The sequence below is a fragment of the Streptomyces sp. NPDC104831 genome, from assembly GCF_055583025.1.
Genome location: NZ_JBVJOT010000060.1, coordinates 1 through 44,882, shown reverse-complemented (window position 1 = coordinate 44,882; position 44,882 = coordinate 1). Strand labels below are relative to the sequence as shown.

The window sequence follows — 44,882 nt, the reverse complement described above, 5'->3', positions numbered from 1 at the left end:
GATCTTTTCTCGATCCGATTTCCTCGGTGCTTTCCAGGTTCCCGCTCTCGCGTTTCCCTTTCCGGCGGTTCCGACTCTATCAGATCCTTTCGGCGTCTGACCCCCAGTCAGCGGGGTTTGCCTTCCCGGCCGTTGGGCCGTTCCGACGTCTCAAACCTTAGCGGATCCGCCCGGCGATTCCCAATCGGGCCGCCGAGTCCGTATTCGAATTGAATTCGGGCGCGCCGAAATCAACCCGTACGGGAGATCGTGCTGATGGTGTGAGGGGTGCCGCTCGGGGCGGCGGAGTGCTGCCGAGGAACCGTTACGGCTCCGTGGCAACCCGAAGAACCTTACGGATCGACAGGAGGCGTGTCAACACCCCCCTGTCAACATCTTTTGCGCGGCCCGGGGAGGCGGTCTCAGTCCAGGTCGGTGAGCCGGCCGCCGGCGTCCGGCTGCGCGTGCTCCACCCGGCGCAGGAGCCGGGTCAGCACCTCGCCGAGCACCGCGCGCTCGGTGGGGGTGAGGTCCTGGAGCAGGTCCTCCTCGAAGACCGTCGCCAGGCGCATGGCCTCCAGCCACTTCTCGCGGCCCTCGGGGGTCAGCTCCACGATGACGCGGACACGGTTGGACTCGTCCCGCTCCCGGGTGACCAGGCCCTCGGTCACCATGCGGTCGATGCGGTGCGTCATCGCGGCCGGGGTGAGGCCGAGCCGCTTGGCCAGGTCGCTCGGGCCCATGCGGTAGGGCGCCCCGGAGAGGACCAGGGCCTTGAGGACCTCCCACTCGGCGTTGCTGATGCCGAGGTCGGCGGTCTGGCGGCCGTACGCGACGTTCATCCGGCGGTTCAGCCGGGACAGCGCCGACACGATCTTCTCGACCTGGGGGTCCAGGTCCTGGAACTCGCGTTGGTAGGCGGCGATCTGTTCTTCGAGTGTCGGCTCCGTGACGCCGGGGGTGTCGGCCATGGGCGCAGTATCGCACGCGGTCCCTTTGCCTTGAAGTCCTTCACTGTGTAATCTTTAGGTTCGAACTTTAGCTTTGAAGTCTTCAGGTCTAACTAGTGAGAGAGGTGAACGTGACCAGGGCGATGGGCGCGGCGATGCGCCGGATCCACGTGGGCAACGCGCTCAGCGCGTTCGGGCTCGGCTTCACCGTCCCCTACCTGTACGTCTACGTGGCGCAGGTGCGGGGACTGGGAGCCATGACGGCGGGACTCGTGCTCGCCGTCTTCGCCGTGGCCGCGCTGATCGTGCTGCCGTTCGCCGGCCGGGCGATCGTGCGGCGCGGGCCCCTGCCGGTCCTGCTCGCCGCCCTGGTCCTCGCCGCCCTGGGCGCGCTGAGCCTCGGTCTGGCGGGCGGCGCCGCGAGCGTGCTGCTGTCCGCCGCCGCGCTCGGCGCCGGGCAGGCCGTGATGCAGCCGGCGCTGGCGACGATGATCGTGGACTGCTCCACGGCGGACACGCGCTCGCGCGCGTTCGCGATGCAGTTCTTCCTGCAGAACCTGGGGCTCGGCGTGGGCGGCCTCATCGGCGGTCACCTCGTCGACACCACGCGCGTGTCCTCGTTCACGCTGCTGTTCGCGATCGAGGCGCTGATGTTCCTGGTGCTGGTCGTGGTGATGGCGACCGTGCGCATGCCGCGCTCCCCCCGGATGGAGGACGCCCCCGCGCGCTCGGCCCGCGGCGGCTGGAAGCAGCTGCTCGGGAACCGGGCGATGGTGCAGCTGTGCGTGCTGGGCTTCGTGCTGTTCTTCGCCTGCTACGGCCAGTTCGAGTCGGGGCTGAGCGCCTACGGCGTGGAGGCGGCCGGGATATCCACGTCCGCGCTGGGGACGGCGCTGGCCGCGAACACGCTGATGATCGTGATCGCGCAGTTCGCCGTGCTGAGGCTCGTGGAGCGGCGCCGGCGGTCCCGGGTCGTCGCCGCGGTCGGCCTGATCTGGGCCGTCGCATGGCTGGCCGCCGGGTACGCGGGGCTGGGGCACGGCAGCCAGGAGATGGCCACGGCCGCCTTCGTGTCGACGTACGCGCTGTTCGGACTGGGTGAGGCGATGCTGTCGCCGACGGTCGCGCCGCTGGTCGCCGATCTGGCACCGGAGGGGCTGGCCGGTCAGTACAACTCGGCGTTCGCGCTGGTCAAGCAGCTGGCGCTGGCGGTCGGTCCGGCGGTGGGCGGCCCCCTGGGCGCCTCGCTGCACGCGCCGTACATCGTGACCTTCCTGCTGTTCTCGCTGTCGGTCACCGTGCTGGCCCTGCGGCTGGGGCGGCACCTCACCGCCGTACAGGACCGGCCGTGGACGGCGCGGGAGAGCCGGGTGGTCACCCGGGGCCAGGTGCCCGCGGAACCGGTCACCGCGGAGGCGTAGGACCGCGCCCCGGGGGGAGCGCCCCGCGGGCGGGCGGGGAGGTGCGCGACCGGCCACGGACCCGCCGCGCCCGCGCGCCGGCCGGCACCGCTGCGGGGCTCACCCCTTCGGCAGGACGAACTCGCACCAGACCGCCTTGCCGCCGCCCGGGGTGCGGCGGCAGCCCCAGCTGGTGGCGATCGTCGCCACGATGGCGATGCCCCGGCCGGACTCGTCGCCCGGTTCCGCGCGGCGGCGCCTGGGCAGGTGGTCGTCGCCGTCCGTGACTTCGATGATCAGGCGGCGGTCGGTGCGGCGCAGGCGCAGCCGCATGGGCGGGATGCCGTGCTGGAGGGAGTTGGCGACCAGCTCGCTGGTGGCGAGGACGCCGAGGTCGTGCAGGTCGGCGGGGAAGCGCCAGCTGGTCAGCACGCCGGAGGCGAACGCCCGGGCGCGGGGTGCCGCCTCCACGCCGCCGAGGAGTTCCAGGGCCGCGTTGCGGAAGAGGTCGCCGTCGGGGCCCGTGCGCGCCGGGTGCTGGAGGACGAGGACGGCCACGTCGTCGTCGTGGTCGGCGGTGACGCCGGCCGAGCGGACCAGGCGGTCGCAGACGACCTGCGGGCTCCCGGTGGCACCGGCGAGGGCTCCGGCGAGCGCGGCGATGCCCTCGTCCAGGTCGGCGTCCCGGCGCTCCACCAGCCCGTCGGTGTAGAGGACGGCCGTGGCGCCGGGGCCGAGGGCGACGCAGCCGGAGGAGTGGATCCAGCCGCCGGTGCCGAGCGGCGGGCCGGTGGGTTCGTCGGCGCGGGAGACCACGCCGTTCTCGTCCCGGACCAGGATCGGCAGGTGGCCGGCGGACGCGTAGACCAGGCGTCCCTCGTTCGGGTCGTGGATGGCGTAGACGCAGGTGGCGATCTGGTTGGCGTCGATCTCGGCGGCGAGGCCGTCGAGCAGTTGGAGCACCTCGTGCGGGGGCAGGTCGAGGCGGGCGTAGGCCCGGACGGCCGTGCGGAGCTGGCCCATGACGGCCGCCGCCCGCACCCCCCGGCCCATGACGTCGCCGATGACCAGGGCGGTCCGGCCGCCGCCGAGGGTGATCACGTCGTACCAGTCGCCGCCGACCGCGGCCTCGGTGCCGCCGGGCTGGTAGGTGGCGGCGATGCGCAGGTCGTCGGGCTGCTCCAGTTCCTGCGGGAGCAGGGAGCGCTGGAGGGTGACGGCCGTCTCGCGCTGGCGGCGCTCGCTGGCGCGCAGGCGTTCGGCGGCCTCGGCGTGGTCGGTGACGTCGGTGGCGAAGACCAGCACGCCCGCGTCGCGGTCGCCGTCCTCGGTGACGGGCGTGCAGGTGAAGGTGTACGAGCGGCCGTCGACGGCCTTGCGGGACTTCAGGGTGCGGGGTCTGCCGCTGCGCAGCACCTGGTCGAGCAGGGGGAGCAGGCCCAGTTCGGCGAGTTCGGGCAGGGCGTCGCGGGCGGGGGCGCCGGTGGGGCGGACGCCGAAGGCCGTGGTGTAGGCGCCGTTGACGTAGCCGATGCGGTGGTCGGGGCCGTGGACGAGGGCGACGAGGGCCGGGACGCGGTCCAGGACGTCACGCGTGGGCAGTTCGTCGACGGCGGGCACCGGGGGTCCGCCGTCGGCGGAACGTTCGGCGCGGGCCGCGGGCACGGAGCCGTCCCCCCGCCGGTCCGGGGTGACCGCCGACTCGGTCCGCGCGGCGGCGCGGCGCTGCGTTCCGGGGAGCCGGGCGCTCCAGCGCGTGAAGTTCACTGTGGGGAAACCCTCGTGGGTGCTGTGGGCGGGCGGGGGTGGCCAGTCCGGGGGCGGGGGCGGTCCGGCGGGGGGCGGACCGCGGCACATCCGTCAGACGCCTCGGCGGTCCGCGGAGTTCCCGGGTCCGTGCGGGACTACCCCTTCGGGTCGTCGGAGGGGCTGTGGGGGGGCCTTCCACCGGCCGCCAGTTCGAACTCCGCACGGGGATGTTCGAGCGAGCCGAGGGAGACGATCTCCCGTTTGAACAGCCCGGCGAGGGTCCATTCGGCGAGCACCCGGGCCTTGCGGTTGACGGTGGGCACGCGGCTGAGGTGGTAGAGGCGGTGCATGAACCAGGCCGGGTAGCCCTTCAGCCTGCGGCCGTACACCTGGGCGACGCCCTTGTGCAGGCCGAGGGAGGCGACGGAGCCGACGTGGCGGTGGGCGTACGTCTCCAGGGGCTCGCCGCGCAGCGCGTGCGCGATGTTGTCGCCGAGGACCCGGGCCTGGCGGACCGCGTGCTGGGCGTTGGGCGCGGTGTCGGTGCCGGGTTCGGCGGCGGTGACGTCGGGGACGGCGGCGGCGTCGCCCGCGGCCCAGGCGTGCTCGGTGCCCTCGACGGTGAGCTGGGCGGTGCAGCGCAGCCGGCCGCGGTCGGTGCGCGGCAGGTCGGTCGCGGCGATCAGCGGGTGCGGTTTGACGCCGGCCGTCCACACGAGCGTACGGGTGGGGAAGCGCTGGCCGTCGCTGAGGACGGCGACCCGGTCGGCGCAGGACTCCAGGCGGGTGTCCAGCAGCACCTGGATGTTGCGGCGGCGCAACTGGGTGACGGTGTAGCGGCCCATCTCCGGGCCGACCTCCGGCAGGATCCGGTCGGTGGCCTCGACGAGGATCCACTTCATGTCCTCGGGGCGGAGGTTGTGGTAGTAGCGCGCGGTGTAGCGGGCCATGTCCTCCAGCTCGCCGAGGGCCTCGACGCCCGCGTAGCCGCCGCCGACGAAGACGAAGGTGAGGGCGGCGTCGCGGATCGCGGGGTCGCGGGTCGAGGAGGCGATGTCCATCTGTTCGATGACGTGGTTGCGCAGGCCGATGGCCTCCTCGACGGTCTTGAAGCCGATGCCGTACTCGGCGAGGCCCGGTACGGGCAGGGCGCGGGAGACCGAGCCGGGGGCGAGCACCAGTTCGTCGTAGCCGATCAGCTCGGCGGAGGCGCCGTGGTCGGCGGTGGCGAGGGTGCTGACGGCGGCCGTGCGCACCGCGTGGTCGACGGAGGTCACCTCGCCGATGACGACGTGGCAGTGGTGGAGGACCCGGCGCAGCGGTACGACGACGTGGCGCGGGGAGATCGAGCCCGCGGCGGCCTCGGGAAGGAACGGCTGGTACGTCATATAAGGGTCGGGAGTGACGACGGTGATGTCGACCTCGCCTCTCCTCAGCTCCGCCTTCAGCCTCCGCTGGAGACGCAGGGCCGTGTACATCCCGACGTAGCCACCGCCGACAACCAGAATGCGCGCACGTTCCTTCACCATCCCATGACGCACCCGGCGCGGGAGTTTGTCCACAGGCCCGGCAATTTGTGTGACCGGCGGCCGGGTGTACGCGGGGCCGGCCGCGGTGTCCGTGCGGGAGAGAAGCGGGCAGGTCAGCGGGGGCGGGCCCGGGGGCGGAAGGGGACGGAATCGGGACGTACACGCCCCGTACTCCGATCGGGGGGCGCACTGTACGGAACCTGCCCCTTCTGAATTGACTGCCTCTCAACTATGTTCGTGTGTCGACGGAGTGTAGGGAATGTGGTCGAACGGGTCCGCGACGGGCGGATCCGGTCGGGACCGATGCCAGATCCGCGCGCTTCGCATCCAGTGGCGGGGAGAGTCTCCGGGGGGAGACGTCATTACCGGGGGAAGACATGCATGTTCAGGACACGCATTGGGCATCGGCCGCCGCCATCGCGCCCGGTGGCAGGACGATGAGCACCGCGGCGGGCACCGCGCGCGCCGACGGGGCGCGCACGACCCCGCTGCGGGTGGACGCGCAGCGCAACCTGGAGCACGTGCTGCGTGCGGCGCGTGAGGTGTTCGGCGAGCTGGGGTACGGCGCGCCGATGGAGGACGTGGCGCGGCGCGCCCGGGTCGGCGTCGGCACGGTGTACCGGCGCTTTCCCAGCAAGGACGTGCTGGTGCGGCGGATCGCCGAGGAGGAGACGGCGCGGCTGACCGAGCAGGCGCGGACGGCGCTCGGGCAGGAGGACGAGCCGTGGTCGGCGCTGTCGCGGTTCCTGCGGACGTCGGTGGCGTCGGGCGCGGGGCGGTTGCTGCCGCCGCAGGTGCTGCGGGTCGGCTCCGCCGGCGCGGACGGTTCGGGCGAGGCGGCCCGGGTGCCCCAGCAGCGGGTGCAGCCGGGGGGCGGTGAGCTGCGGCTGGTGCCGGACGAGCCCTCGGTGGGGGCCGACGACGCCGGGGCCGGGGCGTTGCTCGAAGTGGTCGGGCAGCTGGTGGAGCGGGCTCGGGCGGCGGGTGAGCTGCGGGCGGACGTGTCGGTGGGGGACGTGCTGCTGGTGATCGCCACGGCGGCGCCGTCCCTGCCGGACGCCGCGCAGCAGGCGGCGGCTTCGGCCCGGTTGCTGGACATCCTGCTGGAGGGGCTCCGGTCCCGGCCCACGCCGGCTTCGGCGTAGGCCCGGCTGGGCCCGGCTCCACTCGGCTTCGGCTCCGGCTGATTCGTGTGTCCACCCGCAACCGACCGTGCGGCCCGCACGGTCGGTTGCGGGTGGCCCCCGCGGCCCGCCGGGCGGCCGTACGGCGGTGGCCCGGTGAGAGGGGTGCCGGCCGGGGAAGGCCGTGGTGTTCGAAGGGGGTTCGACGGCTCGGGGGGAAGTGCGCACGGATGAGTGGATGGGGTGTGCGGGGGCGCTCGGGGGAAAAGGGCTGTGGCACGCTGAGCCGGTGACGGGTTGGGCTGGGCCGGTGCCGGGGGCTGACCGCGATGAGCGCTGACGGGTGGGACGAGTCACACGTGGACGACGGGGGCGCGCGGGCGCGCGGGCCGTACGCACCCGGCCCGGGCGCACGCCCCCCGCTCCGCGAAGGCCCCGGGGACGGGAGCGTGCCCGCGCAGCGCGACGGGAGTGTGCTGCCGCCGCCCCGGGAGACGCCCGCCGCCGACGGTGAGCTGATCGGGCGGATGCGGGCCGGCGACGACTCGGGCTACGCGGAGCTGTACCGGCGGCACGCCGACGCGGTGCGCCGCTACGCGCGGACCTGCTGCCGGGACGTCCACACCGCCGACGACCTCACCGCCGAGGTGTTCGCCCGCATGCTCCAGGCGGTGCGCGGCGGCTCGGGCCCCGAGCACGCCGTACGGGCCTATCTGCTGACCTCCGTACGACGCGTCGCCGCGCGCTGGGCCCAGTCGGCCCGGCGCGAGCAGCTCGTCGACGACTTCGCCCTCTTCGCCCAGCAGGCGGCACGGGCCGCGGAGGCGTCCGACGCGGACGAGCTCGATCAGGGCGCGGACGTACGCGCCCTGCACGAGGCCGAGCAGTCCCTGGCCATGCGGGCGTTCCGCTCGCTGCCCGAACGCTGGCAGGCCGTGCTGTGGCACACCGAGGTGGAGGACGAGTCCCCGAGCGAGGTGGCCGTCCTGTTCGGGCTGGACGCCAACGGCACCCGGGTGCTCGCCAGCCGCGCCCGGGAGGGGCTGAAGCAGGCCTATCTCCAGGCCCACGTCAGCACCGCGCTCGCCGCCGACGAGGAGTGCGCCCGCTACGCCGACCAGCTCGGCGGCTACGCCCGCCGCAAACTGCGCGTCCGGGCCGAGCGGGGCCTGCGCCGGCACCTCGCGGAGTGCGCCCGGTGCCGGCTGGCCGCGGCGCAGATCGAGGAGGTCGCGAGCGGGATCCCCGCGGTCGTCCCGGTCGCGGTCATCGGCTGGTTCGGGGCCGCCGGATATGCCAAGGCGCTCGGCATCGTGGCCGGCGGCGCCGGGGCGGGTGCCGCCGGGGCCGCCGCCGCGGCCACCGGCTCGTCCGGCGGCGCGGGCGGCACGGGCGGGGCCGCGGCCTCCGAGGGGCTCGGGGCGCCGGTGAAGGCCGGCATCGCGGCGGGGGTGGTCGCGGTGGCCGCCGCCGCGGTCGCGCTGGCCCTGGTGAACGACGGCCACCCGGTGCGGGAGGCGGCCGCCGGGCCGTCCCCGTCCGCTCCGGTCGTACGCTCCGAGGCGCCGACGCCGACGCCGACGCCCACTCCCCCGCCGGAGCCGAAGCCCCGGACCGAGCCCCCGCCGAAGCCGGCGGCCGTCGCCCCCGAACCGGCCCCGGCCACCCCCACGCCCACCCCCACTCCGAAGCCCACCCCGACGCCGGCCCCCACTCCCCCGCCGAAGCCGAAGCAGCCGGGACCCACACCCACACCGACTCCGCCCCCCACGACGGCTCCGCCGCCCGCGCCCGCCGTCTACGAGCTGAGCGCCCTGCGCTTCGACGCCACCGGTGACGGCACCGAGCCCGAGATCAGGTTGGGCGAGAGCGGCTGGGTGTGGCAGCGGTACGGCCTGTCGATCGGCGGCAGGACGTACGCGCGCGGGGTCACCGTGCACGGCGAGTCCTCCGTCACCATCGACCTCAACCGGCCGTGCACCGCCTACGACGCGCGGGCCGGCGTGGACGACATGGCCCTCGGGCTCGGCAGGGTCTTCTTCTCCGTCTACGCCGACGGGGTCCCGCTGTGGCGGTCCGGCAGGGTCGAGGGCGGTGACCCGGCCGTCCCCGTCCACGTGGACCTGACCGGGCGCAGGACCGTACGGCTGGTGGTGGAGCCGCACGGCCACGGCGTCGGCCGGGTGGCGCCGGCGGACTGGGCGGAGTCCCGGTTCACCTGCCGGTAGGCCCGTTCACCCGCCGGTCGTACGGCTCGCCGCCGGCACCGCGCCCAGGTCGCGCAGGACGTCCGCGACGCCCATGGCGGCGCCCCGGGCGCACTCGGCGGCGTAGCGGGCGGGCGGGAGGGCCGCGCGGGCGTCGGCGTGCGCCCGGGCGGCCTCGCCGCGTTCCGGCTCCGGCCGGGGGACGCCCTCGCGCCAGCCGTCCGCGGCGCTGAACAGCCGGACGGCGGCGGGCAGATCGCCGTTCCGGGCCAGCAGGCAGGCCGCCGCGTCCACCAGGCCGGCCGTGACCGCCTCGGCGCAGCGGTCGTCCACGGCCTCGCGCAGGGCGGTCGCCAGGAGGCGCAGCCCCTCGGCCGTGCCCGACTCCTCGGCGACGAGGTACGCCTCCACCATGCGCAGGGCCGCCACGAACTGCGGGGGCGCGGTGCCGCCGTCCCCGACCAGCGCGCGGGAGGCCGCGTGCAGCGCGCGGGCGCGGCCGGTGTCCCCGTCGGTCAGGGCGAGGTGGGCGCGCAGCAGCAGCACGAAGGCCCGGGACTCCGGCACCGCGTACCGGTCGGCGGCCGACTCCGCCTCGTCCAGGGCGGCCAGCGCGCCCTCCCGGTCGCCGCAGCGGTAGGAGATCTCGGCGAGCCGGGCGATCAGGAACGGCGCCTCGGCGTCCGCGCCGACCTCGCGGGCGAGGCGCAGCGCCTCCTGGTACTCGGCGCGTGCCTCGTCGAACCGGCCGCGCGCCATGGCCGCCTCACCGGCCGCGCTGCACACCTGGGCCCCCACCCAGCGGTCGCCGACGCGCCGGCCGAGGCGGCGCAGCTCGGCCAGGTCCTCGTCCACGCCGCGGAGGTTGCCCGAGGAGTCGACGGCCACGTGGGCGCGGTACATCAGGGCGACCGCGACCTCCCAGTCACCGCCGTACCGGCGGGCGTTGGCGACGGCCTCCGACAGGTTCGGGCGGACGTCGGCGGGGCTGCCCAGGTAGTAGGTGGTCAGCGGCCAGAGGATGCCCGGGAAGCGGGCGGCCCGGGGGCCGCCGCGCTCGTAGGCGGCCCGCACGCGCGCCACGTACTCCGGGGCCCGTTCGTCGCCCGCGAGGTGGTCGGCGCCCGACTCGGAGGTCAGGAACAGGTCGAGCATCCGCAGGTCCGTCCGCAGCTCGGCCAGCGGGTGCCCGGCCCCGCCGTCGGGGCCGGTGAGGAAGGCGCCCACCGGGTCGGCGGCCTCCACCCGGGCCATCAGCTCCTCGGGCGGCGCGTCCCCGGGCAGGGCGTCCAGGGCGACGCCCAGGCGGAGCACGAGGCGCACCCAGGCCACCGCCTCCTGGCGGTGGCTGCGCAGCCACCAGAACCAGCCGATGGCCAGCACCAGGGCGCCGGCCCCGGCCTCGTCGCCCGCGCGGACCGCGCGGTCCAGGGCCGCGCGGATGTTGTCCAGCTCGGTCTCCAGGCGGGAGAACCAGGGCAGCTGGGCCGCCGACCGCAGCTGCGGCCCGGCCTCCTCCACCAGCGAGCGCGCCCAGGCGCAGTGGCGGCTCTCGGCCGCCGCGCGCAGCCCGGGGACCTCGGCGGCCCGCTCGGTGGCGTACTCGTGGATGGTCTCTAGCATGCGGTAGCGCATGCCGGTCCCGGTGCCGGTGCCGTCCGGGTCGTACGGGGCGGCGACCACGAGGGACTTGTCGACCAGCGCGCCGAGCAGGTCCGCCGCGGGGCCGGTGCACACGGCCTCGGCCGCCGCCAGGTCCCAGCCGCCGGCGAACACCGACACCTCGCGCAGCACCGTCCGCTCGGCCTCGTCCAGCAGGTCCCAGGACCAGTCGACGACCGCGCGCAGGGTCTGCTGGCGGGGCAGGACCGTGCGGCTGCCGGAGGTGAGCAGGCGGAAGCGGTCGTCCAGGCGGTCGGCGATCTGCCGCGGGGTCAGCAGCCGGAGCCGGGCGGCGGCCAGTTCGATGGCGAGCGGCAGCCCGTCCAGGCGGCGGCAGATCTCCGCGACGGCCCCGGTGTCGGTGAGCACCGCGTCGGCGTCGGGGCGCACGGCCCGCGCGCGCTCGGCGAAGAGGCGGTGCGCCTGCTCGGGGATGAGGGGCTCGACCGGGCGCACCGACTCGCCGGGCACGCCCAGGGGTTCCCGGCTGGTGGCGAGGACCGTGAGCCCCGGGCAGCGGGTGAGGAGGGTCTCGGCGAGGGCGGCGGCGGCGCCGACGACGTGTTCGCAGTTGTCGAGGACCAGGAGGAGGCCGCGCGGGGCGCAGTACTCGATCAGCAGGGCCGTGGGGTCGGTCTGCGGGGTGCCCAGCTCGGTGGTCAGCAGCACGGTCTCGCGCAGGCCGAGCGCGCTGACCACGGCGGCGGGGACCGCCTCCGGGCGGTCGAGCGGGGCCAGTTCCACCAGCCAGGCCGAGGGGTGGGCGGCGGCGGCCTCCTCGGCGAGGCGGGTCTTCCCGGAGCCGCCGGGTCCGGTGAGCGTCACCAGGCGGGCCGCGCGCAGGTCGCGGCGGATGGCCGCCAGCTCCGGTTCCCGCCCGACGAAGGAGGTCAGCCGGGGGCGGAGGTTCCCGGTGCGCCGGGGCGGGCGCGGGGGCGCCTGGGCGGCGGGGGCCTCCTCGCTCAGCAGCGCCGCGTGCAGGTCCCGCAGTTCCCGGCCCGGGTCGGCGCCGAGGGTGTCGGCGAGGGTGCGGCGGGCGGACTCGTAGGCGGCGAGGGCGTCGGCCGTGCGGCCGGTGTCGCGCAGGGCGCGGATGAGCAGGACGCGCAGCGGCTCGTCGTAGGGGTGGGCGGCGGTCAGTTCCCGCAGCTCCGGGACGGCCTCCTGGGCGCGGCCGAGGTCGAGGGCGGCGGCGGCGCGGGCGCGGGCCGCCTCCAGGCGCAGGGCCTCGGGGCGGGCGGCGGCGGCCCGGTCGGGGAGGTCGGCGAGGGCGGGGCCGTACCAGAGGGACAGCGCCTCGGTGAGGACGCGGTGGGCGGTGGCCGCCTCACCGGCGGCGAGGGCCGCGGTGCCGGTGCGGGTGAGCCGCTCGAAGACGTGGAGGTCCACGTCGTCCCGGGCGGCTTCGAGGCGGTAACCGCCGGGGGCGGAGGTGACGGTGTCCCTGCCGAGGGTGCGGCGCAGCCGCCCGACGAGGGCCTGGAGGGCGGCGGGGGCGTCCTGGGGCGGGTCGTCCGCCCAGATCTCGTCGATGAGGGTGGCGGGGTCGACGGTTCGGCCGGCCCGCAGGGCCAGGGCGGCGACCAGCGTGCGCAGCCGGCGCCCGCCGATGGGTACGGGAGCCCCCCGGTCGTCCGCTGCTTGGGTCACGCCCAGGATTCCGTACCGCACCCGGTCATTGTCGCGGGGGGCGGGGCACGGGGGCACGGGGGCTCGGGACCGGTGCGGCGGCCGGTGTTGCGCGGGGGGCGCGGAGGCGGGACGCGGGGACCTGGGACCGGGTGCGCCGGACAGCGTGCCGAAGGGGCGCGGGCTTGGCCCCGGTGCGCCCGACAACGTGCCGAAGGGACGCGGGCTTGGACCCCGTGCGCCCCACTACGTGTCGAAGGAAGGCGGGAGACTGCGCGCGCCCACCGGGCTCGCGGCCGGACGCCGGTCCGGGCCGCCCACCCGTACCGCCGCCCTCCCCCACGTCGGCTCACGCTCCCGGCGTCAGCGCGCTGCGCCTCGGCTGGATCCCCGAGGGGACCGCGCGGGAGCGGGACGGGGTGCCCGTCCAGCACGTGCCGCGGCGGGCCAGGAGGCGCCGCAGCCACAGTTCGAGGGAGACCAGGTCGGCGAGGCCGTCCAGGGGAAGGGGTTCGCCCGCCGCCCCGCCCCGCAGGGCCGCGCGGACGACGCGGGCCTCCACCAGGCCGGCGTCGGCCAGCAGGGGGGTGGCGAAGAGGTCCAGGAGGGGGTCGGCCGCCGCCCGCAGTCCCGCGCGCGCGGCCGCCGCCGTGGAGGCGTGGGAGGGGGCGCCCCAGCCGGGCGGCAGGTCGGTGACACCGGCGCCCTCCAGGACCGTGCGCAGGACGGCCGCGCGAGCGCCGGGCCGGACCCGCAGCGCCTCGGGGAGGTCGCGGCAGGCCCGGACGACCTGGTTGTCGAGGAAGGGCGCGTGCAGCCGCTGGGAGCGGACCTCGGCGGCCTGCTCCAGAACGCGGAGGTCGGCGGCGTGCCGGGCGAGCGCCGCCCGCGCGCGGTAGTCGCCGGGCCGCAGGGCGCCGCTTCCGGAGCGGTCCGCCTCCGCCTGGAGCAGAACCGATACTTCGGCCAGTGCCTCCCCGGTCAGCCACCGCGCGGCGGGACCGGGCCCGGCCCAGGCCAGCGCGGCGAGGGACGCGTCGGCCGCGCCCCGGGGCTCGTCGAAGCGGCGCCGCATCAGCCGCTCGGCCAGTGCCTCCAGGCCCGCCCGGTAGGGGGTGCGGGCGAGCTTCCGGGCCGCGCCGTACACGCGCGCGGGGACGAACACCGAGCCGTCGGCGCGGGCGAGCGCGGCGACCGGCCGGACCAGGTGGCGCCGGCGGCGGTCCACCAGGAGGTCGGCGAGCCGGGCGGGGTGGGCGTCCAGCACCTGGCGGGCGCCGTGGCCGGTGAAGTGGTCCGCGCTGCCGGCGGCGAGCCGCGCCCGGTGCCGGGCCGCCTGGACCAGGCAGGGGCCGGGTTCGTCGGTGAGGGGGCCCTCCAGGTCGGCGTACGGCAGGGTCTCCTCGCCGCCGGTGACCACGACGTGGTGCAGCCGGGGGCCCGCGGCCAGTGCGCCGGCGCGCTCGAGTTCGGCCTCGCGGCCGGGCACGGCCAGGTCGTTGAAGGTGACGGCGAGGAGGCGCTCGCCCGCGCCGGTGCGGTGGCCGAGGAGGGTGCCGGGCCGGCCGGGCAGCCCGGCGGCCAGCAGCGCGAGGGTGCCGGAGGCGGGCCCGCCGGACAGGTCGGCGCCGACGCCGGGCACCGGCATCCCGCGGGCGGCGCGCCGCTCGGCCGGGCCCATGCCGGGCACCGGTCCGGGATCCAGGTCGGGTACGTGCCGGGGGGCCGCCAGCCGGGTGCGCACCGCCTCCACCAGGGCGTCCCGTACGGCGTCCACGGCGTGGCCGGGGTCGGCGGGGGGCGCGGACACGGCGAGGGAGGCGACCGGTTCGTACCCGGCGATCTCGCGCGCCCCGGCGCGCAGCACCAGGGCGTGCCCCGGCGGAACACGGCGTACGCCGTCGTAGGGGGTGGTGTCGCGCAGCGCGGCCGGTACGTCCGGGGCGGCGAGCAGGGCCGCGAGGTGGGTGAAGTCGAGGTTGGCCTCGACGAGGTCGGCGAGCGGCAGCGCGGCGGTGGCGTAGGCGGTGCCGCCGGCCCAGGGGGTGTAGAAGACCGGCCGGGCGCCCGCGAGGTCGCCGCAGACGGTGACGCGGCGGCCGGCCCGGACCACGGCCGTGTAGCTGCCGGACCAGGTGGTCAGGTGGCGCACCGCGCCCCCGCGCGCGGTGAACAGGCCGCGCCGCAGTTCCTCGTCGGTGGCGCCGCAGATGCCGAGGACGGCGATCCGGTGCTCCGGGTCGGCGTGCACCACGCGGATCTCGTCCGGGCGCCAGTCGCCGACCGCCCACAGCGGGTCCGGGTCGCCCCACAGGAGCTGGGAGCCGACCGGTTGCAGGGTTTCGCCGTCGTACCCGACGGCTCCGGCCGAGCCGGTCCCGGCGGCGCCCGCGGCGGTGCTGCTCCACCCCACCAACCACCGCATCGACGCCTCCACAGGCTGTGGACCACCAGTGCACCGCACGAACGGCCCCATGCTGCCATGAAGAACACGTCCCGGAGGTGCGGCGTGGCCGCCTTCGCGCGAGCGGTGCCCGCGGCGCGGGGAAGGGGGAGCCGACGGGCGGCGGGCCCGCGCGGCGGCGACCGCGTCCCGCGGGGACGAAGCGAACGCGCCCCTAATGCGCTCCCCCAAAACCCGTTTCGCGCCCCCAAGTTGCATGGTCGCGAGGGAATTTCACCACTCGATCGGGGGATGTTTTTCAGCCAATTCCGTGACAGGGCGCCGAAATTGAGCACGCTCCGTACAGGCCTGCGGAGCGCCTGGGGGCTTACACACACGCACGGTCCGGGAGGCGGATGACGCCTCCCGGACCGGTCCGCCACCCGCGGGGATGAAGGCGGCGGTGTCCCCCAGCCCGCTGGATCCAGTACAGCGGGCCGACCCACGCACGGCCCATGCAACCGCTCTCCGGTTGGCCGGAGAAGAGCGCACGGGCGGGCGCACGGCCACACGTGCGGGGGCACGTGGCGACAGCCCGCGCACGCTGCGTGAACGGCCGCTCGGCCGCACTGACCACATCCCGCCATCCGGAACATTGCCCCTTAACGCTTGGGATGCGGCGAACTACGCTGGGTTTACGAATGCCGCGTGGTTATGCCAGCGCGGCAGCCGTCTGTGTCGAGGGGTGGCGCATGTCCAGGGAGCAACGCGGGCCGAACGAAAAGCTCGGCGCCGTTCTCGCCCTCGCGGGAATCAGCAACGCCGGACTCGCCCGGCGCGTCAACGACCTTGGCGCCCAGCGCGGGTTGACACTTCGCTACGACAAGACGTCGGTGGCGCGCTGGGTGTCGAAGGGCATGGTGCCCCAGGGTGCCGCGCCGCACCTGATCGCCGCCGCCATCGGGCAGAAGCTCGGCCGTCCCGTGCCGCTGCACGAGATCGGCCTGGCGGACGCCGATCCCGCGCCCGAGGTGGGCCTCGCCTTCCCCCGGGACGTGGCCCAGGCGGTGAAGTCGGCGACCGAGCTGTACCGCCTCGACCTGGCCGGCCGCCGGGCCGGCTCCGGCGGCATCTGGCAGTCCCTCGCCGGATCGTTCGCGGTGAGCGCGTACGCGACGCCCGCCTCGCGCTGGCTGATAACCCCCGCCGACAGCTCGGTCGCGCGGGAGGCGGGCGCCGCCGAGGGCTCCGGCGCCCCGCTCAAAGTCGGCCACAGCGACGTGCAGAAGCTGCGGGAGGCCGCCGAGGACGCCCGGCGCTGGGACTCCAAGTACGGCGGCGGGGACTGGCGTTCGTCGATGGTGCCGGAGTGCCTGCGGGTGGAGGCGGCCCCGCTGCTGCTCGGCTCCTACTCCGACGAGGTGGGCCGCGCCCTGTTCGGCGCCTCGGCCGAACTCACCCGGCTCGCGGGCTGGATGGCCTTCGACACCGGGCAGCAGGAGGCCGCGCAGCGGTACTACATCCAGGCGCTGCGCCTCGCGCGCGCGGCGGCGGACGTCCCCCTCGGGGGCTACGTCCTCGCCTCCATGTCGTTGCAGGCCACCTACCGGGGCTTCGGCGACGAGGGCGTGGACCTCGCGCAGGCCGCGCTGGAGCGCAACCGGGGCCTGGCCACCGCCCGCACCATGAGCTTCTTCCGGTTGGTCGAGGCGCGGGCACACGCGCGCGCGGGCGACGCGCAGGCGGCCGGCGCGGCGCTGAAGGCGGCGGAGGGCTGGCTGGAACGGTCCCGGCCCGGCGACAACGACCCCTCCTGGCTCGGTTTCTACGGATACGACCGGTTCGCCGCGGACGCCGCGGAGTGCTACCGGGACCTGAAGGCGCCCCGGCAGGTGCGCAGGTTCACCGAGCAGGCCCTGTCCAAGCCGACGGAGGAGTTCGTGCGGTCGCACGGGCTGCGGCTGGTGGTGTCGGCCGTCGCCGAGCTGGAGTCCGGGAACCTCGACGCGGCGTGCGAGCAGGGGGTGCGGGCCGTGGAGGTGGCGGGGCGGATCTCGTCCGCCCGCACCACCGAGTACGTGAAGGACCTCCTGCACCGGCTGGAGCCGTACGGGGACGAGCCGCGGGTGGTGGAGCTGCGGGAGCGGGCCCGGCCCCTCCTGATGACCCCGGCGTAGGAGCCGCGCCCGCGCGGCCCGGCCGCACGGCGGGCCGGTCCCGCGTTTGAGAGTGCTGTCAGTGGCGCAGTGCACTATCGGGAGTGGAGGTGGTGCTCGGTGCTGGGCGGGGCGTACGACTGTGATGTGCTCGTGGTCGGCGGGGGGATCGTCGGGCTGTCGACGGCGTACGCGATCACGCGGACGGCGCCGGGCACGCGCGTGACCGTGCTGGAGAAGGAGGCCGGCCCGGCCCGGCACCAGACGGGACGCAACAGCGGGGTCATCCACAGCGGGATCTACTACCGCCCGGGCTCCCTCAAGGCGCGCTACGCGGTGCGGGGCGCCGCCGAGATGGTGAAGTTCTGCGCCGAGTACGGCATCGCCCACGCCGTCACCGGCAAGCTGATCGTCGCCACCGAGCGGGCGGAGCTGCCGCGGTTGCACGCGCTCGTGCAGCGGGGCCGGGAGAACGGCATCCCGGTGCGGGAGCTGGGACCCGCGCAGATCGCCGAGTACGAACCGGAGGTGCGCGGCCTGGCCGCGATACACGTCGGCACGACCGGCGTGTGCGACTACGCGGCCGTGGCCCGGGAGCTGGCCCGCGCCTCCGGGGCGGAGATCCGGTACGGCGCCCGGGTCGTCCGGGTGGACCGGCGGCCGGAGCGGGGCGTGGCCGTGCGGACCTCCGCCGGGGACGTCGTCCGCGGGCGCGTGCTGGTGAACTGCGCCGGGCTGCACTGCGACGAGGTGGCCCGGCTCACCGGGGACGAGCCCGGGATGCGGATCGTGCCGTTCCGCGGGGAGTACTACGAACTGGCCCGGCCCGAGCTGGTGCGGGGCCTGGTGTACCCGGTGCCGGACCCGGCGTTCCCGTTCCTCGGGGTACATCTGACCCGCGGGATCGACGGGGGCGTGCACCTCGGGCCCAACGCGGTGCCGGCGCTGGCCCGCGAGGGGTACGGCTGGACGGTCCTGCGGCCCCGGGAGCTGGCCGGCACCCTGGCGTGGCCGGGCGCGTGGGCGATCGCCCGGCGGCACTGGCGGTACGGGGCGGGCGAGCTGCGCCGCTCGGTGTCCAAGGGGGCGTTCCTGGAGGCGGTGCGAAGACTGCTGCCCGGCGTGACCGCCGGGGACCTGGTGCCGGCCCCGGCCGGGGTGCGGGCGCAGGCGGTGCTGCGGGACGGGACGCTGGTGGACGACTTCCTGATCCGGGAGGGCGCGCGGGCGGTCCACGTGCTGAACGCGCCCTCGCCCGCGGCCACCGCCTCGCTGCCGATCGGACGCGAGATCGGGCGCCGGGCGCTGGCCATGCTCGGGGCGCCGGGGTGAGCTGCCCGGACCCGTAAAATCGGCCTTACTGTGTCTGACTCCCTGAACACCCCCGCCGCCCCGCCCGCCCCCGGTGACCCCGTCCGGCCCGCCCGGGCCAAGGGCGAACCGCGCTTCCCGGACGGGCCCAAGGCGGACCCCGCGGGTTCGCACTTCGAGCGGCGGATCCGCAGCTTCCAGCCGCGGCGCAGCCGGGTGACGGCCGGGCAGGCCGAGGCGTTGCAGCGGCTGTGGCCCCAGTGGGGGCTGGACATCGACGGGCAGCGGGTGATCGACCTCGCCGAGCTGTTCGGCAACGACCGTCCCGTGGTCCTGGAGATCGGCTTCGGGATGGGCGAGGCCACCGCGCGGATGGCCGCGGGCGACCCCGGCACCAACATCCTCGCCGTCGACGTGCACACCCCCGGCCAGGGCAACCTGCTGGGCCTCGCCGACCGGGGCGGCCTCACCAACGTCCGGGTGGGCAACGGCGACGCGATCATCCTGCTCCGCGAGATGCTCCGCCCGGACGCGCTGGACGGGCTGCGCGTCTACTTCCCCGATCCCTGGCCCAAGAAGCGGCACCACAAGCGGCGGCTCATCCAGCCGGAGTTCCTGACGCTCGCCGCGACCCGGCTGAAGCCCGGCGCGCTGCTGCACTGCGCGACGGACTGGGAGCCGTACGCCGAGCAGATGCTGGAGGTGCTCACCGCGCACCCGGACTTCGAGAACACCCGGCCGGACGGCGGTTTCGCGCCGCGTCCGGAGTTCCGGCCGCTGACCCGTTTCGAGGGACAGGGACTGGACAAGGGACACGTCGTGAACGATCTGCTGTTCCGGCGTGTACCGCACCGCCGGGACGGTTAGCCGACCGGCGGGCCGGTCATCCGACCGGCCCCTCGTCCCGCCACCGTTAGGGTCGATGCCGTGGCCACCAGTCCTGCGTCCGCGACCTGTCCCCCGAGCCCCGGCGACGGTGTGCTCCGCCACCCGCACTGGTGGCAGCGCAGGTGGGTGCGGTACGGGGCACCGAGCACGCTGCTGGCGCTGTCCGGGCTGGTCATCCTGGCGCTCGTGCGGCGGCAGACCGGCACGGACGGGTTCCTCGTCGGGCTCGGGCTGGCCGTGCTGCCGGTGCCGTGGCTGCTGGCCGCCTTCCGGTGGCTGGACCGGGTGGCGCCGGGCCCCTGGCGGAACCTGGTGTTCTCCTTCGCCTGGGGTGCCTGCGCGGCGGCACTGATCGCCATCGTGGCCAACAGCTTCGCGACGGAGTGGATCGCCACCTCCACCGCCGACCCGGCGAGCGCCGACACCCTCGGCGCCACGGTGATAGCGCCGATCGTGGAGGAGTCCGCGAAGGCCGCCGCCGTCCTGCTGGTCTTCCTGTTCCGCAGACGCGACTTCACCGGGATCGTGGACGGCGTGGTGATAGCGGGGATCACGGCCACAGGGTTCGCCTTCACCGAGAACATCCTCTACCTCGGCACGGCCTTCGGGACCGACCAGCTCACCGGCGACCGGGGCATCTCCTCCGTCACCGCCGCCACCTTCTTCGTGCGCATCGTGATGTCGCCGTTCGCGCACCCCCTGTTCACCGTCCTGACCGGCATCGGCTTCGGCATCGCCGCGCTGTCCGCCGGGCGCCGGTCCGCCCGGCGGATCCTGCTGCCGGTGTGCGGACTGCTGCTCGCGATGGGCATGCACGCCCTCTGGAACGGCTCGGCCACCTTCGGGCAGTACGGGTTCTTCGCCGTCTACGGCGGCTTCATGGTGCCCGTGTTCGGGCTGGTGACCTGGCTCGCGGTGTGGACCCGGCAGCGGGAGCTGCGCCTGGTGCGGGCGGAGCTGCCGGCGTACGTGCTGGCCGGGTGGCTGGGCCCGGCCGAGCCCTTCGCGCTCGGATCGATGCGGGCGCGCCGGATGGCCCGGGACTACGCCCGGCACCACCACGGCCGCCCGGCGGCGCGCGAGGTGGCCCGCTACGAGGGGTACGCCACCTCGCTCGCGTTCCTGCGGCAGCGCGGGCGCGCGGGCAGGGCCGGGGCGGACTTCGTCCCCCGGGAGCGGGAGCTGCTGGAGGAGCTGTGGAAGCGGCGGCACCTGGCCCGGCCGGCACTGGAGTACGCGGGCCGGGCCGCCGCCCCGGTCCCGGTGTACCGGGCGGCGGCGCCGTACGGACACCCGGCGGTGCCCTACCCCCTGTACAACCCGTACCGGACCTGACCGGGGCCCGTACGGCGGGCCGGCACCGCCGGGGAGCGGCTAGGCCGAGGCCTCCGTCAGCTTCGCCACCTCCGCGTCCGTGAGCTCCAGGTCCGCCACGCCGAGCAGCGCCGGCAGCTGCTCCACCGTGCGGGCCGAGGCGATCGGGGCGGTGACCGTCGGCTGGGCGGCCAGCCAGGCCAGGGCGACCGTGGCCACGGGGGCCCCGTGGGCGGCGGCGACCTCGTCCAGGGCCGTCAGGACCTTCTGGCCGCGCTCGGACGCCAGGTAGTCCTGGACCCGGTCGGCGCGGGCGCTGTCGACGCTCTCGCCGGGCCGGTACTTGCCGGTCAGGAATCCCGAGGCGAGCGCGAAGTACGGGACGACGGACAGGCCCTCACGGGCGACGAGCTCCTGGAGCGGACCCTCGTAGGTGTCGCGGGAGACCAGGTTGTAGTGCGGCTGGAGGGCGACGTAGCGGGCGAGGCCCTCGCGGTCGGAGAACTCCAGGGACTCGCGCAGGCGCTCGGCGGTGATGTTGGAGGCGGCGATGTGCCGGACCTTGCCGGCCTTCACCAGCTCGTCCAGCGCGCCGATGATCTCCTCGACCGGCACCTCGGGCTGGTCGAAGTGGGTGTAGTAGAGGTCGATGTGGTCGGTGCCCAGGCGGCGCAGCGAGGCGTCGGCGGCGGCCTTGATGTTGGCGGCCGACAGGCCCTGGTACTCCGGGTGCTGGCTGACCTTGGTCGCGATGACCACGTCGGAGCGGTTGCCGCGGGCCTTCAGCCACGCGCCGAGGATCGTCTCCGACTCGCCGCCCTTGTTGCCCTCGGCCCAGGCCGAGTAGACGTCGGCGGTGTCGATGAAGTTGCCGCCGGCCGCGGTGTAGGCGTCGAGGACGGCGAAGGAGGTCTGCTCGTCGGCGGTCCAGCCGAAGACGTTGCCGCCCAGGCACAGCGGGAAGACCTCGAGGTCGGAGGAGCCGAGTGTACGAAGTGACGTCATACGTCATGCCAACGCCGGCGGGGGCTGATCGCATCCCGCCGCCGGCGCCGGATTCCCGGTTCTTCCGGGAGATCCGTCAGGGGGTGAGGCCCTTGTCGCGCAACCAGGCCATCGGGTCGATGCCGGTGGGCGAGCCGGCGGGGTGGACCTCCAGGTGCAGGTGCGGGCCGGTGACGTTGCCGGTGGCGCCGACGCGGCCGATGACCTCGCCGGTGCTGACCTTCTGGCCGACCGTGACGTTGATCGAGGACTGGTGGCAGAACCACAGCTCGGTGCCGTCGTCCAGGGTCAGGATGGTGCGGTAGCCATAGGCGCCGGCCAGGGCCGCCTCGGTGATCGTGCCGCTGTGCACGGCCTTGATCAGGGTGCCGGTGGGGGCGGCGAAGTCGAGCCCGGTGTGGTGGCCGGAGGACCACATCGAGCCGGCCTGCCCGAACGTCGAGGTGAGCGTGTAGGAGGAGGTCGGGAGCGCGTACTGCCTGGCCAGCTCGGCCAGCCGCTTCTCCTCCGCCGCCTTCTTCGCCTCGGCCTCGGCCTTCGCCGCGTCGGCCTCCGCCTTCTCCTTGGCCGCGGCGGCCTTGGCGGCGGCCTCCCGCTCGGCCTCGGCGGCGGCCCGCGCGGTCTGCTTCTCGGCGGCGGCGAGCGCGGCGGCGGCCGCCCTGCTGTCGGCCTGGCCCTGCTGCTGCTCGGCCTGCGCCATGATCCGGTTGCGCAGCACCTCGCCCGCGTCGGCGCTGTCCTGGCCCGTGCCGGAGGCCACGGCGACGGTGCTCAGCGCGGTGGCCTCGGCGGCGGGCCCGGCGGCGTCGGAGTCGTCGTCGTGGAAGAGGGAGCCGACCGAGGGCAGGTCCGGCAGGGAGATGGACACCGGCGGCTTGCCGGTGTTGGCGCTGGCCATGCCGCCCGCGCCGACGGCGGCCATGACGCCGACGCCGAGGACGGTGGAGCTGCGCGCGAAGCCGCCGCGCTGCTTGGCGACCCGGTGCCGGCCGCGGACCGGGGCGACGGAGTCCTCGGTGGGGTTCCATTCCTCCCACGGGCCCTCGTCGGCGCGGTAGGCGCCGTAGCCGAAGGTCTCGGGCCCGGGCCCGGTCTCGCGCTGTGCCGGTATGGACGGGGCTTCGGGGACAGGCCGGTTGGACGCCACGCGGGCGCGCTCCTTTCCTTCCTCCGCCTACCGGGTTAGCTGACGGGTTCGGAGCAGGAAGGTCTCCTACGCGCGTATATCCGGTCGTGGACTCGCGTGAGTGCACGACGGTATCCGCGTGATTCACCCCAAATGGTGGTTCCCCGGTTCCCTCGCGGGATTCGGCGCGTGCGCACGGAGCCGCCTCTTGTGACGGCTGGGACGACCGCGCTGCGTTATCGAACGTTAATAGACCTGCCAGTCACTTTCCAAGCCGTCCCCCTTGATCAACACGCTTTTTACTGGTGAGGTTATCGGCAACTATCCCGTCAAAGCGGGCGAGTTGCCTGCCCTCCGAGGGCGTTCAGCAGTCACTCGCGGTTTTGATGGTGACTCAGATGTTATGCGCACGGCGCTCGCCCGGTCACCTTGCGTGACCTGCGGGGCCCGCCCGACCCGGGGCCCGCGGAAACCGATGTGCGAACCATCCCGCGCATGGCGTACAGTGGAGCCACAACGACGCGGGGTGGAGCAGCTCGGTAGCTCGCTGGGCTCATAACCCAGAGGTCGCAGGTTCAAATCCTGTCCCCGCTACTGAAGGCCCAGGGCCCGGAATCCCAAGGATTCCGGGCCCTGGGTGTATGTGCGCCCGGGTGCGCCCGGGCGCACGCTCAGCCCGGCAGAAGATGGGCGTTCGGCGCCTTGGCCGGCTCCTCCAGCTCCGGCAGGACGACGACCCGCACGCCCGCCGCGCTCAGCACGCCCGCCCCGTCGGCCGCCGTGACGAAGGTGTCGGGCTCCCGCCAGGCGGTGACCACCCGCCGCACCCCCGCCCGCAGGATCAGTTCGGCACAGGGCGCCGGCCGGGAGGCCCGGCGGGTGCACGGCTCCAGGCTGGAGTACACCGTGGCGCCCGCGAGGCGCGGCTCGGCCGGGTCGATCTTCGCGAGCGCCGCCTCCTCCGCGTGCACCACCGCGTCGCCGCCCTCGCGGGAGTGCCCCCGGGCCAGTTCGGTGCCGTCGGCGGCGACCACGACCGCGCCGACGCTGAACGCCGTCCGTGACGGCGGGCACAGGGCCGCCAGCTCGCAGGCGGTGCGCAGCCAGTGGCGGTCGGCGGCGGTGGCGGTCGTACCGGTGCCGGGGGCCGTGGGGGCGTAGCGCATGAGGACGACGTCCTCGATCCGGCGGGTGTCCAGCAGGCGCAGGCGTCCGTCCTGGTAGGCGCCGGGGCCGAACAGCCGGGGGGCCGCCGGGTCGCCGACGAGCAGCGGGGCGAGGACCAGCTGGAGTTCGTCGGCGAGGCCCTCGCGCAGGAGCTGGGTGTGGACCGTACCGCCGCCCTCGACCATCAGCCGACCGACCCCGCGCACGTCGTGCAGGTGCTCCAGCAGGGACCGCCAGTCCAGGGCGGGGCCGAGCGGGACGACGTCGGCGGTGTTCCCGAGGAGGCGCGAGGCCCGTACGGCGCCGGTGTCGGTGGTGCAGACGAGCTTGTCGCCGCCGGTGTGCCAGAAGCGCGCCGCCGGGTCGAGGTCGCCGGAGCCGGTGACGGCGACCTTCAGCGGATGCTCCGGGCGGCCCGCCGCGCGCCGCGCCGCGCGCCGCTCGGCGGAGTGGACCAGCAGGCGGGGGTTGTCGGCGCGGATCGTGCCGGCGCCGACGAGGAGGGCGTCGGCCGAGGCCCGCACCTCGTCGACCCGGTCGAAGTCGGCCGGGCTGGACAGCAGGAGCCGTTCGGGGCCCGTGTCGTCCAGGTAGCCGTCGAGGGAGACGGCGGCGGACAGCAGCACGTACGGCAGGGGCATCGGCGCTCTCTCTTCCGGAGGCGGGCGGCGAGGCGGGCCCGCGGCGGCTTGGTTCAATTTTTGAACAAACCTACACTGGCGGCATGACGATCCGCTGGCTCACTCCCGAGGAGCAGCGCGCCTGGCGCGCCTACATCGCCGCCTCCCGCCTCCTGGAGGACGCGATCGACCGGCAGCTCCAGCAGGACGGCGGCATGCCGCACCTGTTCTACTCGGTGCTGGCCAACCTCTCCGACGCCCCCGGCCTGCGGCTGCGCATGACCGACCTCGCCGAGACGCTGAAGATCACCCGCAGCCGGCTGACGTACGTCGTGAACCGGCTGGAGCGGGACGGCCTGGTGCGCCGGGAGAACTGCGCCGAGGACAAGCGCGCCTCGCTCGCGGTGCTGACGCAGGAGGGGACGGCCGTACTGGAGCGGACGGCGCCCGGGCACGTCGAGACGGTCCGCGCGCTGCTGTTCGACCGGCTCACCGCGGACCAGGTGGGGCAGCTGGAGGCGATCTGCGCGGAGATCGCGCGCGGGCTGCAGGGTGAGGGCACCGCGGCCGGGGCGGACGACGTTCCCTGGCGCCGCCGCTCGTCCTGCTCCTGATTGCTTTAACTTTTAAGCACGGGATAGGGTTCCCGGACCACTGCTTCAAAACTGAAACACCCGTTCCGGAGGGATCCGCATGCCCGACCTGCCCGCCGCCACCCCGCGCGCCCGCGTCCGGGTACCGCTGCGCTTCGCCGACGGCTACGGCGCCGACGCGGAACTCGTCACCTTCCACGGCCTCACCGACGGCCGGGAGCACCTCGCCCTCGTCCTGGGCGAGCCCGGCCCGGTCCCGCTGGTGCGGCTGCACTCCGAGTGCCTGACCGGTGACGTCTTCGGCTCGGCCCGCTGCGACTGCGGCCCGCAGCTGCGCGAGGCGGTGGAGCTGATCGCCGGTCGCGGCGGGATCCTGCTCTACCTCCGCCAGGAGGGCCGGGGCATCGGCCTCTACAACAAGCTCGACGCGTACGCCCTCCAGGACGGCGGGCTCGACACCTACGAGGCCAATGCCGCCCTCGGCCTCCCGGAGGACGCCCGCGACTACACTGCCGCCGCCCAGATGCTCACCGCCCTCGGCGTCACCGAGCTGGACCTGCTGTCCAACAACCCCGACAAGGCCGGCCAGTTGCGCACGCTGGGGCTCACCGTCCGGGACCGCGTGCCCACCGGCGTCTTCACCACCGCCCACAACATCCGCTACCTGCGCGCCAAGGCCCTCCAGACCCGGCACACCCTGCCCCTGCCCGAACCGACGGAGGCGACGGCGGGCTGAGGGGGCGAGGGGGGCGGTTGCTGAGCCGACGGGGCGCCGCGCGCATACGGGGGGACGTACGGGGGCGCGGTAGGTCGCCGAACCGGCCGGATGATGCGGCAGAACGGGATGGAGCCGCCGGCCCCGCCGCGACGCCGCGGGCGGGATGGGGCGTTTCGTCGTGCCCAGTACCCTGCCCGCATGATTCGCGCTGTGATCTTCGACGTCGGCGAGACCCTCGTCCGTGACGATCGCTACTGGGCCTCGTGGGCCGACTGGCTGGACGTCCCCCGGCACACGCTGTCCGCGCTCGTCGGGGCCGTCGTCGCGCAGGGCCGTGACAACGCCGACGCCCTCCGCCTCGTCCGACCCGGCATCGACGTCGCAGCCGAGTACCGGGCACGGGAAGCCGCCGGCCGCGGCGAGCACTTGGACGACAGCGACCTGTACGACGACGTCCGTCCCGCCCTGGCCGAGCTGCGCCGGCTCGGCGTCCGGGTCGTCATCGCCGGGAACCAAACCGCTCGCGCGGGTGAATTGCTGCGCGCCCTCGACCTGCCGGCCGATGTGGTCGCGACGTCCGGAGAGTGGGGGGTGGCCAAGCCACAGCCCGAGTTCTTCCAGCGGGCCGTCGAGTGCGGGCAGGCACCACCCGGTGAAACGCTGTACGTCGGCGACCACCCGGCCAACGACACTGTGCCCGCAGCGGCGGCCGGCCTGCGCACCGCTCACCTGCGCCGCGGTCCATGGGGTCACCTCTGGGCCGCGGACCCGGACGTCGCGGCGGCCGCGGACTGGCGAATCGACCACCTCACCGAACTCCCGGCGCTCATTACCCAGTAGACACCGAGCATTCTGTCGCGGCGCCGTTACTGTCCGAGGTGGACGTGACGAGGAGACCGAGACATCCGAGCCTCACGACGAACTCCGTGCCCGGCAGCGCCACCGACCGCGCCGGGCACGGGCTGACCTGGCGGCGGAAAGGCTGCCCCTCGCCCCTCGGGCCAGCTACGGGCCAGCACGCGGTCGTGAACGCTGGGCGAAACGGACAGGACCCCAGCTCGCTTCCGCACTGAGCTGGGGTCCCGCGTGTAGGCCCTGTGGGACTCGAACCCACAACCAATGGATTAAAAGTCCACTGCTCTGCCAATTGAGCTAAGGGCCCGGGCGATGTTGCTTGTCCGAGCATAGCCGGACGGGGCCGTGTCGCCGATCGGGTATCGGGGACACGGCCGCGTCGCGGGGCGCGGGACGGGTGCGATGGTCACTTTTCGGCCGGTGTGGGGGCCGGGCCGCCGGACAGGAACCAGTGGCGCGCCGAGGCCAGCCACCAGACCGCCGCGAAGCCGAGGACGGCCAGCACGGCCACCGGCGCGTAGTTGAAGGTCCGCCAGGTGACCGGGGAGACCTGCGGCAGCATGAACAGGACCGTGATCACCAGCACCCACGTCACCGCCACCACCCCGATCACCCCGGACCAGCGGCCCAGGTGCCAGGGGCCGCGGTCGAAGGCGGCCCCCTTGCGGACCCGCAGGAAGGTCGGGATGACGTAGGCGATGTACAGGCCGATCACCGCGATCGAGGTCACCGCCGCGTAGGCCGTCGTGTTGATCAGGTAGGGCAGGCCGAGGGCCAGCGCGCCGAGGGCGGCCAGCCAGACCGCCGCGACGGGGGTGCGGGTACGCGGGCCGACCGTGTGCCACACGCGGGAGAAGGGCAGCGCGCCGTCCCGGGAAAAGGCGTAGATCATGCGGCTGTTGGCGGTGACGGAGGCCATCCCGCAGAAGAGCTGGGCGCCGATCACCACCAGCAGGAGCAGCTTGCCGGCCGTGGCGCCGAGGGCGTCCAGGAGGATCTGGGCGGGCGGGGCGCCGGTGGGGGAGGCGAGTTCCGCGTCGTAGGACTGGATGGCGAAGGTGAAGCCCAGCAGGAGCACGAAGCCGGCGATCCAGGACGTCCAGATCGAGCGGACGATGCCCTTCGGGCCCGCGGTGGCCGCGTTCCGGGTCTCCTCGGTCATATGGGCGGAGGCGTCGTAGCCGGTGAAGGTGTACTGGGCCATCAGCAGCCCCAGCAGGACCACGTACGGGCCGCTGCCCCAGCCCGTCTCGTTGACGAAGTGCGTGAAGACGAAGGACGCCGGCTGGTGGCGGTCGGGGACCAGCGCCAGCGCGCCGGTGATCACCGCGACCCCGAGGACGTGCCACCACACGCTCACGCCGTTCAGGAACGCCACGATCCGCACGCCGAAGGTGTTGAGCAGGCCGTGCAGGACGAGGATCGCCGCGAACAGCGCCACCGTACGGCCCGGGGTCACCTCGAAGCCGGTCTGGAGGTTCAGATAGGCGCCCAGGAAGGAGGCCGCGCCGAAGTCGACGCCCGCGGTCACCGCCACCTGGCCCAGCACGTTGAACCAGCCCGTGAACCACGCCCAGGCCGCCGCCGAGCGCGCGGGCGCCAGCCGGTGGGCCCAGAAGTACAGGCCCGCCGAGGTCGGGTACGCCGAGCAGATCTCGGCCATGGACAGGCCCACGAACAGCGTCATCAGGCCGACCGCGACCCAGCCCCAGGTGATCACGGCGGGGCCGCCCGTGGTCATGCCGAAGAGGTAGAGGGTCAGACAGCCGGAGAGGACCGAGATGATCGTGAAGGAGACGGCGTAGTTCGAGAACGCCGACATCCGGCGCGCGAGGACCTGGGTGTAGCCGAGCTGCGCCAGCCGTTCCTCGTCCGACGGAGCGGGCGCCGCCCGCGGTCCGGTCACCCGCGCGTCATCTGTCATGCCTCCAGCAATTCCCTGCCCCGCGATGTGATATGCGCCACTGGGCGGGAACACGGAAGGGCCCGTACGACCGGTGTCGTACGGGCCCTTCCCTCACTTCACGGGGTGTCAGCCGTTGCGCTTCCAGCGCGGCTTGTCCTCGCGGCGGCCGAAGGAGCCGCCGGTGCCGCGGTGGTCGTCACGACGGCCGTAGGGGCGGTCGTGGCCACCGGAGCGGAAGCCCGGGCGGTCGTCGCGGCGGTCGCGGTTGAACGGGCGGTCGCTGCCCCGGTGGCCGCTCCGCTCGTCACGGCGGAAGCCACCGCGCTCCTCGCGGCGGAAGCCGCCCCGGTCGTCACGGCGGTCGTCGCGACGCTCGAAGCCACGGCCGCCACGGTCGTCACGGCGCTCGAACGGACGGCGCTCGCCCCGGTCGTCCCGGCGGTCGTCACGGCGCTCGAAGCCACGGCCACCGCGGTCGTCACGGCGGTCGTCGCGACGCTCGAAACCACGGCCACCGCGGTCGTCACGGCGCTCGAAACCACGGTCGCGGTCACGGTCCCGGTCGAACGGACGGCGCTCGCCCCGGTCGCCCCGGTCGTCACGACGCTCGAAACCACGGCCACCGCGGTCGTCACGGCGCTCGAAGCCACGGTCACGGTCGCGGTCGAACGGACGGCGCTCGCCCCGGTCGCCCCGGTCGTCACGACGCTCGAAGCCACGCCGCTCCCGGCGCTCGTACGGCGCCGCCGCCGGGCGCTCCTCGCGCTCGGCCTCGCGCTCGGCCGGCTCCTCGGCCACGGCGAGCTGTTCCGCCGCCGTCGCCTGGGCCTCGGCCACCGCCGTCTCCGGGTCCTCGCCGCGCTCGCGGGCGACCCGGGCGACCAGCCGGTCGGCCTCCTCGCGCAGCTCGGCCGCGCGGCGCTGGGCGCGCTCCAGCTGCTTGGTGAGCTGGGCGACCTCGCGCTCGGCCTGCTGGGCGGCGTTGCCGGCCGACTCGGCCTGCACCTCGGTCATGGACCGGGCGCCGGTGATCTCGGCGACCTCCGGGTCGAAGGCGGCGCCGCCCTGGATGATGTGGCGGGCCGCGTCGACGCCGGCGTCCTCCATCAGGCGGAAGATCTGGCGCCGCTGGTGCGGCAGGGAGAGCGAGACGACCGTGCCGGTACGGCCCGCACGGGCGGTACGGCCGGCCCGGTGCAGGTAGTCCTTGTGGTCGCCGGCCGGGTCCACGTTCAGGACCAGGTCGATGCCGTCGACGTGGATGCCGCGGGCGGCGACGTCGGTGGCGACGAGCACGTTCACGTACCCGTCCTTGAAGTCCGCGAGGGTCCGGGTGCGGGCGCCCTGGGTCATGCCGCCGTGCAGCGCGTCGGCCTTCACCCCGGCGTCGCGCAGCTGCTCGGCGACGCGGTCGGCGCCCAGCTGGGTGCGGACGAAGATGATCGTGCGGCCCTTGCGGGAGGCGATCGCGGCGGTGACCGGCGCCTTGTCCTTGGGCTTCACGATGAGGATGTGGTGCGACATGGTCGTCACCGCGCCCTGGGCCGCGTCCACCTCGTGCAGGACGGGCTCGTTCAGGTAGCGGTCGACCAGGGTCTTGATCTCGTTCTCCATCGTGGCGGAGAAGAGCATGCGCTGGCCGCCGGCCGGCACCTGGTCGAGCAGCTCGGTGACCTCGGGCAGGAAGCCCAGGTCGGACATCTGGTCGGCCTCGTCGAGGACGGCGATCCGCACGTCCTCCAGGGAGCAGGCGCCGCGGTTGATGATGTCGCGCAGCCGGCCGGGGGTGGCGACGAGGACGTCGACACCGCGCTCCAGGGCGTAGATCTGGTTGCCCATGGAGGTGCCGCCGCAGACGACCTTCATCTTCAGGCCGAGGACGTCGCCGTAGGGCTGGAGGGCGTCGGCGACCTGCATGGCCAGCTCGCGGGTCGGGGTGAGGATGACCGCGCGGGGCCGCTTCTTCTCGGTGCGGCCCTCGGCCAGCAGGGCCAGGGTCGGCAGACCGAAGGAGAGGGTCTTGCCGGAGCCGGTGCGGCCACGGCCGAGGATGTCCTTGCCGGCCAGGGCGTCCGGGATGGTCGCGGCCTGGATCGGGAAGGGGGTCGTCACGCCGTTCTGCGCGAGCTTGCGCACGATGCCCTCGGGGAGGCCGAGGTCGGCGAAGGTGGTCTGGGGGGTGGTGTCAGCGGCCTCGGGGGCCTCGGTGACCTCGTTCGTCACGTCGAGTTCGTTCTCGTTCTCGGACATGACGATCTGGTCGGTACTGGACACGGACATGCGAATGCGAAACCTTCCGGAGTCTCGTCGGCACGCGCCCGTCAACTCCGTGATTCGCTCACGACCGCCTCGATGCGGTCCGCCACGGCAAAGGAGAGTACGCGCCACACGGCGCGCTCTGTGGTGGCGCCGGGCAAATGGGATCAAACGATCTACCACCATACGCACCTACCACCCCTGAAGGCAAACCGAGCGACATTGACCCACGTCACAGTGGTCCGGCCGGCACCGGTGCAGGGGGAGGCGTCACACGGCCGCGCCCGCCGCGGGCGCCGGTTCGCGCTGGACGAGCTGGGGCCCGGGCTCCTCGTGCGCCGAGGAGGACGGCTCGGCCGACGGCGGCTCGGTGACGGGCGGCGGCTCCGTGGTGGCCGGCGGCGCGGGCGGGGCGGAGCTGGCCGGGGGCGTGGGCGGGGCCTTGGTCGGCGCCGGGGCGCCGGGCGCCTCGGTCCGACCGGGCTCCGCCGGCTCGCCCCGCTTCCCCGGCTTCTCCGGTGCGCCCGAGGGGCTGTGCCCGCCCGACGGGGCGGGCGGCGCCGAGCCGGGCTCCCCCCGCTTCGCCTCGCCGCCATGGCCGTGGGCGCCGTCGGCCGCCCCGCCCGCCCCGACGGGTCCGTCCACGCCCGGGGCCGGGCCGCCGTCGGGTGCCTCGCCGCCGGGCCGTCCCGCCGAGTGGGAGGGGCGGGCCCGGTCCGCGCCGTGGCCCACGTTCACACAGCCGGCGGCGGCGGTGACGGCCAGTACGGTGGCGGCCAGACGGACGGGTACGTACAAGGGGCGCACGGCGGCCACCTCCGGGGCGGGGGACGGAGTCAACCTCCCCAACTCCCGCCGCCCGCAAGAGGACACGCGCACGCCCCGGGCGCACGGCGGCACCCGCCGCCCCCCGTTCACCCGTGCCGGGCGCCCCGTTCGGCCGCACCCGCCCGGCCACCGGCACCGGGCGCCCCGCTCGCCCGGCCGGCCGCCCCGCTCACCCGTACCCGAGGGCGTGCAGCCGGTCGTCGTCGATGCCGAAGTGGTGGGCGATCTCGTGCACCACCGTCACCTCGGTCTCCGCGATCACGTCCTCCCGGCTGGCGCACATCCTGAGCGTCGGCCCCCGGTAGACGGTGATCCGGTCCGGCAGGACCCCCGCGTACCACTCGCCCCGCTCGGTCAGCGGTGTCCCCTCGTAGAGCCCGAGCAGCTCGGGATCGTCGGCGGGCGGTTCGTCCTCGACGAACACCGCGACGTTGTCCATCAGCCGCGTCAGCTCCGGCGGGATCCGGTCCAGCGCCTCGGCGACCAGTTCCTCGAACTCCTCGCGCGTCATCTCCAGCACACGGCCATTGTCCGCGAACGGCGTCGCATATCCACCCCTTGACGTGGGCATACGGCACCAATGGCCCGCGTCCCCCTCGCAGCCCTGAGCACCATGCGCCACCGGATGCCGCACCGCGCACGACCCCGCCCGCTCCCCGCGCCCGAACTCGCCGCCCGTCCCCGCCCCTGGGCACGCGCCCTCGGCCTGACCGCCGTGGTGCTCGCCGGCGCCTGGCTGGGCCTGCTGGTCGCCGGCACGGTCCGGGTCCCGGTCGGCCCGATGGACACGACGATGGCGCTGCGGCCCTCCCTCACCGGCGGCACCAGGATCGACGTGTCCCCGCTGGGCTCGCTCTCGCTGGACAGCCACGCGGCCCCGGTCCGCCTGGACGTGAACGTCGAGCGGCTGGACCCGCCGCGCTCCCAGGCGCTGGTCGACCATCCGGAGCGGATCTCCGGGCTCCAGGACGAGGTCGTCCGGGACGTCGGGCACGGCACGCGGGACCTGGCCGTGCGCTCCTGCGTCGCCGTGGTCTGCGGGGCCACCGCCCTCGGTCTCGCCGTCTACCGCCGCCCGCGCCGGGCCCTGGCCGCCGGCGGGCTGGCCCTGGTGCTGCTGGCCGCCTCGGGCGCGTCGGCGTACGCCACGTGGAACCCGAAGTCGGTCCTGGAGCCGAGGTTCTCCGGGCTGCTCGCCTCGGCGCCGTCCGTGGTCGGCAACGCCCGCAGCATCGTCACGGAGTTCGACGTCTACCAGAAGGAGCTGGCGCGCCTGGTGACGAACGTGACGAAGCTGTACGACGCCACGTCCACCCTTCCGGCCTACCGCCCCGACCCGTCCACCATCCGGGTCCTGCACGTGTCGGACATCCACCTCAACCCGGCGAGCTGGAAGATCATCGGCTCGCTGGTGAGGCAGTACCAGGTGAACGTGATCGTCGACTCCGGGGACACGATGGACCACGGCACGGCGGCGGAGAACGGCTTCCTGGACCCGATCGGGGACCTGGGCGTGCCCTACGTCTGGGTGCGCGGCAACCACGACTCCCGGACCACCCAGCGCTATCTGGAGCGCGTGCGGAACGTGCGCGTGCTGGACGAGGGCCGGGCCGTGACGGTGGCGGGCCTGCGGTTCGCGGGCACCGGCGATCCGCAGTTCACCCCCGACCGCTCGGCGGTGCCCGGCGGCGAGGCGGCCGAACGGCTGGCGGGCGCCCGGCTGGCCAGCGCCCTGCGCGACCAGCGGGCGGCCGGCACCCCCGTGGACGTGGCGGTGGCGCACGAGCCGACGGCCGCCGAGGAGACGGACGGCCTGGTCCCCCTGGTGCTCTGCGGGCATCTGCACCACGAGGGCACGCGGGTGCTGCCGTACGGCACCCGGCTGCGCAGGGAGGGCTCGAGCGGCGGCGGCGGGCTGCGGGCCGTGGAGCACGAGCGCCCCGCCCCGATCGAGGCCTCGGTCCTCTACTTCGACCGGGACAGCCGCCGGCTCCAGGCCTGGGACGCCATCGAACTGGGCGGGCTGGGCCTGACGACCGCCGAGGTCAGCCGCCACCTGGTGGACGAGAACCAGCCCGGCGCCACCGGTGCCTCGCGGTCCCCTTCGCCCACCCCTCCCGGCGCCCTTCCGTAAACCGTTTTGGCGATACCCCTCGCCATCCCATATGCTTCTCACGTCCCCGACGCGCTGAGAAGCGCCCAGGCGGGCCGATAGCCCTCATCGTCTAGCGGCCTAGGACGCCGCCCTTTCAAGGCGGTAGCACGGGTTCGAATCCCGTTGGGGGCACGCAATACCGTGTGCGACACTGTTGCACACACGCTTGGTCCTGTGGAGCAGTTTGGAGTGCTCGCCACCCTGTCAAGGTGGAGGCCGCGGGTTCAAATCCCGTCAGGACCGCTGGTGTTTCACGTGAAACACCGTGGCTGGGTAGCTCAGTTGGTACGAGCGTCCGCCTGAAAAGCGGAAGGTCGCCGGTTCGACCCCGGCCCCAGCCACCGCCGCCCTGACCAGGGCAGAGCCCCTCTTCGTTCACGGAGAGGGGCTCTTTCGTACCCGTCCTGCCCACCGGTACGCCCACGGAGCCCGCCACGGTGAAGGCCTTACCCAGCATCGATCCGACGCCGCCGCCCGACCGGTATCCCGAGCGGGTCTGGTACACCTCCTACGGCTCCAACACCCACCTGGACCGTCTCGCCGCCTACATCAAGGGCGGCAGGCCGCCCGGCGCGGGCCGCGAGTACCCCGGATGCCGCGACCCCGCCATGCCGGTCCGGTCGATTCCCCTGGAACTGACCGGCGCGATGTACTTCGCCACCGAGTCCGCCGTCTGGGGCGGCGGGCGCGCCTTCTACGACCCGGAGGCGAACGGGCGGGTGCTGGCCCGGGCGCACCTGGTCACCAGCGGGCAGTTCGCCGACATCGCGGCGCAGGAGATGTACCGGGGGCCCGACGGGGACCTGGACCTGGTGGAGGTGCTCACCCGAGGGCGTGCCCTCCTCGGCGAGGGGCGCTACGAAACGCTGGTGTGCGCCGGACAGGTGGACGGCCTGCCGGTGCTGACCTTCACCGCGCCGTGGGGCATGAACGACGTGCCGTGGGTCGCCCCGTCCGCCGCCTACGTCCGCTTCCTGGCCGCGGGCCTGCTCTCCGCCGGGGCCTGGGACACCGACGCGGTCGCCTCCTACGTCGCCTCCTGCCCCGGTGCCCGCGGCCACTGGTCGCCCGGGGCCGTCGCCGCCCTCCTCGCCGGCGGCCCGGAAGGGTCCCCGCCGCCCGGGGGCCGCTGACCCCGGCGGCCCCGGCCGGACGCGCGGTGGCCGCCTTGGCACCGCGCCCGGTCGGCGCTACGTTCGGCCTCACCGCGCGAGGTGCGCGGGGACGGGGGGAGCGCATGAGCCGGAACGAGGGCAGAGCCGGGCGGGACACCGACCTGGAGAAGGTCCGGGCGCGGTACGGACTGTTCGCGGTCGTCGTCAGCAATCTCGTGATCGCCACGGTCGCGGTCGTCGGCGTCTGGCGGCTCGACGGGGACAAGGCGGTGATCGTCGGCGTCCTCACCGCCGCGTTCACCGCCGTCAGCGGCATGACCACGGCCTACCTGGGCATCAAGGCCGTCTCCAACACCGCCAGGTCGATCGCGCTCGGCGAGGGCACGGCCCGCAGGCACGCCGAGCCCGCCCCCACCACCCCGGCCGCCCCGCCCGCCCAGGGCGTCTCCTAGGCCCTCTCCAGGCCCTCCCCGCCCTCCAGGCCCCCCTCGCCGGCCGGCCGGAGCGGGCGCCCGCCCGGGTGGCGGTGGCGCCAGATCAGGAACACCGCGCAGGAGACGACCGCCCAGGCCGCCAGCACCAGGAACGGCACGGCGTGCTGGTGGCCCCGGAAGTACACCGCGGTGTGCTGGGCGTTCACCGAGGCGCCGGGCGGCAGCCAGCGGCCGATCGTGCCGAGCAGGGACGGCAGCAGCGGCCAGGAGACGGCGCCACCGGACGACGGGTTGCCCAGCAGCACCATCAGGCCCCAGGTCGGCAGCATGGCCCACCGGCCGAACAGGGTGTTGAACATCGTGAACACCATGCCGGACGTGAACATCGTGAAGGCGAGGATGGCCCACGACTCGACGAACGGCAGCCGGACCGCGCCCAGCCACCAGTCGACCACCGCGGCGATCGTGAACCCGCCGAGCACGGAGTAGGCGACGGTGTAAGCGATCCGTTCCGCCGGGTTCAGCTCCCGCGCGTGCACGCTGAGCTGGATGGCGCCGACGAAGCCGATGATCACGGCGGCCAGGGTGATGTAGAAGATGGCCAGGCCCCGGGGGTCGCCCGGCTGCAGCGGCTTGAGGTCGCGGACCACCACGGTGGTGCCGGTGGCCTTGCCGACCTGCTGCGCCGCCTGCCCGAGCACCTGGGCGACCGTCGCCCCGGACGCCCCGGACACGTCCAGCGAGACCGTCCGGCCGCCGGCGGGCACGTCCAGCACCGCGAACACCTTCTGCTCGTCCACGGCCCGTACCGCCTCCCGCCGGCTGCCGTACGGGTGCAGCCGCATCGAGGCGTCCAGCGCCTTCTCCATGCCGTCGATGAAGCGCCGGGCGGCCGGCTCGCCGTAGCGGCCGGTGACCGCCGTCGGGATGCCGTGCGGGGTCGGGTTGGCCATGGCGTACGTGTACGAGCCGGCGAAGAGGCCGGCCGCGGCGGCGAGGATGAGGACGAGGACCGTGGCGGGCAGGAAGGGGGATGCCTTGAACGCCGCCCACCGTCGCTTATCGGGCATAACGGTTACTTTGGCAGCTTGTCGTGCGGGGTGCCTGTCGGTGGCCGGGGGCACCGGGCCGCCCCCGGTCAAATCGTTCGCGTGTTTTTCGTCCTGGGTGAGATCCTGGATCGCGTATGTCTACGCATCCCGCCCCCGCCCTCGGCACCCTCGCCCCCCGCCTGACCGAGCTGTCGCTGCGCGACGCGCACCGGATCGGGCGGCGGCTGGAGGGCGCGCGCAAGATCCGCAAGCCGGAGGCACTCGCCGCCGTGCTCGCCGAGATCGAGACCGAGATCGACCGCGCCGCCGACCGGATGGCCGAGCGCCGCTCCCGCGTGCCGGCCGTCACCTACCCCGAGCAGCTGCCGGTCAGCCAGAAGAAGGACGCGATCGCGGACGCCATCCGCGACCACCAGGTCGTCATCGTGGCCGGTGAGACCGGCTCCGGCAAGACCACGCAGATCCCCAAGATCTGCGTGGAGCTGGGCCGGGGCGTGCGCGGCATGATCGGGCACACCCAGCCGCGCCGGATCGCCGCCCGGACGGTCGCGGAACGGGTCGCGGAGGAGCTGAGGACCCCGCTCGGCGAGGCCGTCGGCTGGAAGGTCCGCTTCACCGACCAGGTCAACCCGGACGCCACCTTCGTCAAGCTGATGACGGACGGCATCCTGCTCGCCGAGATCCAGACCGACCGCGAGCTGCGCGCGTACGACACGATCATCATCGACGAGGCCCACGAGCGGTCCCTCAACATCGACTTCCTGCTGGGCTACCTGGCCCAGCTGCTGCCCAAGCGCCCGGACCTGAAGGTCGTCATCACCTCGGCGACCATCGACCCCGAGCGCTTCTCCCGGCACTTCGGCGACGCCCCGATCATCGAGGTGAGCGGGCGGACCTATCCCGTGGAGGTGCGCTACCGGCCCCTCCTGGAGGAGGAGTCCGAGGACGCCGACCGGGACCAGATCACCGCCATCACCGACGCCGTCGAGGAGCTGATGGCCGAGGGCCCGGGGGACATCCTCGTCTTCCTCTCCGGCGAGCGGGAGATCCGGGACACCGCGGACGCGCTGGAGAAGAAGAAGTACAGGTTCACGGAGGTCCTCCCCCTCTACGCCCGGCTCTCGCACGCCGAGCAGCACCGCGTCTTCCAGCAGCACACCGGGCGCAGGATCGTTCTGGCCACCAACGTCGCCGAGACCTCCCTGACCGTCCCGGGCATCAAGTACGTCATCGACCCCGGCTTCGCCCGGATCAGCCGCTACAGCCACCGCACCAAGGTCCAGCGGCTGCCCATCGAGCCGGTCTCCCAGGCCAGCGCCAACCAGCGCAAGGGCCGCTGCGGCCGTACGTCCGACGGCATCTGCATCCGCCTGTACTCCGAGGAGGACTTCCTCGCCCGCCCGGAGTTCACGGACCCGGAGATCCTGCGGACGAACCTCGCCTCCGTCATCCTCCAGATGACCGCGGCCGGCCTCGGCGACATCGAGAAGTTCCCCTTCATCGACCCGCCGGACCACCGCAACATCCGCGACGGCGTGCAACTGCTCCAGGAGCTGGGCGCCCTGGACCCGGCCGAGAAGGACCCCCGCAAGCGGCTCACGGACACCGGCCGCAAGCTGGCGCAGCTGCCGGTCGACCCGAGGCTGGCCCGGATGGTCCTGGAGGCCGCCAAGAACGGCTGTGTCCGCGAGGTCATGGTGATCGCCGCCGCGCTGTCCATCCAGGACCCGCGCGAGCGCCCGGCCGACAAGCAGACCCAGGCCGACCAGCAGCACGCCCGCTTCAAGGACGAGACCAGCGACTTCCTCGCCTATCTGAACCTGTGGCGTTACGTCCGCGAACAGCAGCGCGAGCGCGGCTCCAGCTCCTTCCGCCGGATGTGCAAGCAGGAGTACCTGAACTTCCTGCGCATCCGCGAATGGCAGGACATCTACACCCAGCTGCGCACGGTCGCCAAGCAGATGGGCATCCACCCCGAGGAGCCCCCGGCGGGTACCGACGCCCCGGCCGACCGCGTCCACGTCTCCCTCCTCGCCGGCCTGCTCTCCCACATCGGGATGAAGGACGTCAAGGAAGGCAACAAGAACGAGTACCTGGGCGCCCGCAACGCCAAGTTCGCGATCTTCCCGGGCTCGGCGCTGTTCAAGAAGCAGCCGAAGTTCCTGATGTCGGCCGAACTGGTGGAGACGTCCAGGCTCTGGGCCCGGGTCAACGCCCGGATCGAGCCCGAGTGGGTCGAACCGCTGGCGGAACACCTGCTGAAGCGCACGTACAGCGAACCGCACTGGGAGAAGGACCAGGCGGCCGTGATGGCGTACGAGAAGGTCACGCTGTACGGCGTCCCGATCGTCGCCCAGCGCAAGGTGAACTACGGCCGGATCGACCCCGGGGTCTCCCGCGAGCTGTTCATCCGCAACGCGCTGGTGGAGGGCGACTGGCGCACGCACCACAAGTTCTTCGCCGACAACCGCAGGCTGCTCAGCGAGGTCGAGGAGCTGGAGCACCGCGCCCGGCGCCGGGACATCGTCGTGGACGACGAGACCCTGTTCGACTTCTACGACCAGCGGGTGCCCGAACACGTCGTCTCCGGCGCGCACTTCGACTCCTGGTGGAAGCACAAGCGGCACGAGCAGCCCGACTTCCTGGACTTCGAGCGGGAGATGCTCATCCGGGAGTCCGCGGAGGCGGTCACCAAGGCCGACTACCCGGACACCTGGCGCCAGGGCAACCTGAAGTTCAGGGTCACCTACCAGTTCGAGCCGGGCGCGGACGCCGACGGCGTGACGGTGCACATCCCGCTCCAGGTGCTCAACCAGGTCACGGACGAGGGCTTCGACTGGCAGATCCCGGGCCTGCGCGAGGAGGTGGTGACCGAGCTGATCCGCTCGCTGCCCAAGCCGATCCGCCGCCACTACGTCCCGGCGCCGAACTACGCCAAGGCGTTCCTGGAGCGGGCGGTGCCCCTCCAGGAGCCGCTGACCGTCACCATGGCCCGCGAGCTGAAGCGGATGGTCGGCGTGCCCTTCGAGGCGGACGACTTCGACTGGGCGAAGGTCCCCGACCACCTGAAGATCACCTTCCGGATCGTCGACGAGCGGCGCCGCAAGCTCGCCGAGGACAAGGACCTGGAGGCGCTGAAGCTCAGGCTCAAGCCGAAGGCGCGCAAGGCCCTGTCCCAGGCCGCGGCGGCGACCGCGTCCCGCGAGGGCGGCGAGTCCCTGGAGCGCGCGGGCCTGACCGACTGGACGATCGGCGCCCTGACCCGGGTCTTCGAGACGCGCCGGGCCGGGCAGCCGGTGCGGGCGTACCCGGCGCTGGTGGACGACGGCGACACGGTCTCGGTCCGGCTCTTCGACACCGAGGCGGAGCAGACGGAGGCCATGTGGAAGGGCACCCGCCGGCTGATCCTGCGCAACATCCCGGTGAACCCGGCGAAGTTCGCGTCCGAGAAGCTGACGAACCAGCAGAAGCTGGCCCTGTCCGCGAATCCGCACGGCTCCATCCAGGCCCTGTTCGACGACTGCGCGATGGCGGCGGCGGACAAGCTCATCGCGGACTTCGGCGGTCCGGTGTGGGACGAGGAGTCGTACCGGAAGCTGTACGACAAGGTGCGCGCGGAGATCGTGGACACCACGGTCCGCACGGTCGCCCAGGTGCAGCAGGTGCTGGCCGCCTGGCAGGCCGGTGAGCGGCGCCTGAAGGCCGTACGCAGCCCCGCCCTGCTCGCCAACCTGACGGACGTCCGCAAGCAGCTGGACGCCCTCGTGAAGCCCGGCTTCGTCACCTGGGCGGGGATACGCCGCCTGCCCGACCTGATGCGCTACCTGGTGGCCGCCGACCGGCGCCTGCAGCAGATGCCGGCCAACGTGCAGCGGGACACCACGCGCATGGAGAAGGTGCACGAGATGCAGGACGAGTACGCCTGGCTGCTGGAGCAGTTGCCCCGGGGCCGGCCGGTGCCGCAGCAGGTGCTGGACATCCGCTGGATGATCGAGGAGCTGCGGGTCAGCTACTTCGCCCACGCGCTGGGCACGGCGTACCCGGTGTCGGACAAGCGGATCGTGAAGGCGATCGACGCGGCGGCGCCGTAGCCGACCCGGTACGGAGGGTGAGTTCGACCAGCACCCTCACCCTCCTGTACAGTCCTTCTCGCAGCGCAACGCACGAACAAGCGCCGCGAGCAAGGTCCTGTGGAGCAGTTTGGAGTGCTCGCCACCCTGTCAAGGTGGAGGCCGCGGGTTCAAATCCCGTCAGGACCGCATCGAGCCGAGGCCCGCATCCCGCAAGGGACGCGGGCCTCGTCCTTTCCCGCCCGGCCAGGCAACGGGCCGCGCCCGCGGCGCAGCCGCGATCGGACACGGCACATCCCGTCAGGACCGCATCGAACCCAGGCCGTCGCGAAGTGGCCCCCGCCGCGCGGCTGTTCGGCCTTCCGGTGGCGGCGCGCGGCCTTGACGGCGCCCCTTTCCACCGGTACCCAGGGAGCAGGGCCCGTTCCTCCTGTGCGGCCCCTGGAGGTGGCGTATGACGGCGTCGGTCAGGCACGAGACGCGGGCGCTTCTGAGGGCCCATCTGGCGGCCGCCACGTCCTACCGGCACCTCACCCGTCACTGTCCCGTCTGCCACCACCTGCTGCGGCTGGCGATGGCCTCCGGCCCGCGGGGCCAGGAGGGCGAGCGGGAGGCCGCCGAGGGCGAGGGCCGCCGGCGCGCGTGACCCCGCCGGGCCCAACACCCGTACGCGCGTGGGCCCCTGAGAGGGCCGCGGCTCTTTAACCCATGCGTGCCGGGAGCGGCAAGCGCCCTGTCGTGTGACGGGAGTCACCGCACGAGTTTGGGAAACGGGGGAACTTACCCCCCTCCTACAATGGGTCAATTTAATATGTGCAATTGCACTGTGACCCGGGGTCGCGCCCAGCCGTTCCGACAGGCCTCCCCAGACTCCGACAAGGACGCTCACAGGCCCCGCCCCCGCCCGCACCCCGCGCACAAAAAAGATCGCGCCGGACCCGGCGGGGTCCAGCGCGATCGACGACGCACCCTGTGCTGTGTGCCTACGACGTTCTCTTCGGCTTGGGCGTGGGGCCTGTTGGGGCAGGTCCCGCGTCGTGTGGAGCCAAGGTTTCGGGCGCCCCGGACGGTTGGGGGACCGTCCGTCTTGCCCGGTTACGCGGTTGTTCAGGCCTCGCTGCGCTGCTGGGGGATGCCCGCCAGCAGCGCCCGGACCTCCGCCTCGCGGTAGCGGCGGTGCCCACCGAGCGTGCGGATGGACGTGAGCTTGCCGGCCTTCGCCCACCGCGTGACCGTCTTGGGGTCGACGCGGAACATGGTGGCGACCTCAGCGGGGGTCAGCAGCGGCTCGGCATCAGGGGTGCGAGCGGTCATGAGCGGCCTCCTCGGGAGAACCGAACCTTCTCGGTTCTTTCCTCTAAATTCTGCACCTTGACCCGCGTTGCCCGAAATGGCGGACGCGAGTCGAGTCGGTTATAGGACGAACGGCTTGTCCTCGGCACTACAACTACACCATCTGTCCAGCCGCGTCGGCCAAACCGATGGAATTGCCCTCCCAGGTGTTCATCAGCGACGGATGCCGATGGACCATGCCATAGCGGACAGTCACCCCACTGTGACGATCAGTCACAGTGGGGTTCAGGAGTCACCGGACCCCCCAAAGCGTGCAATGCTGAGATTCCGGCCACAGTGGAGCATAGTGGGACGGACGGAGCCCTCCCCGGACTCCTTGTCCTATTTTGGCACGAGGGGTGGCTTCCTGGGCAAGGGCCTTGTAAGTGCTGTCCATCACCCTTGGGACAAAAGTCCAGATCGAGTCCAACGTCCCGTCAGATGGTCAAGCGAGGTAGAACGTACGTCCTCCGGGGCCGGTTTGACCGTGACGCACGTCACTCAGTTCGCGGAGCGCCGGTCCCGGACCGTCCGCCAGCGCTCCACCAGCCGCCCGTACGCCTCCCCGGCGGCCGTGCCGTCGCCCCGGCGCAGCGCCTCGATCCCGGCCGCCACGTCCGCCGCCGAGTGGTCGCCCTCCAGCTCGCCCGCCGGCAGCACGTGCACCAGCCCGCCGTAGTCCAGCTCCACCAGCGAGCGCGGGTGGAACTCCTCCAGCCAGCGGCCGACGTCCACCACGCCGTCGATCAGCGGGCCCTCCTCGACGGTGTCCCGCAGCGTGCGCAGCGCCCGCGCCACCCGGCGCCGGGCCTGCACCATCGCCGTGCGGTAGCGCAGCACCGGGGGCACGTCGGCGGTCCCCTTGTCGTACCGCCGCTCGTCGTCCGCGACCAGCACGAACCAGTTCAGCGGCACCTGCCAGGTCGCCGTGCGGATCCACGGGCGGGCATCCGGGTTGCGGGCGAGCCAGCGCTCGTAGTCCTGGGCCGCCTGCCGGCGCACCACCGGCGGCAGCACCGCGTCCAGCACGGGCGGGGGCAGCTCCTCCGCGAGCCCGTCCAGGGCCTGCCAGCCGCGCAGCCGGGTCCGCCAGGGGCACACGCAGACGACCCCGTCGACCTCCAGCACGAAGGCGTCCCCGCTCTCGTGCACCGGCACCGCGATCGGCGGGGTGGCCACCAAGTCGGCCAGGGAGCGCCGCAGTTCGTCCTGGTAGGAGGGGCGGTCGGGGCGGCGGGCGTAGCGCGCCCAGTGGTCGCGCTCGGGCTCCGGGAAGGCGCCCAGCGGCTCGTACACACGCAGGTAGGCGGCATAGGGGACGACCACGGAGGACACCTTGGGCACGCCTGCTCCCTCCCCATCGGGCCCGGCTCGAAACCACTGCAAATCGTGCCACGGTCATGCGTGCGTCAGGGCTCCGTGCGAGTGATCCTGAACACTGAGCGGATGGTGACGAGGCCGAGGCTCTACGCTCATGCCACGGCTCCCCGCCACCCGTACGGGGACCGTCCCCACTCGCCGCTAGTACACAGGAGTCACCACAGTGACCGACGTAACCGGCGCGCCTGCCGATGTTCTGCACACCCTGTTCCACTCGGACCAGGGCGGTCATGAGCAGGTCGTGCTCTGCCAGGACCGCGCCAGCGGCCTCAAGGCCGTGATCGCCATCCACTCCTCCGCCCTGGGCCCCGCCCTCGGCGGCACGCGCTTCTACCCGTACGCGACCGAGGCCGAGGCCGTGGCCGACGCGCTGAACCTCGCGCGCGGGATGTCGTACAAGAACGCCATGGCCGGACTCCGTCACGGCGGCGGCAAGGCCGTGATCATCGGCGATCCCGAGCGCGACAAGACCGAGGAGCTGCTGCTCGCCTACGGGCGGATGGTCGCCTCCCTCGGCGGTCGCTACGTCACCGCCTGCGACGTCGGCACCTTCGTCACCGACATGGACGTGGTGGCCCGCGAGTGCCGCTGGACCACCGGCCGCTCCCCGGAGAACGGCGGGGCCGGCGACTCCTCGGTGCTCACCTCCTTCGGTGTCTACCAGGGCATGCGCGCCTCCGCCCAGCACCTGTGGGGCGACCCCTCGCTGCGCGGCCGCAAGGTCGGCATCGCCGGCGTCGGCAAGGTCGGCCACCAGCTGGTGCGGCACCTGCGCGAGGAGGGCGCCGAGGTCGTGATCACCGACGTGCGCCCGGACGCCGTGCGCCGGATCCTCGACCAGTACCCCGAGGGCGTGACGGCCGTCGCCGGCACCGAGGAGCTGATCCGCGTCGAGGGCCTCGACATCTACGCCCCCTGCGCCCTCGGCGGCGCGCTGAACGACCTCACCGTGCCGGTGATCACCGCCAAGGTGGTGTGCGGCGCGGCCAACAACCAGCTCGCCCATCCGGGGGTGGAGAAGGACCTCGCCGACCGCGGGATCCTCTACGCGCCGGACTACGTGGTGAACGCCGGCGGGGTCATCCAGGTGGCCGACGAGCTGCACGGGTTCGACTTCGACCGGTGCAAGGCCAAGGCGTCGGAGATCTTCGACACCACGCTGGCCATATTCGCACGTGCGAAGGAGGACGGGATCCCGCCGGCCGCCGCGGCCGACCGGATCGCCGAGCAGCGGATGGCCGACGCCCGCGCGGACGGCGCCGCGCGCTAACCCGTTCGCACATATGAGCGGTACCCGTCGGCGGGAACTTCGAGAGAACTCTCACTTCCCCCGGCGGGTCGTTCCCCGATAAGTGGTTAAAATCGCCACTGACCAGCGAGGACAGGGCGCCTCGAAGGTCCTGGGCAGACGCGCTTGCTGCGGGCGACGTACCGTATGGGCGCGGGCTCAGGTACCGTGGAAGCCCTACGGACCGGCCTCTCCACGGAGAGTCCGTTCCAGATCATGAACGCGTGTCAGACTCTGGGGCCGTCGAGCCCCGTCGTTGAGGGGGTCGAGCCATGGGGCGCGGCCGGGCCAAGGCCAAGCAGACGAAGGTCGCCCGCCAGCTGAAGTACAACAGCGGTGGGACGGACCTCTCACGCCTGGCCGAGGAGCTGGGCGCATCGACGTCGAACCAGTCGCCGAACGGCGACCGTTTCGAGGACGATGAGCACGACGACGACCTGTATGCACGGTACGCCGACCTCTATGAGGACGACGACGACGAGGACGACGGTCCTCAGCAGCACCGTCGCGGCGCGTAACGCTTGCAGCGGGCTTTACCGCACTTTCCCGGTCCGGGGCCTTGGCGCCGGACCGGGTTTTGTGCTGCCGTCGCGGGGGGGGGGGGGGGGGGGGCGGTCTTGCGCTTAGTCGCCGATCCGCTCGGCGCCCGTCGTCTCGTCGCCGCGCTCTGTGGTCTCGCCGGCCACCCAAGCGCCAACGCA

Annotated in this window: 32 protein-coding genes, 6 tRNA genes and 1 riboswitch; of the genes, 22 read left to right on the top strand and 16 right to left on the bottom strand. The window is 73.8% G+C overall.

Annotation, left to right across the window (positions count from 1 at the left end; translation table 11 throughout):
• Positions 1-401: 401 nt before the first annotated feature.
• The gene (locus tag ACZ63H_RS31705) at positions 402-950 is read right to left on the bottom strand and encodes a MarR family winged helix-turn-helix transcriptional regulator (RefSeq protein WP_469870999.1); all 549 of its coding nucleotides are present in this window, start codon (positions 948-950) and stop codon (positions 402-404) included.
• Positions 951-1,084: 134 nt separating this feature from the next.
• Here ACZ63H_RS31705 and ACZ63H_RS31700 point away from each other — a divergent pair, with 134 nt between their 5' ends.
• Positions 1,085-2,350, top strand: coding sequence for an MFS transporter (locus ACZ63H_RS31700; RefSeq protein ID WP_469871001.1), 1,266 nt, complete (start codon positions 1,085-1,087; stop codon positions 2,348-2,350).
• A gap of 99 nt (positions 2,351-2,449) precedes the next feature.
• Here ACZ63H_RS31700 and ACZ63H_RS31695 read toward each other — a convergent pair whose 3' ends face one another.
• Both ACZ63H_RS31695 and ACZ63H_RS31690 read right to left on the bottom strand, forming a co-directional pair.
• On the bottom strand, positions 2,450-4,096 hold the full coding sequence (locus ACZ63H_RS31695; protein WP_469870997.1) for an ATP-binding SpoIIE family protein phosphatase: 1,647 nt from the start codon (positions 4,094-4,096) through the stop codon (positions 2,450-2,452).
• Positions 4,097-4,233: 137 nt separating this feature from the next.
• Entirely contained in the window at positions 4,234-5,607 is a 1,374-nt protein-coding gene (locus tag ACZ63H_RS31690) for an NAD(P)/FAD-dependent oxidoreductase (protein WP_469870995.1), read from the bottom strand.
• A gap of 377 nt (positions 5,608-5,984) precedes the next feature.
• On the opposite strand from ACZ63H_RS31690, the gene ACZ63H_RS31685 reads away from it, so the two are divergent.
• Both ACZ63H_RS31685 and ACZ63H_RS31680 read left to right on the top strand, forming a co-directional pair.
• A complete protein-coding gene (locus tag ACZ63H_RS31685; protein WP_469870993.1) occupies positions 5,985-6,752 on the top strand; it encodes a TetR/AcrR family transcriptional regulator in 768 nt (255 codons plus the stop codon).
• 308 nt (positions 6,753-7,060) lie between these two features.
• Positions 7,061-8,959 carry a sigma-70 family RNA polymerase sigma factor gene (locus tag ACZ63H_RS31680; protein WP_469870991.1) on the top strand — a complete coding sequence of 633 codons (1,899 nt, stop codon included), beginning with the start codon at positions 7,061-7,063 and terminating at the stop codon, positions 8,957-8,959.
• A 6-nt stretch (positions 8,960-8,965) separates the two neighbouring features.
• Here the strand turns inward: ACZ63H_RS31680 and ACZ63H_RS31675 are convergent, their stop codons facing one another.
• Together ACZ63H_RS31675 and ACZ63H_RS31670 are read right to left on the bottom strand one after the other, a co-directional pair.
• Positions 8,966-12,271, bottom strand: a complete 3,306-nt coding sequence (locus tag ACZ63H_RS31675) for an AfsR/SARP family transcriptional regulator (protein ID WP_469870989.1) — start codon at positions 12,269-12,271, stop codon at positions 8,966-8,968.
• 307 nt (positions 12,272-12,578) lie between these two features.
• The gene (locus ACZ63H_RS31670) at positions 12,579-14,654 is read right to left on the bottom strand and encodes an asparagine synthase-related protein (protein WP_469870987.1); all 2,076 of its coding nucleotides are present in this window, start codon (positions 14,652-14,654) and stop codon (positions 12,579-12,581) included.
• A 710-nt stretch (positions 14,655-15,364) separates the two neighbouring features.
• Between ACZ63H_RS31670 and ACZ63H_RS31665 the strand changes: the two genes are divergently transcribed.
• The 4 genes from ACZ63H_RS31665 (at position 15,365) to ACZ63H_RS31650 (ending at position 20,302) form a co-directional block, all read left to right on the top strand.
• Positions 15,365-16,789 carry an MFS transporter gene (locus ACZ63H_RS31665; protein WP_469870985.1) on the top strand — a complete coding sequence of 475 codons (1,425 nt, stop codon included), beginning with the start codon at positions 15,365-15,367 and terminating at the stop codon, positions 16,787-16,789.
• Positions 16,790-16,888: 99 nt separating this feature from the next.
• Entirely contained in the window at positions 16,889-18,100 is a 1,212-nt protein-coding gene (gene lhgO / locus ACZ63H_RS31660) for an L-2-hydroxyglutarate oxidase (protein WP_469870983.1), read from the top strand.
• A 30-nt stretch (positions 18,101-18,130) separates the two neighbouring features.
• Positions 18,131-18,946 (top strand): tRNA (guanosine(46)-N7)-methyltransferase TrmB, encoded by an 816-nt coding sequence (gene trmB / locus ACZ63H_RS31655; protein ID WP_469870981.1) that lies wholly within the window; start codon positions 18,131-18,133, stop codon positions 18,944-18,946.
• 60 nt (positions 18,947-19,006) lie between these two features.
• The gene (locus tag ACZ63H_RS31650) at positions 19,007-20,302 is read left to right on the top strand and encodes a PrsW family intramembrane metalloprotease (protein WP_469870980.1); all 1,296 of its coding nucleotides are present in this window, start codon (positions 19,007-19,009) and stop codon (positions 20,300-20,302) included.
• A gap of 39 nt (positions 20,303-20,341) precedes the next feature.
• Here ACZ63H_RS31650 and ACZ63H_RS31645 read toward each other — a convergent pair whose 3' ends face one another.
• Entirely contained in the window at positions 20,342-21,286 is a 945-nt protein-coding gene (locus ACZ63H_RS31645) for an aldo/keto reductase (RefSeq protein ID WP_469870979.1), read from the bottom strand.
• A 76-nt stretch (positions 21,287-21,362) separates the two neighbouring features.
• A complete protein-coding gene (locus tag ACZ63H_RS31640) occupies positions 21,363-22,433 on the bottom strand; it encodes a M23 family metallopeptidase (protein WP_469870978.1) in 1,071 nt (356 codons plus the stop codon).
• A gap of 9 nt (positions 22,434-22,442) precedes the next feature.
• A riboswitch (cyclic di-AMP (ydaO/yuaA leader) is annotated at positions 22,443-22,610 on the bottom strand.
• Positions 22,611-22,932: 322 nt separating this feature from the next.
• Between ACZ63H_RS31640 and ACZ63H_RS31635 the strand changes: the two genes are divergently transcribed.
• A tRNA-Met gene (locus ACZ63H_RS31635) sits at positions 22,933-23,006 on the top strand.
• 77 nt (positions 23,007-23,083) lie between these two features.
• Here the strand turns inward: ACZ63H_RS31635 and ACZ63H_RS31630 are convergent.
• A complete protein-coding gene (locus ACZ63H_RS31630; protein WP_469870977.1) occupies positions 23,084-24,220 on the bottom strand; it encodes a dihydrofolate reductase family protein in 1,137 nt (378 codons plus the stop codon).
• An 83-nt stretch (positions 24,221-24,303) separates the two neighbouring features.
• On the opposite strand from ACZ63H_RS31630, the gene ACZ63H_RS31625 reads away from it, so the two are divergent.
• From ACZ63H_RS31625 to ACZ63H_RS31615, 3 genes are all read left to right on the top strand, one after another.
• A complete protein-coding gene (locus tag ACZ63H_RS31625; RefSeq protein WP_469870975.1) occupies positions 24,304-24,813 on the top strand; it encodes a MarR family winged helix-turn-helix transcriptional regulator in 510 nt (169 codons plus the stop codon).
• Between the two features lie 79 nt (positions 24,814-24,892).
• Positions 24,893-25,528: a GTP cyclohydrolase II gene (locus tag ACZ63H_RS31620; RefSeq protein WP_469870973.1), complete on the top strand. Its 636-nt coding sequence runs from the start codon at positions 24,893-24,895 to the stop codon at positions 25,526-25,528.
• Between the two features lie 180 nt (positions 25,529-25,708).
• Positions 25,709-26,350 carry an HAD family hydrolase gene (locus ACZ63H_RS31615; RefSeq protein ID WP_469870971.1) on the top strand — a complete coding sequence of 214 codons (642 nt, stop codon included), beginning with the start codon at positions 25,709-25,711 and terminating at the stop codon, positions 26,348-26,350.
• A 249-nt stretch (positions 26,351-26,599) separates the two neighbouring features.
• On the opposite strand, the gene ACZ63H_RS31610 is transcribed toward ACZ63H_RS31615, so the two are convergent.
• The 5 genes from ACZ63H_RS31610 to ACZ63H_RS31590 all read right to left on the bottom strand — a co-directional run bounded on the left by ACZ63H_RS31610 (position 26,600) and on the right by ACZ63H_RS31590 (position 31,875).
• Positions 26,600-26,672: transfer RNA gene (locus ACZ63H_RS31610), tRNA-Lys, on the bottom strand.
• Positions 26,673-26,771: 99 nt separating this feature from the next.
• Positions 26,772-28,289: an amino acid permease gene (locus ACZ63H_RS31605; RefSeq protein WP_469870969.1), complete on the bottom strand. Its 1,518-nt coding sequence runs from the start codon at positions 28,287-28,289 to the stop codon at positions 26,772-26,774.
• A 108-nt stretch (positions 28,290-28,397) separates the two neighbouring features.
• A complete protein-coding gene (locus ACZ63H_RS31600; protein ID WP_469870967.1) occupies positions 28,398-30,551 on the bottom strand; it encodes a DEAD/DEAH box helicase in 2,154 nt (717 codons plus the stop codon).
• A gap of 246 nt (positions 30,552-30,797) precedes the next feature.
• Positions 30,798-31,334 carry a hypothetical protein gene (locus ACZ63H_RS31595; protein WP_469870965.1) on the bottom strand — a complete coding sequence of 179 codons (537 nt, stop codon included), beginning with the start codon at positions 31,332-31,334 and terminating at the stop codon, positions 30,798-30,800.
• Between the two features lie 190 nt (positions 31,335-31,524).
• Positions 31,525-31,875 carry a metallopeptidase family protein gene (locus tag ACZ63H_RS31590; RefSeq protein WP_030619698.1) on the bottom strand — a complete coding sequence of 117 codons (351 nt, stop codon included), beginning with the start codon at positions 31,873-31,875 and terminating at the stop codon, positions 31,525-31,527.
• A 60-nt stretch (positions 31,876-31,935) separates the two neighbouring features.
• On the opposite strand from ACZ63H_RS31590, the gene ACZ63H_RS31585 reads away from it, so the two are divergent.
• From ACZ63H_RS31585 to ACZ63H_RS31560, 6 genes are all read left to right on the top strand, one after another.
• The gene (locus ACZ63H_RS31585; protein ID WP_469870963.1) at positions 31,936-33,489 is read left to right on the top strand and encodes a metallophosphoesterase; all 1,554 of its coding nucleotides are present in this window, start codon (positions 31,936-31,938) and stop codon (positions 33,487-33,489) included.
• 80 nt (positions 33,490-33,569) lie between these two features.
• Positions 33,570-33,642, top strand: a tRNA-Glu gene (locus ACZ63H_RS31580).
• Positions 33,643-33,678: 36 nt separating this feature from the next.
• Positions 33,679-33,753 (top strand) — tRNA-Asp (locus ACZ63H_RS31575).
• 24 nt (positions 33,754-33,777) lie between these two features.
• Positions 33,778-33,851: transfer RNA gene (locus ACZ63H_RS31570), tRNA-Phe, on the top strand.
• A 96-nt stretch (positions 33,852-33,947) separates the two neighbouring features.
• On the top strand, positions 33,948-34,643 hold the full coding sequence (locus ACZ63H_RS31565) for a histone deacetylase (RefSeq protein ID WP_469870961.1): 696 nt from the start codon (positions 33,948-33,950) through the stop codon (positions 34,641-34,643).
• Between the two features lie 104 nt (positions 34,644-34,747).
• Positions 34,748-35,077 (top strand): hypothetical protein, encoded by a 330-nt coding sequence (locus tag ACZ63H_RS31560; RefSeq protein ID WP_469870959.1) that lies wholly within the window; start codon positions 34,748-34,750, stop codon positions 35,075-35,077.
• On the opposite strand, the gene ACZ63H_RS31555 is transcribed toward ACZ63H_RS31560, so the two are convergent.
• On the bottom strand, positions 35,074-36,129 hold the full coding sequence (locus tag ACZ63H_RS31555) for an ABC transporter permease (RefSeq protein ID WP_469870957.1): 1,056 nt from the start codon (positions 36,127-36,129) through the stop codon (positions 35,074-35,076). The two genes, ACZ63H_RS31560 and ACZ63H_RS31555, sit on opposite strands and share 4 nt — an antisense overlap.
• Before the next feature lie 116 nt (positions 36,130-36,245).
• On the opposite strand from ACZ63H_RS31555, the gene hrpA reads away from it, so the two are divergent.
• From hrpA to ACZ63H_RS31540, 3 genes are all read left to right on the top strand, one after another.
• Positions 36,246-40,202, top strand: coding sequence for an ATP-dependent RNA helicase HrpA (gene hrpA / locus ACZ63H_RS31550; protein WP_469870955.1), 3,957 nt, complete (start codon positions 36,246-36,248; stop codon positions 40,200-40,202).
• 93 nt (positions 40,203-40,295) lie between these two features.
• Positions 40,296-40,370: transfer RNA gene (locus tag ACZ63H_RS31545), tRNA-Asp, on the top strand.
• A 265-nt stretch (positions 40,371-40,635) separates the two neighbouring features.
• Positions 40,636-40,827 (top strand): DUF6274 family protein, encoded by a 192-nt coding sequence (locus ACZ63H_RS31540; RefSeq protein ID WP_469870953.1) that lies wholly within the window; start codon positions 40,636-40,638, stop codon positions 40,825-40,827.
• A gap of 461 nt (positions 40,828-41,288) precedes the next feature.
• Here the strand turns inward: ACZ63H_RS31540 and bldC are convergent, their stop codons facing one another.
• On the bottom strand, positions 41,289-41,495 hold the full coding sequence (gene bldC / locus ACZ63H_RS31535; protein WP_003949541.1) for a developmental transcriptional regulator BldC: 207 nt from the start codon (positions 41,493-41,495) through the stop codon (positions 41,289-41,291).
• Between the two features lie 519 nt (positions 41,496-42,014).
• Entirely contained in the window at positions 42,015-42,857 is an 843-nt protein-coding gene (locus ACZ63H_RS31530) for a DUF8083 family protein (protein ID WP_469870951.1), read from the bottom strand.
• Between the two features lie 199 nt (positions 42,858-43,056).
• Here ACZ63H_RS31530 and ACZ63H_RS31525 point away from each other — a divergent pair, with 199 nt between their 5' ends.
• Entirely contained in the window at positions 43,057-44,163 is a 1,107-nt protein-coding gene (locus ACZ63H_RS31525) for a Leu/Phe/Val dehydrogenase (RefSeq protein WP_469870949.1), read from the top strand.
• Positions 44,164-44,453: 290 nt separating this feature from the next.
• Complete coding sequence (locus ACZ63H_RS31520; protein ID WP_318202591.1) at positions 44,454-44,699, top strand: DUF3073 domain-containing protein; 246 nt, start codon at positions 44,454-44,456, stop codon at positions 44,697-44,699.
• Positions 44,700-44,882 lie beyond the last annotated feature (183 nt).

Coding starts and splice junctions, on each gene's coding strand:
- ACZ63H_RS31705 (WP_469870999.1), bottom strand. CDS start 950: ATGGCCGACACCCCCGGCGTCACGGAGCCGACACTCGAAGAACAGATC.
- ACZ63H_RS31700 (WP_469871001.1), top strand. CDS start 1,085: ATGCGCCGGATCCACGTGGGCAACGCGCTCAGCGCGTTCGGGCTCGGC.
- ACZ63H_RS31690 (WP_469870995.1), bottom strand. CDS start 5,607: ATGGTGAAGGAACGTGCGCGCATTCTGGTTGTCGGCGGTGGCTACGTC.
- ACZ63H_RS31685 (WP_469870993.1), top strand. CDS start 5,985: ATGCATGTTCAGGACACGCATTGGGCATCGGCCGCCGCCATCGCGCCC.
- ACZ63H_RS31680 (WP_469870991.1), top strand. CDS start 7,061: ATGAGCGCTGACGGGTGGGACGAGTCACACGTGGACGACGGGGGCGCG.
- ACZ63H_RS31670 (WP_469870987.1), bottom strand. CDS start 14,654: ATGCGGTGGTTGGTGGGGTGGAGCAGCACCGCCGCGGGCGCCGCCGGG.
- ACZ63H_RS31665 (WP_469870985.1), top strand. CDS start 15,365: ATGTCCAGGGAGCAACGCGGGCCGAACGAAAAGCTCGGCGCCGTTCTC.
- ACZ63H_RS31645 (WP_469870979.1), bottom strand. CDS start 21,286: ATGACGTCACTTCGTACACTCGGCTCCTCCGACCTCGAGGTCTTCCCG.
- ACZ63H_RS31630 (WP_469870977.1), bottom strand. CDS start 24,220: ATGCCCCTGCCGTACGTGCTGCTGTCCGCCGCCGTCTCCCTCGACGGC.
- ACZ63H_RS31625 (WP_469870975.1), top strand. CDS start 24,304: ATGACGATCCGCTGGCTCACTCCCGAGGAGCAGCGCGCCTGGCGCGCC.
- ACZ63H_RS31620 (WP_469870973.1), top strand. CDS start 24,893: ATGCCCGACCTGCCCGCCGCCACCCCGCGCGCCCGCGTCCGGGTACCG.
- ACZ63H_RS31615 (WP_469870971.1), top strand. CDS start 25,709: ATGATTCGCGCTGTGATCTTCGACGTCGGCGAGACCCTCGTCCGTGAC.
- ACZ63H_RS31605 (WP_469870969.1), bottom strand. CDS start 28,289: ATGACAGATGACGCGCGGGTGACCGGACCGCGGGCGGCGCCCGCTCCG.
- ACZ63H_RS31600 (WP_469870967.1), bottom strand. CDS start 30,551: ATGTCCGTGTCCAGTACCGACCAGATCGTCATGTCCGAGAACGAGAAC.
- ACZ63H_RS31585 (WP_469870963.1), top strand. CDS start 31,936: ATGGCCCGCGTCCCCCTCGCAGCCCTGAGCACCATGCGCCACCGGATG.
- ACZ63H_RS31560 (WP_469870959.1), top strand. CDS start 34,748: ATGAGCCGGAACGAGGGCAGAGCCGGGCGGGACACCGACCTGGAGAAG.
- ACZ63H_RS31555 (WP_469870957.1), bottom strand. CDS start 36,129: ATGCCCGATAAGCGACGGTGGGCGGCGTTCAAGGCATCCCCCTTCCTG.
- hrpA (WP_469870955.1), top strand. CDS start 36,246: ATGTCTACGCATCCCGCCCCCGCCCTCGGCACCCTCGCCCCCCGCCTG.
- ACZ63H_RS31540 (WP_469870953.1), top strand. CDS start 40,636: ATGACGGCGTCGGTCAGGCACGAGACGCGGGCGCTTCTGAGGGCCCAT.
- bldC (WP_003949541.1), bottom strand. CDS start 41,495: ATGACCGCTCGCACCCCTGATGCCGAGCCGCTGCTGACCCCCGCTGAG.
- ACZ63H_RS31520 (WP_318202591.1), top strand. CDS start 44,454: ATGGGGCGCGGCCGGGCCAAGGCCAAGCAGACGAAGGTCGCCCGCCAG.